The following is a 57,040-nucleotide window of genomic DNA, read 5'->3' as shown; positions in this document are numbered from 1 at the left end:
CGGGAGCGCGACCTGTCCAGCATCGTCTTCATTCTGCAGGGCGCCGCGGTGATGCCGCCCTCGTTGCTGCATACGTGGTTCGAACTGCTCAGCCCGGAGCAGATCGTGACGGCGTACGGGATGACGGAAAATCTGGGGCTCACCGCGCTGCGCGGCGACGAGTGGCTCGCCCACCCGGGCAGCGTGGGCCGCGGATTCCGGGACACCGAGATCCGGATTCTGGACGCAGAGAAGCGGCCGCTGGGTCCCGGCGAGGACGGGGACGTGTATCTGCGGGCACCGATGAGCGCGGGGTATCGCTACCTGGGTGGGGCGCCCCCACTGCCGTCGACCGAGGACGGCTTCCGCTCCGCCGGGGACATGGGCCACCTCGACGAGGACGGCTTTCTCTACATCGTGGACCGCCGCGTCGACATGATCGTCAGTGGCGGCGCCAATGTCTTTCCCGCCGAGGTCGAGTCGGCGCTGGCCGGCCACCCAGGTATCGCCGACGTGGTCGTGATCGGGCTTGCCGATCCGCAGTGGGGGCGCCGCGTGCACGCGGTGATCCAGCGCGCCGAGGCCGACGGCGCCGAGCCCCTCACCGAGCAGGGCGTGATCGACTACGCGAAGAGCCGCCTGGCCCCCTACAAGGCGCCCAAGACGGTGGAATTCGTCGACGCGATACCGCGCACCGCGGCCACCAAGGTCAACCGCTCGGCGATGATCGCGGCGCGGGGCGGCTGAGCGTCCGACCGTCGGTCGGCGCGACGACCCAGAAGGTATGGCTTCGCGGATGGGCCCCAGGACGCGGTAACCTCATTCTCAGAGCGTAAGGACTGCGCCAGGGAAGGGAACAGCGCCGATGACCGCCCCCAATGACGAAGCCGAAGTGACGCGCGGCGACCGCTTCATCAAGACCGCCGTCGCGATCCTGGGCGAGACGGGACGCACCGACTTCACCGTGCAGGAGGTCGTCGCCCGCTCCAAGACGTCGCTGCGGGCCTTCTACCAACACTTCGCCAGCAAGGACGAACTACTTCTGGCGCTGTTCGACAGAACCATCGCTCAATCGGTTCAGGCCTGGCGCGCCGAAACCGCGGGACTGGACAGCACGTCGGCCCTGAAATTGCTGATCGATCGGCTCAGCGAGCAACCGGAATCGAGCACCCAGGACAGTCTGAATCGCGCGCTGACCCTCTACAACCAGCACTTGGCCGAGACTCGTCCCCGTGACTACGCCCGGGTGCTCACACCGTTGCACCGGCTGACTCGCGACATCGTCGGGCAGGGCATCACCGAGGGCGTCTTCAACCCCGGATTGGACGTCGGTGCGGCCGCCGCCATCGTCATGCAGACGGTGATGGGCGCGCAGCGATTGCGTTGGCTGGGTTCGGAATTGAACGGCGCACCCGTGGATACGGGCCACCTCTACGACTTCTGCAGCCGCGCGCTCGGCATCCGCGAGACGGACGAAGAGTCGACGGTCCCGTCGCTGGCCGAGCTGTTCGCTCAGATCGGCATGCGCCCGGGCAGCCGCAACGGCGAGTTCGCGATGACCATGCCGGTCAGCCCGCAAGTCGTCAACACGTCCGGCGCCCTGCAGGGCGGCTTGATCGCGACGCTGGTGGACGTGGCGGGCGGCCAATTCGGGCTGGATTACCTGGAGCCGGGCACCACGATGACGACCTCGGATCTGTTTGTGCGCTACCTGCGGCCCGTCCGCCAGGGCTCGGCGTTCGCGGTGCCCAAGGTGTTGCGATCCGGACGACGGGCGATGGTGATGCAGGTGGACATCTTCGGCGACGGAGACGGCGACGACGACGAATTGCTCGCCACGGCCACCGTGAACTTCGCCATCATCAACGGCGCGACGCCGACGATCGGGCCGCGGGCCGACGAATAACGCGGGTGTCCCTCGCTGCCCAGCGGTGGTAACGTCGTTACCACGCAATGAGAATTTAGACCATTTGCAAGGAGATCGCCATGCCGTCTCGCGAGCTTCCCTTCCCGGTTTTCGACGCGGACAACCACATGTACGAGCCGCAGGAGGCGCTCACCAAGTTCCTGCCGGACAAACGCAAGAACGTCATCGACTACGTCCAGGTGCGCGGCCGCACCAAGATCGTGGTGCGCGGCCACATCAGTGAATACATCCCCAACCCGACGTTCGAGGTGGTGGCACGCCCGGGCGCCCAGGAGGACTACTTCCGCAACGGCTCACAGGGCAAGAGCTATCGCGAAATCCTCGGCGAGCCAATGAAAGCCATCCCGGCCTTCCGCGAACCGGGCGCGCGCCTGGAGGTCATGGACGAGCTCGGCATCGACTTCGCGCTGATGTTCCCGACACTGGCCAGCCTGGTCGAGGAGCGCATGAAGGACGACCCGGAGATGACCCATGACGTCATCCACGCCCTCAACGAATGGATGTACGAGCAATGGTCGTTCAACTATAAGGACCGCATCTTTGCCACCCCGGTGATCACCCTGCCGATCGTGGACCGTGCGCTCGAGGAACTGCAGTGGTGCCTGGAGCGCGGCGCCCGCACGGTGCTGGTGCGTCCCGCGCCGGTGCCCGGCTACCGCGGCAGCCGGTCGTTCGGGCTCGAAGAATTCGACCCGTTCTGGCAGGCCTGCGTGCGGGCCGAGATCCCCGTTTCGATGCACGCCTCGGACAGCGGCTACTCCGAATTGCTCAACATCTGGGAGCCGGGCGACGAGTTCCTGCCGTTCAAGCCGACCGCCTTCCGCAGCCTGGCCATGGGCCATCGCCCCATCGAGGATGCGTTCGGTGCCCTGATCTGCCATGGCGCGCTGTCCCGCAACCCTGACCTGCGGATACTGTCCATCGAGAACGGCGCGGACTGGGTGCCGACCCTGTTCCGGGGCCTCAAGGGCGTCTACAAGAAGATGCCGCAGGCGTTCACCGAGGACCCGATCGAGACGTTCAAGCGGTGCGTCTACGTCAGCCCGTTCTGGGAAGACCGGTTCACCGAGATCGTCAACATGGTGGGCACCGACCGGGTGGTCTTCGGATCCGACTGGCCGCACCCCGAGGGCCTGAAAGACCCGATCACGTTCGTCGACGAGCTGGCCGATTTCAGCGACGAGGACAAGGCAAAGATCATGGGCGGCAACCTGATGAAGCTGATGAAGGTTTCCGCGCCGGCGTCGAAGAAGCCCGTCTCGGCCTGATCGCGCGCCGGGCGCAGTCCGCTGGACGGCCGAAACATGATGTGCGCCCGTTGCTTTGGGCGGCCATCGCGCACTCGCACGTCGGCAGCGCGTAGTCGATCCACCTGATTGCGGGTGTGGGCATGACGTGACGGGTCCGCGTGGCGCCGCCGATGGCGCACTCGTGCAACGCGTTTCCGCACCCACGCGCCACCGCCGATGGCTATCTCGATTTTCGGCAACGTCAATTTTGCGCGTCGCCGAATTCGCCGGATGTAACACTCCGGTATCAAACCGTTGCGATATGCAACTAATACCATTGCTAATCTGAACATCTACGTGTGCAAAATTGGTCGCTTGATTTGACCCGGTTACGACTCTGATTAGCCCGCAGGCCCGTCGAAAACTGCGAGGAGGAACGGCCAGATGGTGGCCGAAAAGGACTGGGACCGAACGGTCGGCGCGGCCGAGGACGTGCGGCGCGTCTTCGAGAATGTCCCCATGCTGTTGGTCGGCCTCGAAGGGCCCGAGCACCGATTCGTCGCGGTCAACGCGGCGTACCGCGTCCTCAGTCCGCCCATCGACTCGATCGGGCTGCTGACGCGCGAGGTCTATCCCGAACTGGTGAGCCAGGAAATCATCCAGATGTTCGACCGGGTGTACCAAACGGGCGAGCCGCAATCGGGAACAGAGTGGCGGGTCCAAGCCGACTTCGACGGCGCGGGGCAGGCGCAGGAACACTTCTTCGACTTCATCGTCACGGCACGCCGCGCCGAGGACGGCACGATCGAGGGCGTGCAGCTGGCGTTCACCGACGTCACAGACCGGGTGCAAACGCGGATGGCCGCCGAGGCGCGCCTCGAGGAGCTGTCCGAGCGGTACCGCAACGTCCGCGATTCCGCCACGGTCATGCAGCAGGCGTTGCTCGCGCCGTCGGTGCCCGTCATTCCCGGCGCGGATGTGACGGCGCAGTATCTCGTCGCCGCGGAGGACACCGCGGCCGGTGGCGACTGGTTCGATGCGATTCCCCTGGGGGACAGGCTGGTTCTCGTCGTCGGTGACGTCGTCGGCCATGGTGTCGAAGCGGCGGCGGTGATGTCGCAGCTGCGGACCGCGCTGCGGATGCAGGTCGTGGCGGGATATCCGATCGCCGAGGCGCTCGAGGCCGTCGACCGGTTCCGCAAGCACGTGCCCGGGTCGAACACGGCCACAATTTGCGTCGGCGCGCTCGATTTCGGCACCGGCGAATTCCGTTACTGCACCGCCGGACACCCGCCGCCGCTGCTGGTGACGTCCGACGCGACCTCGCGCTATCTCGAGCCTTCCGGCGCGGGTCCGCTCGGCAGCGGCACCGGGTTTCCGGTCCGCACCGAGTTCCTCGATGTGGGCGACTCGATCCTGCTGTACACCGATGGCCTGATCGAGCGGCCCGGTCGGCCACTGGGCGCCAGCACCGCGGAATTCGCCGAACTGGCCGCGAATATCGCCGGAGGCCAACGCGGCTTCGTCATCGAATCATCGATGCGAACGATCGACCGAATCTGTTCGGAGACACTGGAACTGCTGCTGCGCTCGACTGGCTACAGCGACGACGTGACACTGCTCGCGGCGCAACGCCGCACGCCACCCGCGCCGCTGAACATGACGCTGGACGCAACCCTGCACGCCGCCCGCGCCGTACGCACCCGGCTCCGGCAGTGGCTGGCGGAGATCGGCGCCACCGCCGACGACATCTCCGATGTCGTGCACGCGATCTCGGAGTTCGTCGAGAACTCGGTCGAGCACGGGTACGCGACCGACGTCTCCGACGGCGTTGTCGTCGAAGCGATGCTGTCCGGCGACGGCGATCTGCACATTTCGGTGATCGACCGCGGACGGTGGAAGGATCACCGCGAAGGCGAGACGGGCCGCGGCCGGGGCCTTGCCATGGCCGAAGCCTTGGTATCGGAGGCGCACGTCAGTCACGGCCCCGATGGGACGACCGCCAGGGTGACGCACCACCTGTCGCGGCCGGCGGACTTCGTCACCGACTCGCTGGTCAGCCGCGCGACCGGTCGGCGGACGGTCAACTCCGAATTCGTCTCCGCGGTCACCGAACCGGGCCGCATCGTGGTCAGCGGCGACGTCGATTCCAACACCGCATCCACGCTGGACCGTCAGATCGCGGTCGAAAGCCGTTCCGGCGTCGCACCGTTGACCATCGATCTCAGCGCGGTCACCCACCTCGGATCGTCGGGCGTCAGCGCCCTTGCCGCCGCGCGGGAGCGGGCACAACGACAGGGCAGTGAGTACGTGCTGGTTGCCCCGCCGGGAAGCCCGGCGCACCACGTCTTGTCATTGGTGCAGATCCCGGTGGTCAGCGGTCTGGCCGAGAACGTCGTCGCCGAGGGCTAGGACCGGTCGGACCGCTCGCCGTGCCGCACCTGGCTGAACGGCACCCCGCGGTCGGCGGCGTATTCGCGGGGAAAGCCCAGCACCCGCTCGCCGATCACGTTGCGGGCCATTTCCGTTGTGCCGCCGCCGATCGCGACCGTCTGCCGCGACAGGTAGCGCAGCCCCGCCTCCAGGCCGGCGCCCTGCTCCCCCACCACGCCGGCGCTTCCCGCGATCTCCAACGCCGTGTCGACGTCGGTGGTCACGGTCTCGGAGTGGAACAGTCTGATGAGCGTTCCGGCCGCCGGCGGCAGGACGCCGTCCCTGACACTGCGGTACACATGGCCGATCAACTGCTCGGCCACCGCCCGGTGCACCAGGACCCTGCCGGCCTTTTCCTGCACGCGTGGGTCGTCGGCCTGTCCGGTCTTCTCCACGAGGCCGACGTAGTCGACCGGGATCGCGTTGCCCCCCTCGCTGCCGCCGCCGCTGGCGAACTCCGAACCCTGCCCCACCGCGCGGCGTTCGTGGTACAGCTGTCGCGAGGCCACCGCCCAGCCGCCATTGACCTCCCCGACAACGGCGTCGTCTGGAACGTCGACTCCGTCGAGGAACTCCTCGCAGAACTCGGTGGAACCGCTCAGCATGGTGATGTGCCGCAACGTGATTCCCGGATGAGAGATGGGCACCAGGAACATGGTCAGGCCCTCGTGTTTGGGCACATCCCAGTTCGTGCGGGCCAGGCACAGGCCGTAATCGGCGGCGAACGCGCTCGTGCTCCACGTCTTGGCGCCGTTGATGATCCAACGATCGCCATCGCGCTCGGCCCGGGTGAGCACGCCGGCCAGGTCCGATCCGCCGCTGGGTTCGCTCAACAATTGCACCAGCACCTCATCGCCGCGCAGCGCCGCGGCGATGTGCTGCTTCTTCTGGTCTTCGCTGCCGGTGTCGAGCAGCGTGGCGCAGCAGATGGTGAACGTCGGGGTGTTGAGGATCAGGGGCATTTCGTAGTCGAGGGTTTCGGCGTCGAATGCCTTTTGGTATTCGTAGTCCAGCCCCAGACCGCCATACTCGCGGGGAAAGCAGATGCCGGCGAATCCGCCGTCGTACAAGCGCTTTTGGAGTTCTCGGGCCCGCAGCCAGGCCCGCTCGTCGTCGCGCGGGGCCGGTGGTGGGGCGTCGCGGTCGATGGCGGGCATGTTGTCGGCCAACCATGCCCTGGCCCGGGCGGCGAACTCTGCGACAGATTCGGTGTGCGTCATCTGCCCGAACGACCCGCCTTTTCGAACTCGTACACCCGCAGGTTGTGTTCCTCGGGCGTCCCAAACATGCTGCGGTACAACGTAACCCGGCGAAGGTACAGGTGCAGGTCATGCTCCCACGTGACACCGATGCCGCCGTGCATCTGTACGCAGGCCTGGACGATCTGGCCGGCCATCTCCCCCACGTAGGACTTCGCGATGCTGGCCGACAATCCCGCCTGCGGCGCGCGGCCCGCCACGTCGTCCACCGCCGCCCACGTGGTCGCCCGGCAGGCCTCCAGCCACAGCTTCATGTCGGCGAACTTGTGTTTGAGGGCCTGATACGACGCCAGCGGGCGACCGAATGTGTGCCGGTCCAGCGCCCACCGGGCGGTGAAGTCAAACACCGTTTGCAGGACGCCGACGACCTCGGCGCACTGCAACACCTGGGCGATCTGGCTTTGTCGATCGACCAGTGCGGGTGTCTCAGCGGCGGTGCCGACGGTCGCAGACCGGGGCACGACGACACCGTCGAAGCGCACGCGGGCGTATTGCTTGACCAAGTCGACCGACTGCTGGGGCTCGATGCTGACGCCCGGAGCGTCCGTCGGGACCAGAAACTGGCGAATCTCAGCGCCATTCGGGCCGCCGCGCGCCACCACCAGCAGCGCCGAGCTCTGGGCGGCCGCCTCGACGCGGTCCTTGACGCCGTCGATGCGGTAGCCGCCGTCGGTTTCGGTCGCCGTCACCGAGGGAGCCAGGGGCGCCCAGCCCTGGCCGGGCTCACAAACCGCCCACGACGCCACCGATTCACCCGCGATCAGCGCCTCGATGGCATCGGCGTGCGCTTCGGAGTTGGAGCACTCGCCGAGCGTCGACAGGACGGTGCTGACCGGATACAGCGGCCCGGGCGCGACCGTCTTTCCGAGCTGCTCGGCGACCATCGCCAGGTCGGCGAAGCCGCTCTCCGACACGCTCCCGCCGCCCAGCTCCTCCGGAACGAGCAGCCCCGTCCACCCGAGCTCCGCGGCGCGCCGCCACCACGCTGGGTCAAACGACGCCCCCTCGGCGTGTAGCTCCCGCACCCGGCGCAGCGGCGCTTCCTTTTCGAGAAAGGCCTGGGTCGTCGAGGTGAAGAGGACCTTTTCGGGGGAGTCGATGGTGGTCATGGTGCCGAGGGAATCCTTCTTGACATTCGATCGCTGCGGGTGCAACGGAAACGGTTTGGGTGTTTGATCATCCGCCCGATCGGTCCTCGGTTGGCTGGCATTTCTGATGTTAGCAACGGGCAATACGGTAAGAGATACCGGAGTTCAGTCGGTAAAAGCGGTGACGAGATTTCCGCCTCGGCGAACAGCGCGGGCTGTCGTGTTTACCCGGACGAGCCGTTCCTACATGGCGAACACGCGGCGCACCGCCTGGGCGTGCAGCGCCCGGTTCTCCCGGGAAACAATCCAGTCCGGCACCATCGAGTCGAAGCCATTGAAGGTCGCTGCAATCACATGCAATTCGGTGTGGACGTAAGCGTGCAGCAGCCGATTGGCGTAGTCGATGGCCTCGTCTCGGCAGGGATCGATCTCGGAGCAGCTGACGAACGTGGGTGGCAGCCCCTCGAGGTTTGCCCGGTGCGCCGGGACGTGTTGCCCACTGGCGCTGGCGTGGCCGAGGTAGTGATTCCATGCCCGGCTCACGGCCGGGCCGTTGAGGCCCGGGGTGCGCTGGAACTCGCGACGCGACGGCGTGGCGTCGGAGTCGAGCATCGGCTGGTGCAGGATCTGCATCAGGATGGCCGGACCTTCCTGGTCGAACATGCGCTGGGTCAGGCCGGCGACGAGCGCCGCGCCGGCGTCGCGCCCCATGACCGCGATGCGGCCGGCGTCGGCGTCCAGTTCTTCGCTGTTGTCGACCACGTAGCGGAAGGCCGCTTCGACGTCGTCCAGCGCCGCCGGGCACGGATTCTCCGGCGCCAGCCGGTAGTCGACGGAAACCACCAGACAGCCGCCGTCGCGGGCCAACTCCACGCAGTGCGCATGGTCCGTCTCCAGGTTGCCGGTGACGAACCCGCCGCCATGGGCGTACACCACCAGGGGCGCCGGGGATTCGGTGTCGCCGCGGTACAAACGGAGCCCCAGCTGACCGCCGGGCCCGGCGATGGATCGGGAGTCGATCGAGACGCCGCTGGTGTCGGCCGCCGCGGCGCGCTGGGCGGCCAGCAGGTTGGCGTGCTCCCGTTCGGCGGCCAGTGTCTCGGCGCGGAACTCGAAGGCGCCCAACTCGACGGCGGCGTCGCGCAGTACCGGGTCGATGCGGGTCAGGCCGTGTGGGCGGGCCAGGTTCGTCTGTGTCATACCTATTCGTTTTCTCCGGCTCGTCATGCACGCTAAACCACCTTCAAGGTAGACCTGCGCATTTGGCCGGAGGCAGACGAGGTGGGTATTGGCGCGAAAAGCCCCGGGGCGGCGCGGCGAACGGGACCGGCCGTGCCGAACGCGTTGCGGCAATGCCTAACCGGGGTGTGGCGATCGCGCGAGCCGTTGGGATTCGTTGCTATTTATACTATGATAGCTAAATTCCGCTCGGTACAAACCCGCCGTGGACTCGCGGTCGACGATCGGTCCGCGCGAACGGCCTGACTCGGTTGTTTCCAGGAGGAAGCGCTGATGACGCTCAGCACTGACCCGAACGGTCAGCCCGTGGTGCCCCCGCTCGACTTCACCGGTGAAACCAGCCCCTATCCGTTCTTCGAGTACATGCGGCGCACGGACCCGGTCTGGCATGGTTCCCTGGCCGATTCCGGACAGCTGCCCGAGGAATTGCGGCCCGACGACGAATGGGTCCTGTTCGATTACGACGCTGTGTCCCAGGCTTTCCGCGACGACCGGGTGTTCACGTCGGCCGCCTACGACAAGACCATCGGGCTGGTGATGGGACACACCATTTTGGCGATGGGCGGCAGGGAACACCACGACCACCGCAACCTGGTGGCCAAAGCCTTTCGTGCGACCGCGCTGGCGCGGTGGGAGCCCTCGGTCATCGGGCCGGTGTGCGATCAGCTCGTCGACGAAATCAAGAACGACGGCCAGGCGGACCTGGTGAAGGCGGTGACCTTCGAGTTCCCGACGCGGATCATCTCCACGCTGCTCGGTCTGCCCGCCGAAGATCTCGACCTGTTCCGACGCCTGTCGCTCGACCTCATCTCGATCCCGACCGACATCGAGGCGGGGTTGAACGCCGCCACCGAGCTCTACGACTACTTCCTCAAACAGGTCGAGCAGCGCAGGCGCAAGCTCACCGACGACATCATCGGAGACCTGGTCGCCGCGGAGATCGACGGCGAGAAGCTCACCGACGAGGCCATCATCGCCTTCCTGCGGCTGCTTCTTCCGGCCGGGCTGGAAACCACGTACCGTTCGTCGGGCAATTTGCTGTATCTGCTGTTGACCCACCCTGAGCAGCTGGCGATGGTCCGTCGGGACCGATCCTTGTTGCCGATGGCGATCGAGGAGGGCCTACGCTTCGAAACGCCACTGACCACGGTCATGCGTACCACGACCGAGGAGGTCGAAATCGGCGGTAAGACAATCCCGGCCAACGCCCAGATCGACATGTGTATGGGTTCGGCCAATCGCGACGAGACCCGCTGGACCGATGCCGATACGTTCGACATCTGCCGCCCGCGCCAGGCCCACATCGCCTTCGCGGGCGGCATTCACATGTGCCTGGGCATGCATCTGGCGCGACTGGAAACGCGGGTCATGTTGAACAGCCTGTTCGATCGCGTCGAGGATTTGGCGTTCGTCCCCGACGACGGCACCGGCGTGGAATCCAAGATCGTCGGGCTGACCTTCCGGTCGCCCAACAAGCTTCCGGTCACTTTCGCGCCCGCCGCATGAAAAGCCGCGCAGCGATCCTGCACGACGTGGGAGGGCCGTGGTCGGTCGAGGAATTCGAACTGGATCCGCCCAAGGCCGGAGAGGTCCTGGTGCAGATGGCCGCCGCCGGCTTGTGCCACTCCGACGACCACATCCTCAAAGGAGACATGTCGGCGCCCAATGAGGTGATGCGATCCCTCGGCCTGCCCACCATGTTCCCGACGATCGGCGGCCACGAGGGCGCCGGGATCGTGCGTGAGGTCGGCCCGGGCGTCACCGACTTTGCGCCGGGCGACCACGTAGTGATGTCGTTCGTCGCCGTGTGCGGCCAATGCCGTTGGTGCGCCAGCGGAATCGAGTACCTTTGCGACCAGGGCATCGGCACCATGGTCCCGGGAATGCCCACCGACGGCACGTTCCGTCACCACACCGCCGACGGCCGGAAGCTGGGCCACATCTCCAAGATCGGCGCCTTCGCCGAACACACGGTGGTATCGACGAATTCATTGGTGAAGATCGAGCAACACCTGCCGCTGGCCCCGAGCGCGCTGCTGTCGTGCGCCATCCCGACCGGATACGGTTCCGTCGCCAACCGGTCCAACATGCGTGCCGGCGATACCCTCGTGGTGATCGGCGTCGGCGGGATCGGCACGGGCGCCATCCAGGGAGCCCGCATCAACGGCGCCGCGCAGATCGTGGCCGTCGATCCCGTTGACTTCAAACAGAAATCGGCTTTGCAATTCGGTGCCACGCACAGCGTGGCGACGACGACCGAGGCGCTGGACCTGGTGCGGGGTCTGACGTACGGGGTGATGGCCGACGCCGTGGTGGTCTCACCGTCGTTGATCACCGCCGAGGACGTCCGCGATGCGGTGCGTCTCACCCGTAAGGGCGGGACCTGTGTGCTCACCGGCATGACGTCGCAGTTGACCCGGTCGGTCAAGATCGACCTGCAGGACTTCATCTTGACCAATAAGACGTTGGCGGGCACCATCTTCGGCTCGTGTAACCCGAAGGCGGACGTCGCCAGGTTGGCGAGGCTGTATGAGACGGGTCAGTTACAGCTCGACGAGATGATCACCAAGCGCTATCGCCTCGACGAGGTCAACGACGCCTACGACGATCTGCTCAACGGCAAAATCGTCCGGGGCATCATCGATTTCGGGATAGCCTGAAACCCTGCTTACATCTTGATCGCGGGGATCAGCCTACTGAGATTCCAGAGCCGGTCTCGTCGCGCCGACAGGCAGGAGATCGCCAGTGCGACAGCGGTTATCGCGGCCAGCACGATGATCGCCTGCCATAGTCGGGCGTCGATGCCGCCGAGGATGAGCTGCCGGAGCCCGTTGACGCCATAGGTCATCGGGTCGAAGCGGTGCAGGATCTGGAACGGCCGTGACGTGGTTTCCACGGGGTACATGCCGCCCGCGCTGACGAGCTGCAACATGAGCAGAGCCATGATCAGCACCCGGCCCACCGCTGGACCGACAAGCGCGTTGATCGCCTGCGTCGCGGCTACGAACGCACCGGAGATCAGCACCATGAACCCCAGCATGGCCGCGGGATGGACGGCGTGCATACCGAGGGCGAACCGGACCACGCAGTAGAGAATGACGGCTTGGAATAGCGCGATCGCGGCGGCGGGCAGGTAGCTGGCGAGCACCACGCGGAATGCGAGCACCTCCGCCGCGATCGGGCGAGACTGCAAGGGCCGCAGCACCATCCACAGCACCAACGCACCGAAGAACAAGGCGAGCGTGAGGAAGAACGGAGCCATCCCGGTGCCGAAGTTGGGCGCGGCGTTCTCATGTGAAGCCTCGAGTTGCACCGGACCACCAATGGTTTCGGCGACCGCATCCTTTTGCTGGCTTGTCCAGTTGGGTACCTGCTTGGCCCCGTCGGCGAGTTTGGTCGCCAGCTCGGCCGATCCCGCCTTGAGTTGTCGTGCGCCGTCGTCGAGCTTGGCGATGCCACCGGCCAATTCGGCGTTGCCGGTGGCGACTTGCTGGGCTCCGTCGCGCAGCTGGGTGAGCTTGTTCGTCAGCTCCTGTCCCTTGCTGCCGACCTGGTCGAGCGCCGACCCCAGGGGGCTGCCCGGGTTCCGCAACCCCGATGTCATGGCGATCGCCGCGTTCTGCGCGTCGGTGAGCTGCTGGCGGATCTGAGGCGTGAATTGGTGACCCCGGAGCTGATCTTGGATGCCGCGCAGGTTGTTCGCCAGCGGATCCTGTCGTGCGGAGAGCTGGTCGATCACCGATGACAGCGAGTTTGCGGCGGCATCCTGCGCCCCGGCGATGGCACCGAGTTGGTCGTTGGCCTGCGCAAGAGCTGCCGCGCCCTGTTGCAATTGCTGCGTGCTGCCGCCGATTTGCGATACCGCCTTGGTCACCGCGAGCAGCGGGTCGGTGGCCTGGTTGATTCCGTCTGACAGTTGCTTGGCACCGGTGGCAAGCGTTGCCGAGCCGGATCGCGCGGTGTCCAGGCCGGACACCAGCTGACCGGCGCCGTCATCGAGTTGCGCGGCCCCGTCGGCGGCCTGCTTGATACCCGATCCCGACGAAACCACCACCGACAGCATCTGATTGACGGCCTGTCCCGAGATCCGGCTGGACACGGCGTTGAGCACCTGGCCGATGGCGGTACGACCGATACTCGTCGAGATGTAGTTGTTGGCGTCGTTGTAGACGGCGATCAGGTTGGCCTTCTTGGGTTGCCCGGTCACCGGCGACGCGATGGCCGCGCTGAAATCGGGCGGTAATTCGACCATGAAGTAGTACTTGCCGTGGTCGACTCCGTTGCGTGCCTCCGGTAGGTCCACGACGTGCCAGTCAAGGCCGCCGTCCGCGGTCAGGCTCTTGGCGATCTCCGCGCCGGCGTTGAACTGTTGCCCGGATACGACGGCACCACGATCGGAGTTGACCAGCGCCACGGGCATCTTGTTGGTGTGGCCGAACGGATCCCAGAACGCCCACAGGTACAGCGCCCCGTACACCAGGGGCAGCAGCATCAGTACGACGATGGCCACGCGTGTCAATCGGCTACGGCCGAAACGTTTGATCTCCGAGCCAAAGGCGAGTCCAGCCAACATCGTTCAGCCCTCTCCGGTCAGGATGCGGTGATCGTGTAGTTCGTGGTCGGGCGCCTCCGTGCCGAGCGGGTTGGTCACCCCGACGACGACGGTGCGCTGCTCGGCGATCACGCCGAGCCTGTCGGCCGCGATCGTTCGCCGGGAATTGTCGCGAACCTGTTCGAGGTCGCCGACCACCAGGATCGGCCGATTCGACAACAACGCCAGCGTGATGCGCAGCAGAAACAGTTCGAGGTCTGACAGTTCGACGATGTAGGTGTCGCCGGACGGCGGGGCCATCTCGCCGAAGACCTCGGCCAGCTCGGCCGGACCCGATTGAAGCGGCACCGACGAATACCACGGCGCCAGCCACCGCCGTTGCTCGGCGAGCACGGTCTCCACGGTCACCGAATCCTCCAGCTCGTCGATGCCTTCGAAGGCCGCGATCGAGCACTGCCGGCGGATCGCGCGCGGAGTTGTTTCGCCGAGGACGGTGAGCGTGCCGTGGCTCGGCCTGAAACGTCCCGCGAGCGTCAGCAGCAGTGTGGTCTGCCCTGGGCCCCCGGGCATCTGAATCGCGTGAAATCCCGACGTCAGGGTTAGGTCGACCCCCGAAAAGAGCGGCCCGTGCTCACCGTCGACCCCCAATCCGCGGGCGATGATCACCGGCGCCGCGGCGTCCGGCCCGTCATTCGTACCCATGGTGAGGCCCTCCCTGACCGGCGGAAGCCCGAATCGATCCCAGCACCGCGGTGACCAGCTGCGCTAGCAGGTCGGGGTTGATGGTCCCGGGACGCAGGACCTCTTCCATCGCCACGCCGAGGTTGATGGTGACGACGAGCTGGGCGAGGTCGGCGAGCTCTCGATCGGATGCCACGGACGGGCTCGATTTGGCGATGTGCACCGCTTGGTGGGCGGCGGCGGCGCGGCGGCGTTCGATGAGGCGCTCGCGCAGCTGGTTGTCGCGCTGGGCGCGCAGCCAGTATTCGACGAACAGCACGTAGAAATCGGAATGGTCGCGAACTGCGTCCAGCCATGACCGGCTCAATTCCCGTGCGGCCGCCCCGGTGTCGCCGCCGCTGCTGTCCAGCGCTGTGGCGATCTGCTCGCCGCGGAGCTCGAACTCGCGGTCGAGCAGGGCCAAAAACAGCTCATCTTTGGATTCGAAATTCGAGTAGACCGCGCCCTTGGTGAAACCGGCGGCCTGGCCGATGGCATCGATGGTGGCCCCGGCGAAGCCTTCGGCGGCGAAAACCTTCGCCGCCGCGTCCAGGATGCGGTCGCGAACCTCGCCGCGGGTGGGGCGGGTTCGGTGCGGCTTGACAGGAGACATGGTCAGCAGCATACTCCACGGTATCGAATGGATACTAATGAGTATCGAAAGGATGGCGCTAAGAAAGCTTGGCCAGGGTGTGATCCCAGAGTTCGCGTGCGAGGATCGGATCGTAGGCCGCCCGATTGGCTTTGGCGACTTTGCCTTTCGCGTAGTATTCGCCGACCGCCCAGTCGACGCCGGGCACGCTGGTCGCCAACCAGACCAGCTGATCGGCGCCATCATCCGCGGACTTGATCATTCGGCTGACGGGCGTGCGTTGCATGGTAGTCAAAACCGCGAGCCGGACGAATGACCGATATTGGTGTTGACGAAACCGGGGTGAACCACTGCCACCGAAAGGCCATCGGCCCGATACCGGCGATCTAATTCCTTGGTGAACAAGATGTTTGCCAACTTCGCCACCGCGTAGGCGGTGCTGGGCCGGCGCCGTGCCGTCGTGTCGAAATCGGCGAGCTTGACGTTGCGCAGCAGCCGCTGTGACGAGCTGGACGTGTTGACGATCGTGGCGCGTGACTCCAGCAGCACGTCCAGCAATTGGGTGGTCAACAGGAACGGCGCCAGGTAGTTGACCTGATAGGTGCGTTCGTAGCCGTCGGGGGTCAGCTCGATCTTGCTGGCCATCCTGCCCGCATTGTTGAGCAACACGTCGATACGCGGGTGTTGCGAACGAATCTTGCCCGCCAGGGCCCGCACCTGCGACAGGTCGGCGTAATCGACGACGAAGTGGTCCGCGTCCAATTCGGCGGCCACCGTGGCGGTCTTGGTTGGGGAGCGGCCCACCACGACGATCCGCTCGCCGGCGCGGCAGAGGCGACGCGCCGCAGCCGCGCCGATGCCGTCGCTGGCACCCGTGATGACAATCGTCCTTGACGTCACCGCGGAAGTGTATCGATCACCGCCGCAGTGAGTAACGAACCGGCAGATGCTTGAGCCCGCCGACGAAGGTGGTGGCGACCAGCTCCGGATCACCGGTCAGTTCAATGGTTTCCAGGCGTGGCAGCAGCTCGGAGAAGAAGCTGCTGACCTCCATGCGGGCCAGCGCCGCACCCATGCAGAAGTGCACGCCGTAGCCGAAGGCCAGGTGCTTGTTGGGGTCGCGACCGACGTCGAAGCGGAACGGGTCGTCGAAGACTTCCTCGTCGCGGTTGGCCGATACGTAGGACAACAGCACGGATTCGCCTGCGGCGATGGGCACCCCGCGCACCACGGTGTCGCTGGCGGCGGTGCGCATGAACTCCTTGACCGGGGTGACCCAGCGGATCATCTCGTCGGTGGCCAGCGGCATCAGGTCGAGGTTGTCGCGCAGGCGTTGCAGCTGGTCGGGGTTCTCGATGAGCGCCTGCAGGCCGCCGGAGATGGTGGCGCTGGTGGTGTCGTGGCCCGCGGTGGCGACGATCAGGTAGTAGGAGACAGTATCGATGTCCGACAGCGGTTCGCCGTCCACGCGGGCGTTGGCGATCGCCGAGGCGAGATCCTCGGTCGGGTGCTCGCGGCGCGACGCCGTCACGCCGTTGAAGTACTGGAACATGTCGAACAACGCCGGCAGCTGATCCTCGTTGGAGCTGCCGCGCTTGAATTCGGAATCGTCGCTGCCGAACAGTTCCTGGGTCAGCTTGAGCATGCGGGGAAAGTCTGCCTCGGGCAGGCCCAGCAGCGACATGATCACATAGAGCGGGTAGTTGACCGCGACCTCCTGAACGAAGTCGCATTCCGGACCGGCCGCCATCATCTTGTCGACGTAGATCTTGGCCAGTTCGTCGACGCGAACCTTCAAGGCCCGCATCGCCTTCGGGCGAAACCAGTCCGAGCCGATCGCGCGCACCACCCGGTGCTGCGGGTCGTCCATGTGGATCAGCGTGCGCACACCCGCGGCGGCCTGCATCTCGTCGCCTTCGGCGGTCGTGAGCACCGGACGCGGCCAGTTGGTGAAGAGCATGTTCTCACGCTCGATGTCCATGATGTCGGCGTGTTTGGTGATCGCCCAGAACGGCCGGTAATTCGGGACCTCCACCCACGACACCGGGGCGTTGGCGCGCAGGTGCGTCAACGCCGCGTGCAGCCCCTGCTCGTCGGTGTACGCCAACGGGTCCGCCAGCAGGTTGGCGGCCTCGTCCATCGTGGTTGCGCTCACTGGTGAAACTCCTCGATTCGGGGCGCCCCCGCCGGCCGAAGACGGACCTTGAGGCGGGGCGCGTCAGGCATGCGGGTAACTTTACAGTAAGCAATCCAGTATGTGACCCCGCAATCCGTGGGGCGTCGCCACCTGAGATTCGTCGCGCGACGGATCCTCGATGAGGTAGGACATAGGCATGCCGAAAGCCCAGGACTGGGGAGAAACGCTCGACGATCTCGAGCGCCGCCGTCAGCACGCGTTCGAAATGGGCGGGCCGGAGCGGCTCGACAAGCACCGCAACAAGGGCAAGCTCGACGCCCGCGCGCGGATCGAGTACCTCCTCGACCCGGGCACGTTCCGCGAGCTCGGCACCCTGGTCGGTGGTGAGACCGCGGCCGACGGGCTGGTCGTGGGCTCCGGTGAGATCAACGGCTCACCGGTGATGCTGGGCGCCGAGGACTTCACGACCCTGGCCGGCAGCATCGGTCCCGGCGGCAATTCCAAGCGGTACCGCATCGCCGAACTGGCCCTGCGCGACAAGATCCCGCTGGTCATGCTGCTCGAAGGCGCCGGCTTTCGCCCCACCGGCGGGCACTATGGGCGCACGCCGACCGACCTGCTCGCGCAGGCGCAGTGCTCGGGGCGCGTCCCGACCGTCGCCGCCGTCCTCGGCCCCTCGGCCGGGCACGGCGCCCTGGTGGCCCCGGTTTGCGATTTCCGAATCATGAGCCGGCAGGGCGCGATCTTCACCGCCGGTCCCCCCGTCGTCAAAGAGTCGACCGGAGAAGACATTTCGAAGGAGGACCTGGGCGGGCCGGACGTCGCTCTGCCCAGCGGCGTGATCCACAATGTCGCCGAGGACGACGAAGCGGTGCTCGACGACGTCCGCCGCTACCTGTCGTACTTCCCGCCCAGCGCCTGGTCGTACCCGTCGCCGCAACCGTCCGGTGCGGCCGCTGACCCGCGGGCGACGCCGGAGCTGCTCGACATCGTCTCCCGGGACAACCGCCGGGTGTACGACATGCGCGCCGTGCTCGACGTGGTCTTCGACAGCGCCGACTGGTTCGAGGTGCAGCCCCAGTTCGGCAGGGCGATGGTCTGCGCACTCGCCCACCTCGGCGGCCACCCGGTCGCGGTGGTGGCCAATCAGCCCCAGGTGCTCGCGGGCTCCATCGACGCCGACGCCGCGGACAAGGCGGCCCACTTCATCATGGTGGCGGATTCCTTCCACCTGCCGATCGTGTTCCTCGCCGACAATCCGGGCATGCTGCCCGGCAGCCGATCCGAGCGCGCCGGCGTGCTGCGTGCCGGTGCGCGGATGTTCGCGGCGCAGACGGCCGCCACCACGTTGAAGCTGCACCTCACGCTGCGTAAGGCGTACGGGTTCGGCTCGATGGTCATGTCGCTGTTGGGTTTCGATCATCAGGTCGCGACCTTCGCCTACCCCGGCGCGACGATGGGCGCCATGAGCGCCGCGGCGCTGAGCCGCGCCTCACACGCCGGCGAAGACCTCTCGGCCAAGCTGCGCAACGCCGAGCTGGAGGCGTCCTATCGATCGGCCGAACACATGGGGTTCGACGAACTCATCGATCCCCGCGAGACGCGCGATGCGTTGCTCGCGTCCTTGAAGCGTGGCCTGTCGAGCAGGCAGGCCGCCGCGGAGCCGGTATCCCGGACCGTGATCCTGCCCTGAATTTTCTGCCGAGCAGACGCAGAATCGCATGAATCAGGTGTCAACAGTGCGATTCCGCGTCTGCTCGCGCTACTTCGCCGCGCGATACGCCGCGACGATCGGCTCGAGCTCGTCGGGCGTGGCGCCGTGCATGATGACCGCGTCGGCGCCGTAGTCGAACTCCTTGCGGATGCGGTCCACGCACTGTTGGGCGGACCCGGTGGCCGAGGGCTCCAGCCATTCGTCGGGAATCAGCGTCGCAATGTGCTCGATCTGCTCGGGCGTCCCCTTGTGGTCGATCCCGCCCGCGATCGACGTGACCACCGGGTCTTCCCGGAACCGCTGCAGCACAGCGGGATCCCAGTCATTGGTTCGGACAAGCAGATCGCCGTAGCCCTGCAGGTAGGTGGCCAGCCGCGCGACGGTCTTCTTCAGCCGCAGCTCTTCGGGCAGGTGGTCCCCGACGGTCGCGAAGCACGACCACACCCGCACGCTGTCGGGGTCGCGGCCCGCCTTCTCCGCGGCGGACTTCACGGTTTTGACGCTGCGCTGCAAGGTCTCCGGGGTGAAGTAGGTGTGCAAAATGACGTCGTCGAATACGCGGCCGCCGAGCGCGAGCGTGTTGGGTCCGAAGGCCACCAGGGCCAACCGGATGTCTTCGTTGAAGTCCGGATCGAGAAAAAGGATGGGGTACTTGCCCATCGGGCCGTCGTGGTTGAAGATCAGCTCGCCGTGCCAGAGCCGGCGCATGACTTGGGCCCAATCCTCCATTTGCGCCGTCGTCACCGCCGGGATACCGAAGGCCCCGTAGATCGCTGCGATGCCCCGGCCGACGCCCAGGGTGAACCGGCCGCCGGAGAGACGATGCATGGTGGTCGCCCACGATCCCGTGATGAGCGGGTGGCGGGTGTTGTGATTGGTTGCGGCGGTGGCGATCTGCATGCGAGTGGTCACCGCGCACGCCGCCCCGACTAGAGACGAGGCCTCCTTGACGTTCCAGCGCTCGGAGATGAATCCGGTGCCGAAGCCCAGTTCCTCGCCACGGCGGGCCTCGTCCATCAAGGTCGCCGGGCCCTCCCCACCCGCGCCGGCCAGCAGATAGAAGCCCAGTTCATCAAGCGTACGGTCACTCAATTCCAAACCCCTTGCTGGTAGCCGCAGTTCCAAACCTCGGTAATTTTGCCATCGACCACGCGGAACACCTCGATGCTGGCGATGTTGGTTTCGGTGCCGTCCTTGGTTTTGATCGTCGAGTCGTAGACGATCGCCACGTGTTCGCCGTCGTCGCCCTCGATGACGACGTTGAGGTCGAAGTGCAACGATTCGGCCGCCTGCCACATGTCCACCACCCGCTGGACCGCTTCGGCGTGGGTCAGCGTGCGGGAGGAACCGACCTCGTGCCGAATGACGGTGTCGCCCAACAACTCCTCGGCCAGCTCGATGTTGCGTTCGTTCCACACGACCAGGTTGTAGAGTTCGACGACGGTGCGCGCCGTCCAGGTGGGCGCCATCAGCCGGGCACCGCGTCGCGCAGGAACCGGTCGGTGATGCGCTGCACGCGCCGGGAGAAGATGTGCCCGACGTGGCTGCCGTCGTACCAGTACAACTGGCCGCCCCACCGTTCCTGCAACGCGTTGGCGGGCTCGCGCATCGCCATCCGGTCGTGCCACGCCCCGACGATCAGCCGGCGTTCCGGCGGCGGCGACGGCGTGACGGCCAGGGGGTCGATCACCGAGGTCAGCTGGGTGACGACGGGAGATTCCAGCAGCTCGCGGAATCCGTCGCGCGAGGGCCCCCAGCGCTGCAGGTGCCGCGCGATCATCGCGTTGAGTCCCAGGATGGGCGTGTACAGGGCCACCGCATCGATCTGTTTTTCCAGATGCGAGACCAGCGCGGCCACGGGGCTGCCCATCGAAATCCCTGCCACCACAACGGCGGTGCCTTGCCCCTGTGCCCAGCGCACCACGGCGCGCACCTCCGAGACGACCCGCATCATTCCCGCGACGTTGCCGAGCGGATCCATGTCGGGGTACGCCGGCCAGTGCCGGCGCCGACACCCGTGACCGGGCTGCACCGGCAGCGCGATGTTGAAACCCAGCTTGCGATGTATCCGGCCGATGCCGGACATCAGCAGGTCTTCGGTGCCGCCCTGGCCGGCGCCGTGCACCCATACCAGCCAGGGGCGGGGGCCGTCGCCGTGCCGGCACACGTGCACCACCGCCCGTGCCGGGCCGCCCAAGCCGTCGGCCTCCAAGCTCGGCGGCAGCGCGGGATCGTGTTCGAAAGTCACCCGTTCGTAGGCCAGGCCGGCGATGCGGTGCCGGCGTATCGAGGCTTCCCGCAACGGTTTCGGGTCGCCATGCGCGCGGTCGATGCCGAGCGCCGAGAGCTCCTCGGCCGCCGCAATGCAGGCATCGAGCGGCCGCATCGCCGCGGGGCTCCCGCCGAGCAGCGAAAAGCCGCTCAGCACAAGCTCATCGAGCATGACCTCACCGAACTGGCGCGCACCGCGCGGCGACAACGGGGACCAATTAGTGGACTCCTGCAGACCGGCCACGGTGCGCGGCACCAGCATTCCGAGTTCCCGGGCCGCGTCTTTGGCCAGGCTCAGCCCGTTCCATGCCTTCGCCATGTCGCTCACCTTCAACAGCTACGCCAGTTTGAACCCGGTGTATCCGCTTGCCGCGATCTCGTCGCAGCGCCGCCGGTATTCGGGGATTCCGCCGGTGTAGCCCATGTACATCCGTTTCTTGCCGGGCACGTTGCCACCGTTGTACCAGGAGTTGCACGACGGATGCACCAGCACCGTCGGCGCAACAAGCGCCGTGGCGTGGTCGATCCACTCCTGCTGAGCGGTGCTCAATGCCTCGATGGTGCGGATGTCGTGGGCGCGCAGATACGCGAGGCAGTCGCCGATCCACTCCACGTGCTGCTCGAGGGCGGCGACGAAGTTCGTCGCGGCGCTCGGGCTGCCGGGGCCCTGAACCGTAAAGAGGTTCGGGAACCCGGCGACCGCCAGACCCAGATACGACAGCGGGCCGTCGGTGGCCCAGAATTCGCCGAGCGAGACGCCGCCGCGGCCGCGGACGTCGATCCGGCTGAGCGCGCCGGTCATGGCGTCGAACCCGGTGGCGTAGACGATGACGTCGAGCTCGTGCAGCCGGTCCTCGGTGCGGACACCGGCGGGCGTGACCTCGCGGATCGGCGACTTGCGCAGGTCGACCAGTGTGACGTTGTCGCGGTTGAAGGTCTCGTAGTAGCCCTGGTCGATGATCGGTCGCTTACACGCGAACGGATGCACCGGCACCAGGGAGGCCGCGGTCTCCGGGTCCTTGACGATCCGCGCCACCGCCTCGCCGTACAGCTTGGCGGCCATCCGGTTGGCTTCGATGTCGAAGAAGATGTCGCCCCAGTTCAATGCGCCCATGACGCCGTGCTCCTCGATGGCGCGCAGTTGTTCTTCGCGCGTCGCCGACTTCAGCGGCGGCCTGCCCAGCATGTCGAGCAGGACGGAGAAGGCGCTCAGCCGGGCCGCGCCGATCGGGTGAGCGCGCTGGGCGGCACGGATCTCGCCATACCGGGCCTTCATGTCGTCAAGCTCGCCCGGCTCGAACCGATGCACCCGCCAGGGCAGGGTGTACGCGGGTGAGCGCTGAAACACCGACAGGTGCAGTGCTTCTCGGGCGACGACGGGGATGAGCTGGACGCCGGTCGAGCCGGTACCGATGACGCCGACGCGCTTGCCGGTCAGGTCAAAGCCTTCGGGCCAGCGGCTGGTGAACAGCGACGTCCCGGCGAACGTGCCCATGCCGGGGATGTCGGGTTCCAGCGGCACCGACAGGATGCCGGAGGCGGCGACGACGAAGGGAACGCGGAAGATTTCGCCGGCTTCGGTGCGCACCGACCACGTCGCGGCTTCGTCGTCGAACGTCATCGCGACGACCTTGGTGCCGAATTGGATGTCACGACGCAGGTCGAGCCGGTCGGCCACGAAGTTCAGGTAGGCCTCGATCTCGGGTTGCGCCGGCATCGACTCGGTCCACACCCACTCCTGCTGAATCTCTTCGGAGAAGCTGTAGGAGTATTCGATGCTCTCGATGTCGCACCGCGCTCCGGGGTATCGGTTGAAAAGCCAGGTGCCGCCCACGTTTTCGGCCATCTCCACCACACGGGTGCGCAGCCCGAGTTCCCGCAGCCGGTGCAGCATGTACAGCCCGGAGAATCCGGCGCCGATGACGAGAACGTCGAACGGGGAATCGGCGTCAGCCATCGTCACCGCCGGTGATCTTCAAGATGGTTCGGGTGAGATGCAGGGTCTTGATCTGCCAACGACCGTCCCGCTTCTCATAGGTCTCGTGGTAGTGCCCGGCCCCGTACAACTCGCGGCCGTCACCGAAGATCAGCAGGTCCTCCATCGCCCAGATGCCGGTCGCGGTGGTGGCCGAGGTGAGCGTGATCTCGGGGGTGTGGCAGTGATGTTTGGTGGCCACGCCCTCGAGGCCGCCCATCACCATCGGTGCGAAGTTCACTGGCCCCCCTCGGCCCCTCTGTCGGACGGCGCGGTCTGGGGGTCCGCACCAGCGGTGGACACCGCCATGTCGAGCGTCACCACGACGTCGGCGGCGAACACTCCACGCCAGGACTCGAGGTCTTTGGTGTCCAGGAATCGGCAGTAGCGCGCCTTCAGTTGCCGGATGGCTTCCAGCTCGTCAGCCGCCTCGGTCATGTCACTCCCCTTGCCGCGCGTGGGCCGGACTGCTGAAATCTATACTGTAATGGATTTAGTATCAACGATCGCGGGAGGCGCCGACGTGAAAGTTCCCTTCACCTGGAAGGTCACGGGCTGGTTCATGGTCGGCTGGTCCCCGGAGTTTCCTGCCGGCGAGGTCCGGCCGCTGCATTATTTCGGCGAGGACCTGGTCGCCTACCGCGACGAGTCGGGCGAGCTGCACGTCCTGGAAGCGCACTGCAAGCACCTCGGCGCCCACATCGGCCACGGCGGCAAGGTGGTCGGCGACTGCGTCGAGTGCCCCTTCCACGGCTGGCGCTGGGGCCCCGACGGCGCCAACAAATACATCCCCTACCAGCCGGACCGACCCAACCGCGCGCTACACCTGAAGGTGTATCCCGTCCGCGAGCAATACGACTGCGTGTTCATCTGGCACCACCCGGACGGCAAGGAACCGCAGTGGGAAATGCCGGACATCTTCAGAAAGTTCCCCCAATTCGAGACCGATCCGGCGGCCTACTACCGGGCATATCCGGAGTTTTCCCGTCGCGCGGAGCGCGAGCCGGTGCATCCGCAGATCGTGGCCGAGAACGCCCCCGACAGCGCCCATTTCGAGTACGTGCACCACGCCACGGTGACACCCCGAGTCCTCGACTGGAAGATCGTCGACCACGAGTGGCAGTTCATCGCCGGCTGGCCTGATGCGAACAGCGACGACCCCGAGGACCTCGCGTTGCGGTTCCACAGCCACCTGTTCGGCCTCGGCGGGGCCATCAGCGTTTTCGAGGGCGCGCAGAATCACCGGCTGATCTTCACGTGCACACCGGTCGACGATGAGTGTTCGGACCTGTTCTACTCGATCTGGTGGCCGCGGATCCCCGGCGATGACTCCCCCGTGCCGGAGGGCAAACTCCGGGAGGTCATCGAGAAGCAGTTCTTGTCCACCGTGTTCGACGACCTGCAGATCTGGCGCTACCAAAAGTACGTAGAGCGTCCGCCGCTGTCCAAAGTCGACGCGAAAGGCTATATGGCACTGCGGAAGTGGGCGACGCAGTTCTATGACGTCGCGCCGGTGGACGCCCCCGCATGACGGACCCGCTGGCCGGACTGGCCGCACCCGAGCACACGGCAATCGTCACCCAGGAGTGCCAGGGCGCGGTGATGGGTCCTGATGCCGGACTGGCCATGCTCGCCGCGGAGGCTCGCCGCGAGGCGCTGCCCAACATCGCGCGCCTGCTGCCCGCGGCCCGGGCGGCCGGGGTGCGCGTTGTGCATTGCCTGGTGCAACGGCGGCCCGACGGGCTCGGCTCCAATCACAACGCGAAGATCTTCGCGATGGGCGGCGGCAACCGGGTGGACATCACGCCGGGCACGCCGGGTGCGGAGTTGCTGCCCGAATTAGGGCCGGAGCCTTCCGATTTGGTGTTGCGCCGCTGGCACGGCGTGGGCCCGATGGGCGGCACCGATCTGGACGCGGTGTTACGCAATCTCGGCGTGTCGACCATCGTCGTGGTGGGCGTTTCGCTCAACATCGCGATTCCCAACCTCGTCATGGACGCGGTCAACGCCGCCTACCGGGTGGTCCTGCCCCGCGACGCCGTGGCCGGCGTCCCCGCCGACTATGGTGCAGCGATCATCGCCAACACGCTGTCGCTGCTGGCCACCGTAACCAGCACCGACGATCTGCTGCAGGCCTGGGACAAGGGAGCCCGATGACCGATACCGCTCCGGAAGTTCGCGGCGGGTTCCCCGACGTCAAGCCCGTCGAGGACGCTCCCGCCGAGCTGGGCCCGTTCGTCGCCGCGCTGCGTCGCCTGCAGGACCTGACCGTGTCCACCAAGCCGGACCCCGCGCTGTGGGCCGCCGCGACCGCGCACCTGGAGAACGCCTGCGCGCTGCTGGACGGCCACCAGGTCCCGGAGATCGAAGCGGTGGCCGGCCGGGTGCTGACCCTGCCCGGGTTGGCCCATCCCCTCCTGCCGCCCTGGATGGTGACCGAGTCCGGCCCCGACGGTGTGAGGATGGCCGGGCATTTCACCGCCTCGCACATCGGCGGGAACCGGGCCGTGCACGGCGGCATGATCCCGCTGTTCTACGACTGGTTGTTCGGCATGGTGGTGTCCAGCGCGGATATCCGGCCGACACGCACGGCCTACCTGCACGTCGACTACCGGAATATCACCCCGATCGACCAGCCGCTGAGCGCTCAGGGGCGCATCACCAAAGCCGAGGGCAGGAAAGTTTTCATTGACGCTACTATGACAGACGCCGACGGCACGTTGCTCAGCGAAGCCAACGGCCTGATGGTTCGCCTGCTACCCCACCAGCCGTGAGAGGCATGATGTCCGACACCACAACAACATTCACGGTGCCTGCCGTCGCGAAGGCCGTCGCGGCGGCCATCCCCGACCGCGAACTCATCATCCATGGGGATCGCCGGTACACCTACGCGCAGGTGATCGACCGCTCCAACCGGCTGGCCGCCTACCTGCACTCGCAGGGGCTGGGGTGTCACACCGAGCGCGACGCGCTGGCGGGCCACGAGGTGGGCCAAGACCTGCTCGGCCTCTACGCCTACAACGGGAACGAATTCGTCGAGGCGCTGCTGGGCAGCTTCCAGGCGCGGGTCGCCCCGTTCAACGTCAACTTCCGCTATGTGAAAAGCGAGCTGCAGTATCTGCTGGCGGACTCGGGGGCCACCGCGCTGCTCTACCACGCCGCGTTCGCACCGCGCGTCGCCGAGATCCTCCCCGACCTGCCACAGCTACGCGTGCTGATCCAGATCGCCGACGCCTCGGGCAACGACTTGCTCGACGGCGCAATCGATTACGAGGCCGCCCCTGGCATCCGTGTCCCCGGAACCGCCGCCGGTGCAGCACTCCGCCGACGACCTGTACGTCCTGTACACCGGGGGCACGACCGGCATGCCGAAGGGCGTGCTGTGGCGCCAGCACGACATCTTCATGACGTCCTTCGGCGGGCGCAACCTCATGACCGGCGAGCCGTCGCAGTCCATCGACGAGATCGTGGAGCGCGCGGCCGCGGGGCCGGGCGCCAAGCTGATGATCCTGCCGCCACTGATCCATGGTGCGGCCCAGTGGAGCGTGATGACCGCGATCACCACGGGCCAATCCGTCGTCTTTCCCACGGTCGTCGATCATTTGGACGCCGACGACGTGGTTCGCACCATCGAGCGGGAAAAGGTCGCGGTGGTGACGGTGGTCGGTGACGCGATGGCCCGCCCTTTGGTCGCCGCCATCGAGAAGGGGATCGCCGACGTGTCGTCGTTGGCGGTCGTCGCCAACGGCGGCGCCCTGCTGACCCCGTACGTCAAGCAGCGCTTGATCGAAGTGCTGCCGAACGCCGTCGTCGTCGACGGCGTCGGGTCGTCGGAGACCGGGGCGCAGATGCACCACATGTCGACCTCGGGGGCGGTCGCGACCGGCACGTTCAACGCCGGGCCGGACACGTTCGTGGCCGCCGAGGATCTGACGGCGATCCTGGAACCCGGGCACGAGGGGATGGGCTGGCTGGCCCAACGCGGGTATGTTCCGCTCGGCTACAAGGGCGATGCGGCCAAGACCGCCAAGACTTTTCCGGTGATCGACGGCGTTCGCTACGCCGTCCCCGGTGATCGCGCGCGCCACGGCGCCGACGGCTCCGTCGAACTGCTCGGCCGCGACTCGGTGACCATCAACTCCGGCGGCGAGAAGATCTTCGTCGAGGAGGTCGAAACGGCCATCGCGTCGCATCCCGCCGTGGCCGACGTGGTGGTCGCCGGGCGGCCGAGCGAACGGTGGGGCCAGGAGGTCGTCGCCGTCGTGGCGCTGGCCCAGGGCGCCCGCGCCGAGGCCGACGAGCTGGTGGCCCACGCCTCAAACACTTTGGCGCGCTACAAACTGCCCAAGGCGATCGTGTTCCGTCCGGTCATCGAGCGCAGCCCGTCGGGCAAGGCCGACTATCGGTGGGCGCGTGAGCAGGCGGTGAATGGCTGAGCGATGTCACTGCTGCAGAAGGACGAGACGCTGACGGCATCGACCGAGGTGCGAGCCTCCGCGGAACAGGTGTACGCCGTCGTCTCCGACGTCACGCGGATCCCGGAGTGGAGCCCGGAGACCGTGCGTGCCCAGTGGCTGGCTCCGGACCGTTTTCGGGCCTGGAACCGAAGGCGGCTGGGGCGGTGGCGGACCGAAGCGGTCGTCGCCGAAGCCGCACCGGGACAACGGTTCTCGTTCGTCGTTCAGGCCATGGGCGGGGACTGGACGCAGTGGACATATCTCATCGAACCCGGCTCCACCGCCGGCACATCGCGCCTCACCGAAGTCGTCCGGATGTGTGTCCCATTGCCATGGGCTGCAGTGGCGTTCGAGCGCCTCTTCTTGTTCATCCGGGATCGACGTAAAGATCTTCAAGCGAACCTCGAACTTTCGGTGGACCGGATCCGCACGATTGTCGAGGCAGGGAATCCATGAACTATCACGGGCGTATCGCTGTCGTCACGGGCGCCGGCTCCGGCATCGGCCGCGCACTGACGCAGGCTCTCACCCGCGGCGGGGCGCATGTCGCGGCCGCCGACATCGACGAAAAGGGCCTCAGCGAGACGCAAGCAACGAGCCCGCCGGGCCAGGTCACGCCGTACCGGGTCGACGTGGCGGACCGGGACGCGGTGCTGGGCTTCGCCGAAGACGTGCACCGGCAACTCGGGCCCGCCTCGATGTTGTTCAACAACGCCGGAGTCGACCTGTTCGCGAGCGTGGCGGACATGTCGTGGAAAGATTTCGACTGGCTCATCGGCATCAACATCGGTGGGGTCGTCAACGGCACCAAGGCCTTCCTGCCGCAACTCGTCGAGGCCGGTTCCGCCCAGCACCCGTCGCGGTTGGTGAACCTGTCCAGTGCCTTCGGATTGATCGCGGTGCCCTACCAAGGCGCCTACAGCACCGCGAAGTTCGCGGTGCGCGGTTTCACCGAGGCGCTGCGCCAAGAGATGATCATCGAACGTCACCCGGTGACCGTCCACTGCGTGCACCCCGGGGTGGTCAAAACCAACTTCGGGGCCAACATGCGCGCCGCCGAGACGGAGGACCCGGACCAGGCGGCCAAACTCTTTGCGCGCGCGGCAATCACCTCCCCCGAGAAGGCCGCCCGCCTCATTCTGCGTGGGGCCGAGAAGAACCGGGCGAGGATCCTCATCGGCCCCGACGGGCGCGTGATGGCGGCGATGCCCCGGCTGCTAGGCGCGCACTACGCCGCGGTGCAGGCCTATGCCGCGAGGGTGACGAATTCGCGTTCGGGGCGCGCCGGCGCCTGACTACGGCAATACCCGCACCGGGACGTTGTTCCAGCCCGCGACGTTTTGCATGTTGACACGACGGCAGCCCGCCCAGTCCACCTCATAGTGGGGCATGTGATCGAGCAGCTTCTGCAGTGCGACAGAGCTTTCCATGCGTGCCAGCGCCGCCCCGAGGCAGCTGTGGATCCCGTACCCGAATCCGAGGTTCTGCGCCTCGGTGCGGTCACGCTCGATGTCGAAGACCTCTGGCTTCGTCCACGCGTCGGGATCACGGTTGGCCGAACCCAGCAGCAAAAACACCGGCTTGCCGGCGGGGATGGTGACGCCGTGCAGGGTGACGTCTTCGCGCGAGCAGCGCACGTTGTACTGGTTCGGGGATTCGTAGCGCAGCACCTCTTCGACGGCCGCGGGGACCTTGCTGCGGTCGTCGAGCAGTTTCTGCCATTGCTCGGGATGGCGCGCAAACAGCACCACCGCGTTGGCCACCAGCTTGGTCACCGTCTCGGCGCCGGCCCCACCCAATAGCACGGCGAACTGGGCGATTTCGATATTGTCCAAGGCCGTGAGCTCACCGTTCTCGCGCTCGACGCGGGCCGCCACCAGGGCGCTGATCATGTCGTCGCGCGGGGCGGCCCTGCGCTCCTTCACCAACTGGTAGTAGGCGATCGCCATCTGCGTCGCGGCCTGCACGCCGGCCTCCGACATCTCGACCTCGCCCGGCTCGCGGTGCAGGAACGTGTCGAGCCACAGCCGGATCTGCTGACGGTCCTCTTCCGGCACCCCGAGCATCGTCGTGATGACCTCGACGGGGAACAACGCCGAGAAATCCTGGACGACATCGAATCCCGCGGGGTCGGTGGCGTCGAGATAGCGGTCGACCAGTCCGGTCACCAGCGGGCGCATCGCTTCGATCGCGCGCGGCGTGAACACCTTGTTGACCAGGCCGCGCATGTGCCGGTGCTCGGGCGGGTCCACCATGATGATCGACTTGTGCCCCATCGGTTCCTCGGAGCGCACCGCCGCGAGGTCCACGCCGCGCGCCGACGAGTACGTCTCGAAGTTCTTGTACGCCGCGGCGACGTCCACGTGGCGGCTCAGCGCGTAGAAGTCGTACCGTTCGCTGTAGTAGACCGGGGCTTCCTCACGCATCCGTCGGTAGGTTTCGTACGCCCCGTTGAAGAAGTCCTCCGAGAACGGGTCGAATTCCAAGGCGACGGTCATTTCGCAACTTTCTTGAGGCGGCGGTGCGTGCGGGCCCGCGCGATTCGCAGGGCGGTGTTGGCGTAGAACCGCAACGAACTGCCGAACGGCGGCGCCGCGGTTCCGGTGATGCTGAACGGCAGGTCATTGCCGACCACGGTGCGGTAATGGCTGAAGGTGTCGAACCCGGCCTTGCCGTGATAGGCGCCCATCCCGCTGCGCCCCACTCCCCCGAACGGCGCCGCGGATGGGATCATCTGCGCCGCAAAGTCGTTGCGGGCGACGCCGCCGCTGCGGGTGTTGCGGACAAAGCTGCGGAAATTCTCGTCGTCGGGACCGTACCAGTACGCCACCAGCGGCGCCGGCCGCCCGTTGATGTAGTCGATCGCCTCGTTCAGACGGGAGTAGCCCATGACGGTCAACACCGGGCCGAAGACCTCTTCGTCGGCGATCCGCATCCGGTCGTCGATGTCGCGGACAATGGTGGGCGCAATTTTGCGGCTGGCGCGGTCGGGCAGCGACTCGCCCTCCGGGCCAATCGTTTCCACGCGGGCGCCGTGTGCCCGCGCGTCGTCGATCAGTCGTACCACTCGGTCGAAATTGGCCTGGTTGACGCTGGAGCAGTAGTCGGCGTTGGCGATCACCGTCGGGAACATCCCGCGCAACGTTTCGCGGGCGGTGTCGACGAAGCTGTCGAGGTGGTCGTCGGGCACCATGACGTAATCGGGGCAGACGCATACCTGTCCGCCGTTGACCATCCGGGCCCGCGCGATGCGCGCCGCCGATCGCGCAATGTCGGCGCCCGGCGCAACCACCACGGGGTTCTTGCCGCCCAGTTCCAGGGTCACCGGAACGAGGTTCTGGGCGGCCGCGCGTTGGACCAACGCACCCACCGACGGCGAGCCGGTGAAGAACAGATGATCGAACGGCAACGCCGCGAAGGCGGCCGCGACGTCGGCGCCACCGGTGACCACGTCGAGCTCGGCCGGGTCGAAGTACTTGGGCGCGGTCGCCGCCATCAGATCCGCGGTATGCGCGGTGATCTCCGACATCTTGATCATCACCCGGTTGCCGGCGGCGAACGCCGCCGACGCGGGCAGCACCACGAGGTTGACCGGGAAATTCCACGGACCGATCACGCCGACGACGCCGAGCGGGGTGGGCTCGACTTCGGCCCGCAGGCCACACAGCCGCGCGGCGGGCATCAGTTTGGCCGGACGCATCCATTGCGCCACATGGGATCTGGTGTGCTCGACCACAGAAGTGATCCCGATGATCTCGGTGAACAACGAGGCCGCCTTGGACCGGGTGCCGTAGTCGGCGGCCATGGCATCGATGAACGCGTCGCTGTTGTCCAGCAGCAGCGCCATCAGCCGATCGATACGGTTGCGCCGGACCGCGGCGGTGGGCGGCCCCTCGGCCACAAAGGAGCGCCGTTGCCGGTCCAGCATCGCCCGTAAATCGGCTTGCCGCCGCCCCGCCGGACCGTCAACCTGTTGGCCAACTGAACCCATGGCTGCACAGCTTACGGCAGCCGTAGCCGCGTCGATATAGTCTACTGTAATCTTTACAGTACGACCGTGTACCCGAGCCGGAGAGCAGCCGTGGAAAGTCAGCTTCAGGATGCCGTCACCGGCGACAAGCCGGGCGACTACCTGCGCGACCCGTACCCCTACTTCGCGCGGAAGCGCAGCGAGGGCGGGGTTTTCCACGGCACCGTCATGGACTACTCCAAGACCCCCGAGTCGCTGCGACCCAAGCGGTCCTTCGCGGCGGTGTCCTTCGACGCGGTGAACAAGGCGTTTCGTGACGGCCGGGTGTTCAGTTCGGCGATGTACGACACCACCATCGGCCTGTTCATGGGGCCGACCATCCTGGCGATGGAGGGCAAAAAACACCGCGACCACCGCAACCTGGTGTCCGCGGCGTTCAAGTCCAAGGCCCTGGCCCGCTGGGAACCCACCGTCGTCCGGCCGATCTGCAACGCCCTCATCGACGAGTTCATCGACTCCGGCCGGGCCGATCTGGTCCGCCAATTCACCTTCGAGTTTCCCACCCGGGTCATCGCCACCCTGTTGGGTCTGCCGGCAGACGACCTGCCCATGTTTCACCGACGCGCGGTCGAACTGATCAGCTACGCCGTCAAATACGAACGCGCCTTCGAAGCGTCGGCGGCGTTGAAGGACTACTTCCTCGAGCAGATCGAAGCGCGCAGGGCCGAGCCGACCGAGGACATCATCGGCGACCTGGTCACCGCCGAGATCGACGGCGAAAAACTCAGCGACGAAGCCATCTACTCGTTCCTGCGCCTGCTGCTGCCCGCCGGGCTGGAAACCACCTATCGGTCCTCGGGCAACCTGCTGTTCCTGTTGCTCACCCACCCCGAGCAGCTCGCCGCGGTGCAGGCCGATCGCACCCTGATCGCACCGGCGATCGAGGAGGGCCTGCGCTTCGAGACGCCGTTGACCACGGTGCAGCGGTTCACCTCCGAAGACACCGAACTGGAAGGGGTCACGATCCCGGCCCGCTCGGTGGTCGACCTCTGCATCGGCTCGGCGAATCGCGACGGACACCGCTGGGAGCGCCCGGAAGAGTTCGACATCTTCCGTGCGCACGTGCCGCACATCTCGTTCGCCGCCGGGGAGCACACCTGCTTGGGTCTGCACCTCGCGCGCATGGAGACCCGGGTCGCGCTCGAATGCCTGCTGGATCGGGTGACCAACATCAAGCTGCTCACCGATGACGATCCGCATGTCCACGGTCAGCCGTTCCGTTCGCCGACCGCGCTTCCGGTTACGTTCGACGCGAAGTAGGGTCCCGGGAATGGTCAAGGTAATGCAGGGCTTTCGGGTCCTCGAGGTTGCGCAGTTCACGTTCGTCCCCGCCGCCGGCGCGATCCTCGCCGACTGGGGTGCCGACGTCATCAAGGTCGAGCATCCGGCGCGCGGCGATACTCAGCGTGGCTTCGTCAACATGGGTGGCTTCCAGCTCAATCCCGACCGGCATCCGCTGATAGAGCATCCCAATCGGGGCAAGCGCAGCGTCGGGATCGACGTCTCCACGCCGGGCGGTCAGGATGTGATCTACGAACTGGCCAAGTCCGCCGATGTGTTCCTGACCAACTACATGCCCGCGCAGCGGCAGAAGCACAAGTTCGACGTGGAGCACATCCGCGCGGTGAACCCGAACATCGTGTATGCGCGCGGCTCGGCCTACGGCGACAAGGGCGCCGAGCGTGACGTCGGGGGCTATGACGGGACGGCGTTCTGGACGCGCAGCGGGGTGGGGTACGCGCTGACCCCCGAGGAGTTGGGCGGTGCACTGGGACAGGGCATTCCCGCGTTCGGGGACTCCATTGGCGGCATGTTCATCGCCGGCGGCATCTCGGCCGCGCTGCTACACCGCGAGCGGACCGGCGAAGCGCTCGAGCTGGACGTGTCGTTGCTGAGCACGGCGTGGTGGGCGGCGGGCGCGAGCGTGACGCAGGGCATGGAAACCGGCGAGGTCATGCGCACCCCGATGCCCGGATCCGCGGCCGCATCGGTGAATCCCTTCCTGGGCAACTACTTAACCTCCGATGGTGGCACGATCAACCTGTGCATCGTCAGCCCGACGGGCTACATTCGCGACACCTTCGAGCACCTCGGCATCCCCGAGGCGGCCGACGATCCCCGTTTCTGCGACGTGCTGCCGTTGATCCAAAACGCCGACGCTGCCGCCGAGCTGATCGCAAAGGCCTTCGCCGGCAAGCCCTTCGACTACTGGCGACAGCACCTGAAAACGATGAAAGGCCAGTGGGCGCCGTTCCAGAGCCTCCTCGATCTGGCCGACGACGAGCAAGCCGTCGCCAACGACATGATCGTCGAAGTCGAGTCCAACGACGGCGGTGCACCATTCAAGGTCGTCCGCGGGCCGGTGCAGTTCAACCACGAACCGCTCGTCACCACCCGGGCCCCGCAAGCATCCGAGCACACCGAAATCGTCCTGATGGAACTCGGGATGGACTGGGACCGCATCGCCGAACTCAAAGACTCAGGAGCCATCGCATGAATGAGGAGCAGTGGCGCGCATGAATCGCGCCGACGACGATGCAGAACGAAGTGATGAGGAGGAGTGGCGCCATGAATGACGTCGCGATCATCGGCGTGGCCCTGCACCCCTTCGGTCGCTTCGAGGGCAAGTCCGCGATGGAGATGGGCGTCGACGCGATTCGGCTCGCGGTCGACGACGCGGGCGTGCAGTGGAAGGACATCCAGGCCGCCACCGGGGGCAGCTGGACCGTCGCCAACCCCGATGCCATCGTCGGCATGGTCGGGCTCTCGGGCATCCCCTTCACCAACGTGTTCAACGCCTGCGCAACTGCTGCCAGCGCCGCCAAGGCCTGCGCCGACGGAATCCGGTTGGGCGACTACGACATCGGAATTGCCGTCGGCCTGGACAAGCATCCACGCGGGGCGTTCACCGAGGACCCGGCCCTGGTCGGGATGCCACGCTGGTACGCCGAGAACGGTCAGTACCTCACCACCCAGTTCTTCGGCATGAAAGCCAACCGCTACCTGCACGAGCATGGCATCTCCCAGCAGACGCTGGCCAAGGTGGCGGCCAAGAACTTCCGCAACGGCGCGCGGAACCCCAACGCGTTTCGGCGCAAACCGATTCCCGAAGACGAGATCCTCAACTCGACGATGCTGAATTACCCGCTCACCCAGTACATGTTCTGTGCGCCCGACGAGGGCGCCGCCGCCGTGGTCATGTGCCGCGCCGACATCGCACACCGCTACACCGCCAAGCCGATCTTCCTGCGGGCGGTCGAGGTACGCACCCGTCGCTACGGCGCCTACGAGGTGAACACTACCTTCGCCCCGGTCGACGAGGACGTGGCGCCGACCGTGTATGCCGCGAAGGCCGCGTTCGAAAAGGCCGGTGTGGCACCGGAAGACGTCGACGTTATTCAGCTGCAGGACACCGACGCCGGGGCCGAGATCATCCACATGGCCGAATGCGGTTTCTGCGCCGACGGCGAGCAGGAGAAGCTGCTGGCCGACGGCGCCACCGAGATCACCGGCTCGATGCCGGTCAACACCGACGGCGGGCTGATCGCCAACGGCGAACCGATCGGGGCGTCGGGCCTGCGGCAAATTCACGAGCTGGTGCGCCAACTCCGCGGCGAAGCCGGCGATCGTCAGGTGGCCGGTGAACCACGCGTCGGATTCGCTCAGCTCTACGGTGCGCCCGGCACCGCCGCGGCCACCATCCTGACCACCTAGCGCGAGCAGACGCAGAATCGCACGATTCGCGTCTCGAACGTGCGATTCTGCGTCTGCTCGCGCAACGAAAGGGCACCTTTTCCGATGGCTCAATTCACCGGAGCGCCGATCTTCGACGCCGACCAGCACATGTACGAAACGCCCGAAGCGCTGACGAAATACCTTCCGGAAAGGTATTCGCGGGCCGTCCAATTCGCCCAGATCGGGCGGCAAACCCGCATCGTGATCAACAACAAGGTCAGTGACTTCATCCCCAACCCGACGTTCGAACGCGTCGCGGCCCCCGGCGCGCACGAGAAGTTCTTCGCCGGGGAAAACACCGAGGGCCTCACGTTGCGCGAGATGCAGGGACCGGCCATCGCGGCGCCGGCCGCGACCCGTAACCCGGTCGATCGGGTGGCCGAACTCGACCGCCAGGGTGTCGTCGAGGCGCTGAACTACCCCACGCTGGCCAGCCTGGTCGAGCACTCCTCGGCCGACGACCCCGAGCTCACACTGGCGATCATCCACGCGTTGAACCAGTGGATGGCCGAACACTGGACCTACAACTACGGCGACCGCGTCTTCTCCACACCCATCATCAACCAACTTGTCTGAGGTCGACGCCGCGCAGCGCGAACTGGACTACCTTCTGGCCAACGGCGTCCGCGCCGCGCTGATCAAACCGGGTCCCGTGAACGGCGTCCACGGCTGGCGGTCGCCGGCGCTGCCCGAATTCGACCCGTTCTGGCGCGACGTCGAGGCCGCGGGCCTGCCGATCGTGCTGCATGCCAGCTACCCTCCGCTGGACGATTACGTCGGCACGTGGGAACCGCCCCACACCCAGAATTTCATGGCCATGAGCGCATTTCGCTGGATGGTGCTGGGGCACCGCGAAATTGCCGACATGATCACCAGCCTGATCTGCCACGGGACCCTGACCCGGTTCCCGAAGCTGCGCATCGCCAGCGTCGAGAACGGCAGTTCGTGGATCTTCCCGTTGTTCAACGACTTTGAAGACCTATACAAGAAGATGCCACAGAACTTCCCGGAGCATCCCCACGACGTGTTCCGCCGCAACATCTGGGTGAGCCCGTTCTGGGAGGGTTGCGTGGCCGACGTCGTCGACACGGTGGGATGGGACCGAGTGCTGTTCGGCTCCGACTACCCGCACCCCGAAGGCCTCGCCGAACCCAAGGGCTTCTGGAAATACGCCGACAACATGGACGAGCGGCGCACCTATGACTTCATGGGCGACAACGCGCGCCGGTTCATGGGCCTGCCGATCGCCAACCCCGACCCGGACGCCGTCAACCCGCCCGCCCTCGCCGGCACAGGTTAAGCCCGCCGAGCGCTAGGAAGCCTTCTGCGCGACCGGCGCGTAGGCCGGCTTGCCCAGGCCCAGCACGTACTGCGCGATCATGTTGCGGAACACCTCGAGGGTGCCGCCGTAGATCCCGACCAGCGGCGCGAACCTGAACACGTACTCCGCGGCGCCGTCGTCGGCCGCGCCGTCGGTGCCGATCGGCAGCGCGGACGCCGTGCCGAGGATGTCCATCAGGTCCGGGGAGATGTCACGCATCGTCTGCGCGAGGGCGACACGGCCGAAAATGCTGGGCGCACTGAGCGCCGCTTCCATGCGCGCGGCGCTGCGCCCCAACCGGTACGCCACCGCCGCATCGTCAATGAGCCTGCGCCCGTTCGGATCCCGCTCTGACACCTTACCCGCGGCCTTGTCCAGCGCGTCGGCCATGAACCCGGCCTGGTGCATCATGATCGACACGTCCTGCAGCCCGTCGGGGGCGGCCGCCACCGCGCCGTGCTCGACGTTGAGCGGCTCGCGCAGCACCGTCCAGCCCGCGTTCACGTCGCCTAGCCGGTACTTGTCGTCGACGCGCACGTCGCTGTAGTAGACGATGTTGGTGCGATCGCCATCGACGGTGCGGATGCCCTGGATCTCGATGCCCGGGGAGTCCAGCGGGACCAGGAACATGGTAAGGCTCTTGTGCTTGGGGGCAGCCGGGTCCGTGTTGGTGATGAGGAAAACGTACCGGCAGTTGTGGGCACCGGTGGTAAACATCTTGGAGCCATTGATAATCCAGCCGTTCCCGTCCCGCACCGCGCGGGTCTTACAGGTGGCGATGTCGGATCCGCCTTCGGGTTCGGTGTAGCCCAGGCACAGCCGAACGTGCCCGCTGAAGACGCCCGGCAGCACCTCGTCCCGCAATTCGCTCGACCCGAACCGCGCGACCGAACGCGCCACCATGGCGGTGGTGCCCCAGGTCACCCAGGGCACGTGGGCACGCCGCTTCTCGAGTTCCCAGATGCGGCGATGCACGCGGCTGAAGCCGCCTTCGGCTTCCGGCTTCCATTCGCGTTCCAGGTATCCGGCGGCGCCCAGCGCCAGGTGCACCCCTTCGTCGAAGTTGTCGCCGGTCTCGCGGTCCCGGCGCTTGACGTCCTCGGTCACATGGGTGCGCAGGAATTCGCGCGCTTCGTCGAGGAAACGCCGATCGTCGTCGGACAGCGTGACACGTGAGAAATCCACTATGCGCCCTTCCTCGAGTTGCCTTCGCGCGCCGCGACGAGTTCGCCGATGTACTTCGCGCTGGCCCCGGGATCCCCGCCGGCCAGTGCCCAGCCGCGGGCACGCACAAGATAGGCCGTCGCGGCCGCCTCCGCCGAAACACCAAGACCGCCTTGCACATGCACCGCCATGGTCGCGGCCTTGGGCGCCTCTTCCGCCATGAACACGAACGCCGAGGGCGCCAACTCGGGGCGTTCGTCGGGCTCGTTGTCGAGGAACCAGGCCGCGCGCCGCGCCAGATTGCGGCCGGCCTGCACGGTGATGGCGATGTTGGCCAGTGGATGGGAGATGCCCTGCAGCGTCGAGATCGGCACGCCCAGCGTGTAGCGGGTCTTGGCGAACTCGGCGGCGATGGTCATGGTCTCTTCCACCAAGCCCACCAACGCGGCCGCCGACAGCACCCGCCACTCATCCAGCGCGCGTTGATATTCCGCCGCCGCGCCGGGGCCGCTGGCCAGGACGGTTCGGGTGTCGGCGGTGGCCGGATCCACCCAGGCCATCGGCAGCCGACCGATGTTGTCCACCTTCGCCGGACGGGTGCCGAAGCTCAGCGCGACGACGTCCTCGCCGTCGCGCACGACGATCTGGTCGGCGATCGACCCGGTGGGCAGCAGCCGCGCCCCGGAGGCGCTGTCGTGCTGGGGATCGAACGCGGCCAGTCGCGTGCCCTGGACCACATCGGGTTCGGCCGCGCCGAGTCGGGCCAGCAGGCGCGCGGCGCAGACCTGGTCGATCCACGGCACCGGCGCCAGCGACCGGCCGATCTCCTCGGCCACCAAACTCAGGTCGACGAGCGTCGCACCGTCTCCGCCCGCGGATTCCGGCACGGCCATCGTGGTTGCGCCCATGGCGCACAACCGCTCCCAGAGGTTCTTGTCGAAGCCGGTCTCCTCCGCGGCGCGCACGGTCTCGATCGGGCAATGCGTCTTGAAGAAATCGCGGTACGCGGCCTGCAACGCCTCGTGATCCGACGTCAGGCTGTAGTCGAGCCTACGTAGTTCGTAACGGTCCATACTCAGCGTTCCTCCTGGCCACTGAAGAAGAATTCCTGGGCGTTGTTGTAGAGATAGTTTTCGAGGACGTCGGCGGGCAAGTCCAGCGCGGCGGCCTCGGGCACGACGCGGTGCATTTTCAGGACGGGCCAGTCGGAACCGAAGATCACCTTGCCCTTACCGCGCGTCCGCATGTAGTGCAGCAGGCTCTCCGGTAACCGTTTCGGCGACCACGCCGACGTCATCAGGCGCAGGTTGGCGTATTTGATCAGCAGCCTGATCGCGATGTCCCACCAGGGATCCGCGCCGTGGATCATGCACAGTTTCAGTTCCGGGAACCGCACGCACACCCGGTCGAGGTGGATCGGATTTTGCACCTCCCCGGGGATGGGCGGCCCGGGGATGCCGGTGTTGATGCACAGCGGAAGCTCGAGCTCGGCGCATTTGGTGTAGAGCGGGTAGTAGACGGCGTCGCTGGGCGGGTATTGGCCGTCCCCCCAAAAGCTCGGCCCCACAGCCGCATACGCCACGGGCAGGTCGTTGACGACGGCAGTAAGTTCCCGCAGGGAGGGCATCGGCCGCAGCAGGTTCACCCCGCCCATGGCCAGGGCGAACCGCTCGGGCTTGTCCTCGACGAATTTGCGCGCCGTCACCGACGGCTTGGCGAGGTTGTCCATCAGGATGGCCTTGCGCACGCCGTGCGCGTCCATTTCGTCGAGCAACTCGGTCAGCTCGACGGGCGCGAACATGGACTCCGGCCCCTTGAAGTAGTCGTCACGCACCTTGAGCATCCAGGTCGGTTGCTTCTCGGTCTCGCCGAAGTGCACGTTGACCAGGCAATCGATTGCTTTCACGTGGACATCGGCGCCTTTGCTGTTGCGTGACGTTTCGCCCAACGGTAATCGGCCTTGCCGTTGCCCAAGCGTTGGACGTGCTCGACGAAGAGGAATTCCTTGGGCGCCTTGAACCGTGCCAGTTGCGTGGTGCACAGCGTGTGCAGCTCGTCTGCCGTCGCGGCGGCTTCCGACCGGAGTTCGACGAGGGCGACGAGTTCTTCTCCCCAGCGCTCGCTGGGGCGCCCGACTACCAGCGCGTCGGCGATCGCCGGGTGCGCGCGCAGCACCTCTTCGACTTCCTCGACGAAGACCTTCTCACCGCCGGTGTTGACCACCAGCGAGTCCCGGCCGAACAGCCGCAGGGTGCCGTCGGGCTCCAGCGCGGCGCGGTCGCCCGATATCACCACCCGCTTGCCGTCGATCTCGGGAAAGGTCTTGCGGGTTGCGTCGGGATCGTTGAAGTACCCCAACGGGATTCGTCCCTCCCTGGCGACCCAGCCCACCTCGGCCTCGCCTGGACGGAGAAAGCGGGTGTAGTCCTCGGAGAGGACCAGTCCACCCTCCCGCAGGGTGAACGTGTCGGTTTGCGTGTCGCGCCTGCTGTGACCGAATCCCATGTTCCCGGTCTCCGACGAGCCGTACCCGTTGATCACCGTGACCTGGGGGATCAACTCCACAAGGGCGCGTTGGTATTTCGGGTTCGTTGCGGCGCCGCCGGTGCCGATCGCGTACAGCGACGACAGGTCATAGGAGCCGCGGCGCAGTTCGGTCACCAGCGGCGCCGCGTAGGCGTCGCCGACCATGGTCATCAAGCCGACCTTCTCGCGCTGCGCCGTTTCGAGAACCGTTCGGGGGTCGAGCTTTTTGCCGGTGTCGTACATCACCACGGGCGTGCCGGCCATGATCGCCGAGAACGCCGTCCACATGCCGGCGGCGTGCATCAGCGGCGACACCGCGAACCACGGCGCCCCGGCCGCCCCGCGCACCTTGTCGTGAATCTCCTCAGCGCAGGCGTGGTCTGCCCCCACCATCGACGACACATAGATGTCGGACTGCCGCCACAGCACACCCTTGGGCCGGCCGGTCGTGCCGCCTGTGCAGATCATCAGCAGGTCGTCCGGCGACCCGACGACGCGCTGGTCGGTATCCCCTTGCGCCAGGGCGTCTTCCAGCGACACCGCACCCGGTAGGTGCGGGGCCTCGCTGCCGTCGTCGACCGCGATCAGCAAGTCCGCGCCCTCGCGGGCGAGGACGTCGGCGAACTGGGCGCCCAGCGCGCGGTGGTAGATGACCGCCCGGGGCTGTACGTAATCGAGAAGTTCACCGACCTCGCGCGGGGTGTAGTAGTAGTTGATGTTCACCGGGACGGTCCGGGCCTTGAGGCACCCGATGACCATGTCGGGGTACAGATCGTTGTGCATCACCAGCGCGACCCGGTCCTGCCCGCATTCCCAGTTCTGCAGTTCCGCCCGCTCCCGGTGCGCGCCGAATCCCTTGCTCGCCAGGAAGTTCGCCAGCCGGCGGGTGCGGTCCGCCGACTCGGCGAAGGTGCTTCGACGGTCGCCGCACACCGTCATCGTCCGGTCGCCAATGACGTCGGCGATCTCGTCGAGCACCGCCCCGATGGTCCATTCGCTCACGGAAGTAACCGCGCCCCGGTAATCAAGCAGCCGAACCGACTTGGACGCCTAGGAGGTCTAGGGCGTTGTCTCGCATGATCTTTCGAACATCGGACTCGCTGAAGCCCTTCAGCTCCTCGGCGAACGACACCGGCGATGCGAGTCCTTCCCCGTGCGGCCAGTCGGAACCGAACAGGATCTTGTCGACGCCGATGACCTCGGCCAGCTCCGGCAGATCGTCCTCGTAGTAGGGGGCGATCCACACGTTGTTGCGCAGCTGCTCCACCGGGTCCTCGGGGAAATACTGCGGCTGGGTGTTGGCCGCCTTCTTGAGGCGCTTGATCAGCCGATGCACGAAGTAGGACCCGTTTTCGATGCTGACCGCCTTGAGTTTCGGGTGGCGGGTGAACACGCCGTGCACGATCATCGAGGCCATGGTGTCGTGAATGGCCCGGTCGTCCAGCAGCACCTGATCCAGCGGATCCTTCGCGCCAAAGCCCTCGAAGGTCGATTTCCCGCCCCACAGCGCGGCGATCGCCAGGTAACCGCTGTCGGAGAGGTGGAATCCCACCGGCACTCCCGCTTCGGCCAGCCTGGCCCACACCGGATCGTGGCTGGGATCGCCCAGCGACCGCGGCTTGACCAGCCCGGGCACCGGCGCGGGCCGCACCAGGACCAGCTTGGCGCCGCGCGCCAACACGAACTCGACCTCTTCGACGGCTTTGACCGGATCGGCCAGCGAGATGATCGGGGCGGAGATGATGCGATGGTCCGGACGGTCGAAGCCCCAGTCCTCGTCGAGCCACAGGTTGAATGCGTGCACCGAGGCCATCGTCGCCTCGATGTCGTGTTTGAGCGCCTCCTCGACCCCGCACGCAAACGTCGGCAGCATGAACACCGTCTCGATGTCCTGGGTGTCCATCACCGCGATCCGGGCGTCGCGGTTCTGGTACTCCGGGTGCTCGGCGAGCCGCTCGACCTTCATCAACGAGGCCGGGTCGACGCCTTCCGGGATCTCGCCGCGGAACAACAGGTCGAGGCAGCCCGGCACGATGATCGGGTCGAAGGTGACGTTCGGGATGAAGTGGTTGATGCGGTCGCCCATCAAGGCCCAGCTGCGTTTGCCGTCGCTGACGATCTGGACACCGCGCCGTTTGAACCGCTTGTCCAAATGGCGGGTAAACGAATCCAACGGTTCGTAGTAGTGATTGTCGACGTCGATCGCTCGATAGTTCAGGGTGGTCATGATGTTCCTTTCCGGCTGGTTAGGTGGCCAATGGCGGGAACCGCGGTGGCCGCTTCTCCAGGAAGCTGGTGATGCCTTCGACAACGTCGGGCCGCAGCAGCGACTCGTGCATGAGTGTTTCGGCGCGGGCGCTGACATCGGCGACGTCGCGCAGCGCGTCGCCGTAGGCCTGCCGCTTGATGACCGCCAGCGACGCCGGTGAACAATTGCGCGCGATGTCGTCGGCGTATGCCAGGGCGCGCGACATCAGTTGTTCGGGCGCGACGACGTCCTTGACCAGTCCGAGTTCCGCGGCCTCCTCGGCGAAGAACGTGCGCCCGCTCAACAGCAAGTCCATCGCCGCGCCCCAGCCGGCGAGCCGCGGCAGGATCCAGGAGATGCCGTACTCGGCGATCAAGCCCCGCCGGGTGAACGCGGTGGCGAATTTGGCTCCGGCGGCCGCGAACCGGACGTCACACATCAGCGCGTGCGTCAGGCCGATCCCGACGCAGGCGCCGTTGACCGCGGCGATGATCGGCTTGCGCAGCTCGGTGAGGAAATGCGGGTGGCGGTCGCCGACCAGCTTGGTGACGTCGGTGTCGCCGTCGCCGAGTTTTTCGTCGATGGATCCCGCGCCACCCAGGTCCGCGCCGGCGCAGAATCCCGTGCCGGCACCGGTCAACACGATCACCCGCACCGCGGGGTCGGCTTCGGCGCGGTCGATGCTTGCGTAGAAGCCCCTCGAGATGTCGGGGCCCCAGGCGTTGAGGCGCTCGGGACGGTTGAAGGTCACGACCGCAACACCGGTTTCGGTGGTTTCATACAGCACCGCCTCATCGGTGACCACACGGTCGGCGGCGCCCATATGACCGTCCCCTCATAGCTGACCAACTGGCGAGTTTGTACCCATACTGTATACCTATCGGTACCGCATTCCACAACTGCGCCCACACCCCCGTGAACGGCGACTAAACAGCGATTTTGGGCGCTCGCTTGGCGCCGTGATCAACCCTAGGCCGAGGGGCGGCGACGGGATGTGGCGATCGACACGCTGACCCATGTTTGCGTCGACCCCGGGATCGGGAACGCGTAGAGGAGCCGATCATCACATGGGGGAAGGAGAGGCAATGGTTGACACCCAGAGCGGACCGGTCGAACTCGTCCGGGGCATCGTGGAAGACGTCCTCGGGAGGACCAAGCAGGTCATCGGCATCATCATCGGCCACAACGACCTGATCGAAGAGGGCAAGGCCCAACAGGACAAGGCGGATGCGCAGCGCAGCGCCGGGAAAAAGGAAGCCGCCGCCGAGAAGGCCCGCGGCAAGGCCAAGGCGTACGAGCAGCGTGAGCGGGCCGAACAGCAGTAAACGGTCGGTCTGAGCGAGCGGGCCCGGTTCTTCACCGGGCCCGCTTCGCGTGGTAATCCCTTCTACTGCAACATCGTTTGGATCAAACCCAGGCGCTGGTAGGCGTGCTCGATCTGGGCCTTCGCCTCCGCGGGTAATTTGGCCTGCGGCGGGCGGGAATGTGGATACGCGCCGATGGGCAACCCCAGCAGCGACGCGGCGTACTTGAACGCGCCGCCCCAGTGGGTGAAGTAGTCCGCCCGACCCGGATAGCACGTCCACCACGATCCGACGTCGAGGTCGAACTGATCCAACCCGGATTCGCGGGCGTAGTCCATGGCCTCGACGAGCTTGTCGCCCTGCACCAAATCCCAATACTCGGAGAACAATCGCCGCTCGGGCGTCTCGAACAGGTAGCCCGAGGTACCCAGCTGCGCCGGGCACACGATCCCGTCGCGCAGCCACCCCGCCCGGTACACCGTTTTGTCGCATTCCCACACGGCCAGACCGGGCGCCAGCTGATGAAGCATGCGGCTGGCCGCCGGCCGGAAGGCGCCCTCCTTGGTGGCGCACACCGCGGGCACCTCGTGGTAGATGCGTGCGCTCTCGGCGGGCGTCAACACGTAGCCCGAGGACGGCGAATTGAACATGCCCAGAGCGATATTCGTGCGCTCAGCCACGTATTGGAAAAAGCGGAGCACGCCTTCGCCGCCGTGAGCCTCCATCATCGGCGTCTGGATGTAGACGATGTCGGCGCCCGCTTCCTGGGCGTGCAGAGTCAGATCCAAACAGTCCTTCGCCGATATCGCCGCCGTGCAGGCCTGCACCACCACACCGGGATTGATGCTGCGCGCCTCCTCTACCGCAACCTCCAGCAGGCGTTTCCGCTCGTCGAGGGTCAGCGACCAGAATTCGGCAATGCCGCTGGTGCACCACAACATCGGGTGCCCGAGATCACCGACGCAGTAGCGCACCAGTGTCCGGTAGGCGTCCCAGTCGATGTCGTCGCCGTCGGTCCCGCAGAACGGGGTGTAGAGGGAGTCACCGATCCCCCGCAATGCGCCGGGCGCCCACGCGCGTGCCTCTGCTGCCGTAGCCACAGTCGACTCCTTCTGTCTGCCAATCGATTTCTTCGACCCACGGTCAGGGAAGTCAGGTGAAGTCCGAACCGCCGTCGACGTTGATGTTGGCTCCGGTCATGTAGGAGTTGCGGCGCGAGGCTAGAAACGCTGCGACCGGGCCGATTTCTTCGGGGAGGCCCGCCCGTGGCATGTGCGCGGGATGACCGAAATGCTTGCCGATGGCCTCCATCAGGGCATAGGGATCATGGCCGTCGACGCCGACCGAATTCGCCCAGCCGACCAGTGATTCCGATGCGATGCTGCCCGGCGATACCACGTTGACCAAGATCTCGTCCTTGGCCAGCAGCAGGGACAGGTTCTTCGACACGCTCGTCAGCATCGATTTCGCCGCCGTGTACGCGGGCAGCATGACACTTTGTCGCTGAGTCGAGTGCGCCGAGAAGTTCACGATCCGCGCCCACTGCGCCTTACGCAGCAGCGGTAGCGCCGCCCGCACACAGCGCACCATGCCCAGCACCCCGTCTTCTACCGACTGACGCCATTGGTCGTCGGTCAAATCCTCGAAGGTACCCGCGGCGCCCGGCCCCACCGTGATGACCAGAGCGTTGAGTTCGCCGCCCCAGCGCTGGGAAAGCTCACCGAAAGCCGTGCCGACGGCGGCGTCGTCGCCGATGTCGGCGACGAGCCCGAGGGCGTCCGGGCTACCCCGTTGCGTGAGATCGGTCACCGCGGAATCCAGCGCGTCACGGCTGCGCCCGACGACCGCTACCCGGGCCCCCTCGTCGGCAAGGCAGCGCGCGGTGGCCAAACCCATGCCGCGGCTACCGCCGACCACCACCGCGGCGGCGTTTGCCAGCCCTAGATCCATTGCTTGACCCGCAGCTCTAACCTGGCCATTTTCGCCTGTCCAGCCGATTTACCAAAAAGCCTACGATAGGTATTACAGTAGCAGAGGGAAATTACGACACGAAAGCGTATACGCAGGTCAGTACCGAAGAGCCGGTAAATTCGATTTTACCGGCAACACGGCCGGCAGACCTCATGCACGAAACAGATTTTGATGGAGGTGCCCGTAGTGGCAAAACAGGCAACCGCCGATAAGCGTCAGCGACGCGAGCGCGGGTCCATCAATCCCGACGACATCATCAGCGGCGCATTCGAACTCGCCGAGGAGGTGTCGATCGACAACCTGAGCATGCCGCTGCTCGGCAAACATCTCGGCGTGGGTGTGACGAGCATCTACTGGTACTTCCGCAAGAAGGACGACCTGCTCAACGCGATGACTGACCGCGCCCTGAGCAAGTATGTGTTCGCCACTCCCTATGTCGAAGCCAGCGACTGGCGTGAAACCCTGCGCAACCACGCGCGCTTGATGCGTAAGACGTTCATGGGCAACCCAATTCTGTGCGACCTGATTCTGATTCGCGCGGCACTGTCTCCGAAAGCGGCACGGATGGGCGCACAGGAGATGGAGAAGGCAGTTTCCAATCTGGTGGAGGCCGGCTTGTCGCCGGAGGACGCGTTCGACACCTATTCGGCGGTTTCGGTTCACGTCCGCGGATCAGTGGTGCTGCAACGGCTGTACGAAAAAAACCAGTCGTCGGATATCGGACCCCGCGCCATCGAGGACGCCGTTGCCATCGACCCCGAAAAGACCCCGCTCCTTTCCCAAGTCACCCGAATCGGGCACCGCATCGGCGCCCCGGACGAGACCAATTTCGAGTACGGCCTCACCTGCATCCTCGATCACGCCAGCAGGCTGATCGACGAGAGCAACGCAGCCAAAGGCAAGGCGGGGGCGAGCCGCCAGCGCAAGTCGTCGACCGCGCGAGGTCGGTCCAAGGCGCCGGCGAATCGCTGACCTAACCGAAACCGCTTGTCACGCCTCGGGTTCGGGCACGTGGAAGTGCTCGTCGCGTAGCCGGAAGGCCTCCCTGGCGCCGTGCTGGGCGCGGGTCTTGACGAAGTTGAATTCGCCCGGCCCGAACTGCAGGTTGGTGCCGAAGGCGTGGAACAGGTAGCTGGCGACCTCCTCGCCCTGATACGCCTGGCTCTGCTCGACAAGCCGGAACGCCTCCTTGGCGATGACGACCCCGTCGGCCGGCATCTTCGCCGCCTTCTCGGCCCAGTAGCGCGCCCGGGCGGTCACCGCGCCGGGATCGCAGGTGTCCGTGAAGATTCCGAGATGTTCGATCGCGCCCGCCTCGATGATGTCACCGGTCAACAGCAGGCGCCGCGCCAGCACCGGCCCGAGCCGGTGGAAGAACATGTGCAAACTGCCCAGCGCTGGGCCCAGGAAGCGGGTTGCCGGCATGCCGATCTTGGTGTCCCGCGCGATGACGGAGATATCGGTCATCAGGGCCATCTCGAAGCCGCCACCCAGCGCGTAGCCGGCGATCTCCCCCACCGTGACCTTGGGGAAACCCATGAAATTGTGATAGAAGCCAAAAGACTTGCGGTCCACGGCAAGTCGGCGACGCTGACTCGGGCGACGCTTGGCTGCCGCATCGTCGGACGCCTTGGCCTTGTCGCCGTACCAGCCGTACGCATTGTTCATGTCGGCCCCGGTGGAGAAGACGCCCTCGGCTCCGCGCAACAACACCACCGTGAGGTCGTCGTCATCGGCCACCCGGTCCAGGCAACGGGCGACGGCCTCGCGCATGCTGGCGTCATACGAGTTCCGCTGTTGGGGATTGTTCAGCGTGACCGTCGCGATGCGCCGGCCTTGATCGATGTCGAAGAGCACGCGATCGTCAGAGGTGCTCGAAGCGGTCATTTGTCGGACTCCTTTCGGCGCCTGCCGAACCGCGATCCGGCAAGCTTCTCGGGCCGTGACGCCAACGTGTTGACCTCGCCCGTACACAGCACTTCGTCGTCGAGCCACAGTCGCGCGGTCGACGTGATACCCCGTTCGCTTTCCGAGCGCGCGATGTCGAATCGCAGCTCGGTCAACACCGGTGTCGGTCTGCGGAACGTCACGGCCAAGGACCGGGTCTTGCCGGAAAGGCCGGTGACGCAATTGTGGTGCTGGATCACGCAGTCGAAGAAGACGCCCAGGAATCCGCCGTGCACCAGTCCCGGTGGCCCTTCGTAGATCACCGGGAATTCGACTCCTCCCGTTGCCTTCTCGGCATCGAATTCGGTGAACCGGTACTCGGGGAAACACGGGTTGTAGGCGCCGATGTCGGTGGCGTGATTGAGGTAGACGCGCCGGGGATCGTCGGGCAGTTCGCCGATGCGCGGTGAGTTGTCCGCCGGCGCGGCGGCCGACAACTCGCGCTCCCACTCGGTGAACTTCTCCAACATGGCATCCACCGCCGGGTGCGGATGTTCCAGCGACACCAGGAGTGAGCTCAGGCGGCGCATGGCGGAGGCGGCGGCCACGGTCTGGTCAAGCGGCGCCTCGCCGAATCTGGCATCGTCGTCGGCGCGACCATCGGCGCCACTCCTCCTCATCGCTTACGCTCTGCATCGTCGTCGGCGCGGGCCATGATTCTCTCTTTCACCTGGGTAGTTTCGCAGGCAGCGTATCCTTGCTAACTTATACAGCGTATCAATCGTATTGCCTACTGTATGGGTAACCGTATCGGCGGAGAAAGGCCGGATCGACGGTGAGTCAAGGGGCCGGCGCGGCCGGAGCCGAGGGGCCGGTAACAGTGCACCGAGACGGTGCGGTGTTACGGGTGACGCTTGATCGCCCATCCCGGCGTAATTCGTTGACGCAGTTGATGATCGGGACTCTGGTCGAGTCGCTGACGGCTGCCGCGTCCGACGACTCGCTGCGCGCCGTGCACATCCGCGGAGCCGGAGACGATTTCTGCGCCGGCTCCGACTGGGTGGCCGCCAACGATCCCGGCGGCCAACGTCCCCGCACCGGTGATCTGGTGCGCCGGGTTCCCCATGCCGCTCACCGCGTGATCGAACTCGTCGCCGGCATTCAGCTGCCGGTGGTGTGTAGCGTGCGCGGGTGGGCCGTGGGATTCGGTTGCAATCTCGCCTTGGCCGCTGACTTCACCGTGGCCGCCGACGACGCGGTGTTCTGGGAGCCGTTCCTCGACCGCGGGTTCAGCCCGGACTCGGGGTCCACCTGGCTGGTGCCGCGGCTCGTCGGCCTTGCACGGGCCCGGCGGATGCTGCTGCTCGGTGAGAAGGTGAGCGGGAACGACGCGGCCGACTGGGGGCTCATTCACCAGTCGGTGAGCGGTTCCGACCTCGACCGCGCCGCCGAGGAACTGGTTGCCCGGCTGGCCTCCGGTCCGACGGCGGCGATCGGGCTGGCCAAGCAGGCCATGAACTTCGGACAGCATGCGACGCTGGGCCAGTCGCTGAACCAGGAGTTGTTCAATCTGGAGTTATCTTGCCGGACAGGTGATTTCAAAGAGGGCTTGGAGGCCTTCCGGCAGCGGCGGGATCCGGACTTTCGTGGACGCTAGCTCTCGGGCGTCGAGCGTGGGACCTACGCACGGGAACCGCCTCGAATTCGTCCATACGCCCCACACTCGACGTTCTCTGCAAAGCGAAGGGATGACCGATGCCCACTGATTCGTTCGACACCATCAAGTACGAGGTCGACGGGCACACCGCGACGATCACCCTCAATCGCCCGGACGCCCTCAATGCGCTCAGCCCGCACATGATCACCGAACTGCGGGCCGCCTACGACGAGGCCGAAAACGACGACAACGTCTGGCTGACCATCGTCACGGGCACCGGCCGGGCGTTCTGCACCGGCGCCGACGTCAAGGAGATCCCCGAAGACGGCAAGGTGATCTACGAGCGGCCGTACCTGTCTACGTATGACCAGTGGGAGGCTCCGCAGGAGGGCACGCCGCCCTTTCGCACCACGGCCAAGCCGGTGCTGACCGCGGTGAACGGAATCTGTTGTGGCGCCGGTATGGATTGGGTCACCACGACAGACATCGTCATCGCCTCCGAGCAGGCAACCTTTTTCGATCCGCACGTCAGCATCGGACTGGTGGCCGGCCGCGAACTGGTTCGGGTATCCCGCGTGCTACCCCGCTCGATCGCCCTGCGAATGGCCCTGATGGGCAAGCACGAGCGGATGAGCGCGGAGCGCGCCTATGAGCTGGGACTGATCAGCGAGGTCGTCGAGCACGACCGCCTGCTGGACCGGGCCCACGAGATCGCCGACATCGTCAATTCCAATGCGCCCCTGGCCGTCCGGGGTACCCGCCTGGCGATCATCAAGGGCCTGAATGTGCCGCTGCACGAGGCGGAGATACTCGCCGAAACATTCCGTGAGCGGGTGCTGCGGACCGAGGACGCGGCCGAAGGGCCCAAGGCTTTCGTCGAGAAGCGCAAGCCGAATTGGCAATGCCGGTGAACAAGCCGATGAGTTTCGAAACCATCCTGCTCGAGGTCGACGCCACCGATCACGTCGCCACCATCACACTGAACCGGCCCGAGCAGCTGAACGCGTTCAACCGCACCATGTGTGAGGAGATGGCCCGCGCCTGGCACGCGGTCAAACTCGACGAGTCCGTGCACGCGGTGGTGCTGCGCGCCGCCGGCGACCGGGCGTTCAGCGCGGGACTGGACATCAAGACGCCCTACGGGCAGCCCGAAAACATCTGGAATCACGAAGATCCCGGCGAATCCCTGAGTCCTAAATGGCAGAAAATGTGGAAGCCGGTGGTCTGCGCGGTCCAGGGGATGTGCACCGCCGGCGCGTTCTACTTCATCAACGAATCCGACGTGGTCATCTGCTCGGAAGACGCCACGTTCTTCGACTCCCACGTGTCGGCCGGCCTGGTTTGCGCGCTGGAGCCGATCGGCCTGATGCGCCGCGTTGGCCTCGGCGAGACGCTGCGCATCGCCCTGATGGGCAACGACGAGCGGGTCAGCGCCGACACCGCGCTGCGCATCGGATTGGTCTCCGAGGTCGTCGCTTCCGGCCAGCTCTGGGACCGCGCCCACGAGATCGCGGCGACCATCGCCGCCAAGCCGCCAACGGCGACTCAGGGCACGGTCAAAGCGATTTGGGAGTCGCTGGACAAGCCGTATCGCGCCGCGCTGGAACAGGGCCTCATCTACACCCGGCTGGGAAACCCGCTGGGCACCGCGGAGCTGGCCGCGCAGAAGACTCCCGGCGACGGGGCCACCAAACGCACACCGAAGATCCGCTGATGCCGCGTCACCCGCTCATCCAACGCATCGCCGATGTGCTCGACCTCGAACCAGACTCACGCGCCATCGAGTATGGCGGCCAATGGATCTCGTGGGAGCAGGTCGGCACCCTGGCGAAGCGCATCGCTGGCCTGACCGCCGGCGCCGAGGTCGGGATGCTGCTGCGCAACCGGCCGGGGCACGTGGCTGCGTTTCTCGGTGTGCTGCTGGGCGGCGGAACCGTGGTGGTCGTCAACCCGTCGCGCGGCGACGAGCGCACCAAGGCCGATGTCGCGAGGCTGCAGCTTCGGTTGATCGTCGGCGAGCGCGACGATCTGACGGCGCTGGTGACGCCGGGCACCCCGACGGTCGCGATCTCGGGACCGGCCGACGACGTCGACGTGTCCGGGCAACCTGGCGCCGAGCCGGGCCCGTCGACCGGTGTCGCGGTGCGAATGTTGACCAGCGGCACGACGGGCCCGCCCAAGCGAATCGACCTGACCTACGACATGTTGGCGCGCAGCGTGATGGGCTCCGAACCCGACCGCGCGCCGGCACCCACCGAGCTGCGGCGCGGCGTCGCCATCGTGAACTCGCCGCTGGTGCACATCGGCGGGGTATTCCGCGTGCTGCAATGCATCGCCGAGGCCAGGCCGTTCGTGCTGTTGGAGCGATTTGAGCTGAACGCATGGGTCGAGGCGGTGCGCACCCACCGGCCCCGCGCCGTATCGCTGGTACCGGCGGCCCTGCGCACGGTCTTGCACTCGGACGTGTCGCCGGCCGACCTGGACAGCGTCCGGGCCGTCACCTGCGGCACGGCGCCGCTGTCGGCCGACGATGCCGATGCCTTCACCGATAAGTACGGCATCCCGGTGCTGACCTCCTATGCCGCAACCGAGTTCGGGGGCGGCGTGGCGGGCTGGACCCTTCCCGACCATCAGCGGTACTGGCGAGCCAAACGAGGCAGCGTCGGACGGGCCAATCCGGGCGCTCAGCTCAGGGTGGTAGCCGACGACGGAACACCGCTCGGCCCAGACGAAGTCGGCCTGCTGGAGGTCAAGCCGGGCCAGCTGGGACCGGCCGCGCAATGGATGCGAACCACGGACATGGCACGCATCGACGCCGACGGGTTCCTCTGGATTGTCGGCCGCGCCGACCAGGCGATCATCCGCGGCGGCTTCAAAGTGATGCCCGACGACGTTCGCGCCGCGCTGGAGAGCCACCCCGCGGTGGCCGGCGCGGCGGTCATCGCCCGGCCCGACGAGCGGCTCGGAGAGACGCCGGTCGCCATGGTCGAACTGCGCGAGCCGGGTGCGGCCGACGCCGACGCGCTGGTGGTGCATCTGCGAGAGCGCTTGGCGCGCTACGAGATTCCTACTGAGATCGCGATCGTCGACGCCATTCCGCGAACGCCGTCGGGCAAACCCGATCTCGGCGCGATCCAGGAACACTTCCGCGAGCTCGCGGCGCCGCGCAACCATGCGCGCTGATCCTGTGACGGTCGCCGCGACGTTGCGACACCAGGCCCGGGCGCGCGGGGATCACCCGCTGCTGGTCTGCGACGGCGACCGCATCGGATACGCCGAAGCCGATCACCGGTCGGCGGAGCTCGCCCGCGGGCTGATGGCCCTCGGCGCCGGTAAGGGAACCCATGTGGGTCTCCTGCACCCGAACGGAACCGACTTCGTCGTCGGCATGCTGGCGGCGGCGCGAATCGGTGCCGTGGTGGTCCCGTTCTCCACGTTCGTCACCGCCCGGGAACTGCGCGAGCAGCTGGTCGACAGCGACGTCCAAATTCTGCTGAGCGCCGGGTCTTTTCGATCTCACGACTATGTGCAGCGACTGTCCGAGGTGATTCCGCGGGCCGACCTCGATTTCGGCGACCGCTTGTTTTGCGCCGCGGTGCCGCAGCTGCGCCACGTGGCGTTTGCGCACGACGCGGTGCGCGCGCTGGCCGGCAGCGTCGACGCGGCGCTGCTGCGGGCGAGCGAAGACGTTGTCTACGACTGCGATCCGCTGGCGATCGTCTACACGTCCGGGTCAACCAGTGCCCCCAAAGGGGTGGTGCATACGCATGGCGCACTGCTCGGACATCAGCGGAACCTCAACGCGATCCGCGGCCTGACCGCTTCGGACAAGCTGTTCTGCAATTCGCCGTTCTTCTGGATCGGCGGGTTCGCGTTCGGCCTGTTGGCCACCCTGGTGGCCGGATCAACCCTGGTCTGCTCCAACGCCATCGACGCCGGGGCCACGCTCGACCTGTTGGAGGCCGAAAGACCCACCATGACCAACGGGTTCGCGGCCGGCATCGCTCACCTCGCCGAGCACCCCAGCCACAACGCGCGTGATCTGTCGTCGATGCGGCGCGGCAACCTCTACCCGATCATGGCCCCCGACACCCGACCCGCCGACCCGGAGCTGCGGCACAACATGCTCGGGATGACCGAGGCCGGTAGTGTCGTCCTGATCAGCGAGGACGAATCCGACCAACCCGAGACGCGGCGGGGATCATTCGGCAAGCCCGCGCCCGGCTTCGAGACGATGATCGTCGATCAGGACGCCACCGGAGTCGGTGAACTCTGCATCCGCGGACCGTACGTGATGCAGGGCTACTACAAGCGCTCTCGCGAGGAGTGCTTCGACGCCGACGGCTGGTTTCACACCGGCGATCTGGTGCGCACCGACGACGACGGATTCGTCTACTTCGTCGGCAGGCTCAGCGCGATGGTCAAGACGGCGGGCGCCAACGTCTCGGCGGCCGAGGTCGAGCAGGCGATCACCCGGGTCACCGGCGCCGAGGCTTACGTGGTGGGCGTCCCCGATACCCAACGGGGAGAGCTGGTCGCGGCGGTGGTCGTGCAGCCGGATTTCGACGAGTCGGCCGTGCGGGAACGGCTCAAGGCGGAGCTGTCGTCGTACAAGATTCCCAAACGGTTTCTCTCCCTGTCCCGCGCCGATGTCCCGCTGTTGTCCAGCGGCAAGGTCGACACGCGGCGCCTGAGAAAGCTTTTCGATGCCTAGCACCATCGACCAACTGGTGCGGTTTCGGGCCCGGCACGACGCGGATACACCGATGGTGATCGATCCCACGTCGCGGCTCAGCTACCGCGAACTCGACTCCACCACAAGGGAACTGGCGGCCGTGTTTGTGGAAGCGGGCGTGCGCAAGGGCTCCCGGGTCGGGTTGATCATGCCCAACGGCACCCGCTGGGTACAGATCGCCGTCGCCCTGACACGCATCGGCGCCGTCCTGGTGCCGCTGAGCACGCTGCTGCAGGCCGGCGAACTCGTCGCGCAATTGCGGGTCGCCGCCGTCCAGTTCCTGGTGAGCGTCGAGGAGTTCCGCGGCCACCGCTACCTCGACGACCTCAAGGCGGTGCCCGAGTCCGAAATTCCGGCGTTGCAACAGGTTTGGTCGACCGATCAGCTCGACAGCGCCCCCGCGAGTGACCGGGCCCGCCGGATCATCGATGCCATGACCGAAACGGTCACCCCCGCCGACGCGCTGGTCATCATGTTCACCTCGGGCAGCAGCGGATCTCCCAAGGGCGTCCTGCACTCCCACGGCAACGCGCTGGGCGCCGTGCAATCGGGGCTGGCCGCGCGCTGCATCACCGGCGAAACGCGCCTGTATCTGCCGATGCCGTTCTTCTGGGTGGGCGGGTTCGGCAGCGGAATCTTGTCCGTCCTGCTGGCCGGCGCCACCCTGGTGACCGAAGAGATGCCCCGGCCCGAAACCACGCTGAGACTGCTGGAGCGCGAACGGGTCACCCTGTTTCGTGGCTGGCCCGATCAGGCCGAGGCGCTTGCGCGGCACGCCGGCTCGGTCGGCGTGGATCTCTCGGCGCTGCGACCCGGCAGCCTGGAAGCCCTGTTGCCGCCCGAGCAGCGCGCTCGGCCCGGGGCGCGCGCGACGCTGTTCGGCATGACCGAGGCATTCGGGCCGTATTGCGGCTACCCCGCCGACACGGACATGCCCGCCACGGCGTGGGGCAGCTGCGGAAAGCCGTTTCCCGGCATGGAAGTCCGCATCGTGGACCCCGAAAGCGGTATGCCCGTCGCGACGGGAACCGCCGGCATGATCCAGATCCGTGGACCGCACACGCTGCGGGGCATCTGCGGGCGCCGGCGCGAAGAGCTCTTCACCCCCGACGGCTTCTATTCGACCGGTGACCTCGGCCACCTCGACGAGCAGGGATTCCTGTTCTACCACGGGCGATCCGACGACATGTTCAAGGTCAGCGGAGCGACCGTCTATCCCAGCGAGGTCGAGCGCGCGCTGCGCACCATTGACGGGGTCGACCACGCCTTTGTCACCAGCGTGCCCGGCGCCGCGGGCGAACGGGTCGGCGCGGCGGTGGTATGCGACGACGCGCTCACCCGCGACCAACTTCATGCGTCGGCGCGAAAGTTGCTGAGCGCCTTCAAGGTACCCACGGTGTGGCTGTTGCTGGACTCCGACGACGACGTTCCGCGCGGCGGCACCGGGAAGGTCGACGTCCGCCGGCTGCGGCAGATGTTGATCGACGCGAATCAGCCTTAGGGGACCCGCGTCCAGGGTTGACAATTCTGCGACTCGAAGGCCTTGACCGCGGAATTGATGTTCGCGTACATCGGCCCGATGGAGGTATTCGTCTGCAGCACATGGTCCTTGTTCGCATCCGGCGTGCTGTAGGTGAACCACGAACACATCGAGTCCTGGGTCGGCACATTGTTTATCCACACGCCGAAGGCCGAACCCGAGCCGCCGGTGTGGTAGAGGCCCGGCGCGATATCGGGCCCGACGACAAACACGCCGTTGCCGGGGATCGGGTCGATTTGGTCGGCGCGGGCCGGCGCGGCGAGGGTGAGGCCTGTCAGCGTTGCAACGAATAGGGCCGATGCGCGAAGCGTTGCGGGCATCTTGTTCTCTCCGTCCGTCGCCCACCCTGATCGCAGCGTAGGCCCGGCCCGGCTGGGCGACAAGAGCTGGCGGCGGCTATTCCTCCACCACCACGCCGTGCGCGATGAGGTGATCGATCAGGGGAACCGCGCCGGCGGCGAGATGTTCCGACATCGCCGCGCGCGCGAGCTCGCCGTCGCGTTTTTTCAGGGCGGACAAGATCCGCCGATGGTCCCTCATCGACTGCTCGGGCCAGCCCTCGATGGCCGGAAACACCGATTCCGGCGCGTAGCGGGTGATCTGGGACATCAGCTGCGCGAGCTTCGGCGAATCGGCGGCAATGTTGATGGCCCGGTGGAATTCGTGGTTCAGGCCCACGGTGTGCTCGTGCTCATCACCGGCATAGGCATCCTCCAACTGCGCCTGGATCTGTTTGAGTTCGCGTAGCTGGTCGTCGGTGATGTTGAGCGCGGCCCGCGCGGCCAGCTCGCCGCCCACATGCGCCTGCACATTCGCCACGTCGGTGACGTCGCGGCCGGTGACCGGCAACACCACGAAGCCCCGGCGGGGCTGCTGGGCGATCAAGCCCTCGGCGCGCAACGCGAACAGCGCCTCGCGCACCGGTGTGACACTGATGCCCAGCTCCGCGGCCAGCTGGTCGAGCCGAATATACGACCCAGCGGCATAGCTGCCATCGAAGATCCTGCTGCGGATCAAGCGTGCAACGTCCTCGGAAAGTTGAGGCCGCGCAGCGAAATCCGGAACGCTCATCGTTTCACACCTGGTATTCGGCGAGCAGTCGCTTGCTGATGATGTTCTTCTGGATTTCGCTGGTTCCCTCGCCGATGAGCAGGAACGGCGCGTCACGCATCAGCCGCTCGATCTCGTATTCCTTGGAATAGCCGTAGCCGCCGTGGATCCGGAAGCTCTGCTGGGTGACCTCGGCGCAGTACTCACTGCACAGGTACTTGGCCATCCCGGCGGCGACGTCGTTGCGCTCCCCCGAGTCCTTCAGCCGCGCCGCATTTACCATCATCAGGTGTGCGGCTT

Annotated in this window: 49 protein-coding genes and 4 pseudogenes (2 of these 53 running past the window's edge); 25 read left to right on the top strand and 28 right to left on the bottom strand. The window is 66.5% G+C overall.

The annotated features are described in order from the left end of the window. The 4 genes from W7U_RS03725 to W7U_RS03710 all read left to right on the top strand — a co-directional run. Nucleotides 1-726: the 3' portion of an AMP-binding protein gene (locus W7U_RS03725; protein WP_008255024.1), read on the top strand. 783 nt of this gene lie to the left of the window's left edge; the window shows 726 of its 1,509 coding nt (coding positions 784-1,509); its start codon lies off the left edge, out of view; its stop codon occupies nt 724-726. A 118-nt stretch (nt 727-844) separates the two neighbouring features. Beyond that, nucleotides 845-1,885, top strand: a complete 1,041-nt coding sequence (locus tag W7U_RS03720) for a hotdog fold thioesterase (RefSeq protein WP_008255023.1) — start codon at nt 845-847, stop codon at nt 1,883-1,885. An 80-nt stretch (nt 1,886-1,965) separates the two neighbouring features. Then, nucleotides 1,966-3,174, top strand: a complete 1,209-nt coding sequence (locus W7U_RS03715; protein ID WP_008255021.1) for an amidohydrolase family protein — start codon at nt 1,966-1,968, stop codon at nt 3,172-3,174. Nucleotides 3,175-3,579: 405 nt separating this feature from the next. Beyond that, nucleotides 3,580-5,547, top strand: coding sequence for a SpoIIE family protein phosphatase (locus W7U_RS03710; RefSeq protein ID WP_008255017.1), 1,968 nt, complete (start codon nt 3,580-3,582; stop codon nt 5,545-5,547). Here W7U_RS03710 and W7U_RS03705 read toward each other — a convergent pair. The 3 genes from W7U_RS03705 to W7U_RS03695 all read right to left on the bottom strand — a co-directional run bounded on the left by W7U_RS03705 (nt 5,544) and on the right by W7U_RS03695 (nt 9,115). Then, nucleotides 5,544-6,788 carry an acyl-CoA dehydrogenase family protein gene (locus W7U_RS03705; protein ID WP_008255015.1) on the bottom strand — a complete coding sequence of 415 codons (1,245 nt, stop codon included), beginning with the start codon at nt 6,786-6,788 and terminating at the stop codon, nt 5,544-5,546. The two genes, W7U_RS03710 and W7U_RS03705, sit on opposite strands and share 4 nt — an antisense overlap. Further along, nucleotides 6,785-7,936, bottom strand: a complete 1,152-nt coding sequence (locus W7U_RS03700; protein ID WP_008255013.1) for an acyl-CoA dehydrogenase family protein — start codon at nt 7,934-7,936, stop codon at nt 6,785-6,787. Before W7U_RS03700 ends, W7U_RS03705 begins: the two co-directional genes overlap by 4 nt. 222 nt (nt 7,937-8,158) lie before the next feature. After that, entirely contained in the window at nt 8,159-9,115 is a 957-nt protein-coding gene (locus tag W7U_RS03695) for an alpha/beta hydrolase (protein ID WP_008255011.1), read from the bottom strand. Between the two features lie 312 nt (nt 9,116-9,427). Between W7U_RS03695 and W7U_RS03690 the strand changes: the two genes are divergently transcribed. Next, on the top strand, nt 9,428-10,660 hold the full coding sequence (locus tag W7U_RS03690) for a cytochrome P450 (protein ID WP_008255006.1): 1,233 nt from the start codon (nt 9,428-9,430) through the stop codon (nt 10,658-10,660). Then, the gene (locus W7U_RS03685) at nt 10,657-11,814 is read left to right on the top strand and encodes a Zn-dependent alcohol dehydrogenase (protein WP_008255004.1); all 1,158 of its coding nucleotides are present in this window, start codon (nt 10,657-10,659) and stop codon (nt 11,812-11,814) included. Before W7U_RS03690 ends, W7U_RS03685 begins: the two co-directional genes overlap by 4 nt. Before the next feature lie 8 nt (nt 11,815-11,822). On the opposite strand, the gene W7U_RS03680 is transcribed toward W7U_RS03685, so the two are convergent. The 5 genes and pseudogenes from W7U_RS03680 to W7U_RS03660 all read right to left on the bottom strand — a co-directional run bounded on the left by W7U_RS03680 (nt 11,823) and on the right by W7U_RS03660 (nt 17,158). After that, a complete protein-coding gene (locus tag W7U_RS03680; RefSeq protein ID WP_036428662.1) occupies nt 11,823-13,727 on the bottom strand; it encodes a YhgE/Pip domain-containing protein in 1,905 nt (634 codons plus the stop codon). Nucleotides 13,728-13,730: 3 nt separating this feature from the next. After that, on the bottom strand, nt 13,731-14,408 hold the full coding sequence (locus W7U_RS03675) for a hypothetical protein (protein WP_008255000.1): 678 nt from the start codon (nt 14,406-14,408) through the stop codon (nt 13,731-13,733). Next, nucleotides 14,395-15,051 (bottom strand): TetR/AcrR family transcriptional regulator, encoded by a 657-nt coding sequence (locus tag W7U_RS03670; protein WP_008254998.1) that lies wholly within the window; start codon nt 15,049-15,051, stop codon nt 14,395-14,397. Before W7U_RS03670 ends, W7U_RS03675 begins: the two co-directional genes overlap by 14 nt. 46 nt (nt 15,052-15,097) lie before the next feature. Continuing rightward, nucleotides 15,098-15,918: pseudogene (locus tag W7U_RS03665) on the bottom strand (SDR family NAD(P)-dependent oxidoreductase). A gap of 16 nt (nt 15,919-15,934) precedes the next feature. Further along, nucleotides 15,935-17,158 (bottom strand): cytochrome P450, encoded by a 1,224-nt coding sequence (locus W7U_RS03660; protein ID WP_020822050.1) that lies wholly within the window; start codon nt 17,156-17,158, stop codon nt 15,935-15,937. Between the two features lie 193 nt (nt 17,159-17,351). Here W7U_RS03660 and W7U_RS03655 point away from each other — a divergent pair, with 193 nt between their 5' ends. Then, nucleotides 17,352-18,848, top strand: a complete 1,497-nt coding sequence (locus W7U_RS03655) for a carboxyl transferase domain-containing protein (RefSeq protein ID WP_008254993.1) — start codon at nt 17,352-17,354, stop codon at nt 18,846-18,848. A gap of 69 nt (nt 18,849-18,917) precedes the next feature. Here W7U_RS03655 and W7U_RS03650 read toward each other — a convergent pair whose 3' ends face one another. From W7U_RS03650 to W7U_RS03630, 5 genes and pseudogenes are all read right to left on the bottom strand, one after another. Next, nucleotides 18,918-19,961: a TIGR03857 family LLM class F420-dependent oxidoreductase gene (locus W7U_RS03650; RefSeq protein ID WP_008254991.1), complete on the bottom strand. Its 1,044-nt coding sequence runs from the start codon at nt 19,959-19,961 to the stop codon at nt 18,918-18,920. Next, nucleotides 19,958-20,338 carry a nuclear transport factor 2 family protein gene (locus W7U_RS03645; RefSeq protein ID WP_008254988.1) on the bottom strand — a complete coding sequence of 127 codons (381 nt, stop codon included), beginning with the start codon at nt 20,336-20,338 and terminating at the stop codon, nt 19,958-19,960. Before W7U_RS03645 ends, W7U_RS03650 begins: the two co-directional genes overlap by 4 nt. Continuing rightward, a complete protein-coding gene (locus W7U_RS03640; RefSeq protein WP_008254986.1) occupies nt 20,338-21,459 on the bottom strand; it encodes a PHB depolymerase family esterase in 1,122 nt (373 codons plus the stop codon). The genes W7U_RS03645 and W7U_RS03640 overlap by 1 nt, the downstream gene beginning before the upstream one ends. 18 nt (nt 21,460-21,477) lie before the next feature. Next, nucleotides 21,478-23,097: an NAD(P)/FAD-dependent oxidoreductase gene (locus W7U_RS03635; protein ID WP_008254984.1), complete on the bottom strand. Its 1,620-nt coding sequence runs from the start codon at nt 23,095-23,097 to the stop codon at nt 21,478-21,480. Continuing rightward, nucleotides 23,090-23,553 (bottom strand): annotated as a pseudogene (locus W7U_RS03630) (nuclear transport factor 2 family protein). Before W7U_RS03630 ends, W7U_RS03635 begins: the two are co-directional and overlap by 8 nt. An 85-nt stretch (nt 23,554-23,638) precedes the next feature. Here W7U_RS03630 and W7U_RS03625 point away from each other — a divergent pair. From W7U_RS03625 to W7U_RS03600, 6 genes and pseudogenes are all read left to right on the top strand, one after another. Further along, on the top strand, nt 23,639-24,646 hold the full coding sequence (locus W7U_RS03625; protein WP_008254982.1) for a Rieske 2Fe-2S domain-containing protein: 1,008 nt from the start codon (nt 23,639-23,641) through the stop codon (nt 24,644-24,646). Then, entirely contained in the window at nt 24,643-25,272 is a 630-nt protein-coding gene (locus W7U_RS03620; protein WP_008254980.1) for a cysteine hydrolase, read from the top strand. The genes W7U_RS03625 and W7U_RS03620 overlap by 4 nt, the downstream gene beginning before the upstream one ends. Further along, nucleotides 25,269-25,889, top strand: a complete 621-nt coding sequence (locus tag W7U_RS03615) for a PaaI family thioesterase (RefSeq protein ID WP_008254979.1) — start codon at nt 25,269-25,271, stop codon at nt 25,887-25,889. The genes W7U_RS03620 and W7U_RS03615 overlap by 4 nt, the downstream gene beginning before the upstream one ends. An 8-nt stretch (nt 25,890-25,897) precedes the next feature. Next, nucleotides 25,898-27,551, top strand: a pseudogene (locus tag W7U_RS03610) (acyl-CoA synthetase). A gap of 3 nt (nt 27,552-27,554) precedes the next feature. Further along, nucleotides 27,555-28,028, top strand: coding sequence for an SRPBCC family protein (locus W7U_RS03605; RefSeq protein ID WP_008254977.1), 474 nt, complete (start codon nt 27,555-27,557; stop codon nt 28,026-28,028). Next, on the top strand, nt 28,025-28,867 hold the full coding sequence (locus tag W7U_RS03600; RefSeq protein WP_008254976.1) for an SDR family NAD(P)-dependent oxidoreductase: 843 nt from the start codon (nt 28,025-28,027) through the stop codon (nt 28,865-28,867). Before W7U_RS03605 ends, W7U_RS03600 begins: the two co-directional genes overlap by 4 nt. Here W7U_RS03600 and W7U_RS03595 read toward each other — a convergent pair whose 3' ends face one another. Beyond that, a complete protein-coding gene (locus W7U_RS03595; RefSeq protein WP_008254974.1) occupies nt 28,868-30,070 on the bottom strand; it encodes a cytochrome P450 in 1,203 nt (400 codons plus the stop codon). Next, nucleotides 30,067-31,563 (bottom strand): aldehyde dehydrogenase family protein, encoded by a 1,497-nt coding sequence (locus W7U_RS03590; RefSeq protein WP_080749705.1) that lies wholly within the window; start codon nt 31,561-31,563, stop codon nt 30,067-30,069. Before W7U_RS03590 ends, W7U_RS03595 begins: the two co-directional genes overlap by 4 nt. 90 nt (nt 31,564-31,653) lie before the next feature. On the opposite strand from W7U_RS03590, the gene W7U_RS03585 reads away from it, so the two are divergent. The 4 genes and pseudogenes from W7U_RS03585 (at nt 31,654) to W7U_RS03570 (ending at nt 36,637) form a co-directional block, all read left to right on the top strand. After that, nucleotides 31,654-32,862 (top strand): cytochrome P450, encoded by a 1,209-nt coding sequence (locus W7U_RS03585; RefSeq protein WP_008254970.1) that lies wholly within the window; start codon nt 31,654-31,656, stop codon nt 32,860-32,862. Between the two features lie 22 nt (nt 32,863-32,884). Continuing rightward, entirely contained in the window at nt 32,885-34,099 is a 1,215-nt protein-coding gene (locus W7U_RS03580) for a CoA transferase (protein WP_008254969.1), read from the top strand. Nucleotides 34,100-34,170: 71 nt separating this feature from the next. Continuing rightward, nucleotides 34,171-35,316, top strand: a complete 1,146-nt coding sequence (locus W7U_RS03575; RefSeq protein ID WP_008254967.1) for a thiolase family protein — start codon at nt 34,171-34,173, stop codon at nt 35,314-35,316. A gap of 84 nt (nt 35,317-35,400) precedes the next feature. Continuing rightward, a pseudogene (locus W7U_RS03570) lies at nt 35,401-36,637 on the top strand (amidohydrolase family protein). Nucleotides 36,638-36,649: 12 nt separating this feature from the next. On the opposite strand, the gene W7U_RS03565 reads toward W7U_RS03570, so the two are convergent. Genes W7U_RS03565 through W7U_RS03540 form a run of 6 tightly spaced genes read right to left on the bottom strand, consistent with a single transcriptional unit; the run spans nt 36,650 to nt 43,419 of the window. Further along, complete coding sequence (locus tag W7U_RS03565) at nt 36,650-37,843, bottom strand: acyl-CoA dehydrogenase family protein (RefSeq protein ID WP_008254965.1); 1,194 nt, start codon at nt 37,841-37,843, stop codon at nt 36,650-36,652. After that, nucleotides 37,843-38,895: an acyl-CoA dehydrogenase family protein gene (locus W7U_RS03560; protein WP_008254963.1), complete on the bottom strand. Its 1,053-nt coding sequence runs from the start codon at nt 38,893-38,895 to the stop codon at nt 37,843-37,845. Before W7U_RS03560 ends, W7U_RS03565 begins: the two co-directional genes overlap by 1 nt. Before the next feature lie 2 nt (nt 38,896-38,897). Next, on the bottom strand, nt 38,898-39,728 hold the full coding sequence (locus W7U_RS03555; protein ID WP_008254960.1) for an amidohydrolase family protein: 831 nt from the start codon (nt 39,726-39,728) through the stop codon (nt 38,898-38,900). Further along, a complete protein-coding gene (locus tag W7U_RS03550) occupies nt 39,725-41,350 on the bottom strand; it encodes an acyl-CoA synthetase (protein ID WP_008254958.1) in 1,626 nt (541 codons plus the stop codon). The genes W7U_RS03555 and W7U_RS03550 overlap by 4 nt, the downstream gene beginning before the upstream one ends. 22 nt (nt 41,351-41,372) lie before the next feature. Further along, nucleotides 41,373-42,575: an amidohydrolase family protein gene (locus W7U_RS03545; protein ID WP_008254956.1), complete on the bottom strand. Its 1,203-nt coding sequence runs from the start codon at nt 42,573-42,575 to the stop codon at nt 41,373-41,375. Between the two features lie 19 nt (nt 42,576-42,594). Further along, nucleotides 42,595-43,419, bottom strand: coding sequence for an enoyl-CoA hydratase (locus W7U_RS03540; RefSeq protein WP_008254955.1), 825 nt, complete (start codon nt 43,417-43,419; stop codon nt 42,595-42,597). A 262-nt stretch (nt 43,420-43,681) separates the two neighbouring features. Here W7U_RS03540 and W7U_RS03535 point away from each other — a divergent pair, with 262 nt between their 5' ends. Beyond that, nucleotides 43,682-43,921: a CsbD family protein gene (locus tag W7U_RS03535; protein ID WP_008254953.1), complete on the top strand. Its 240-nt coding sequence runs from the start codon at nt 43,682-43,684 to the stop codon at nt 43,919-43,921. A gap of 62 nt (nt 43,922-43,983) precedes the next feature. On the opposite strand, the gene W7U_RS03530 is transcribed toward W7U_RS03535, so the two are convergent. Together W7U_RS03530 and W7U_RS03525 are read right to left on the bottom strand one after the other, a co-directional pair. Next, entirely contained in the window at nt 43,984-45,000 is a 1,017-nt protein-coding gene (locus tag W7U_RS03530; RefSeq protein ID WP_036428656.1) for a dihydrodipicolinate synthase family protein, read from the bottom strand. A 52-nt stretch (nt 45,001-45,052) separates the two neighbouring features. Continuing rightward, on the bottom strand, nt 45,053-45,850 hold the full coding sequence (locus tag W7U_RS03525; RefSeq protein WP_008254948.1) for an SDR family oxidoreductase: 798 nt from the start codon (nt 45,848-45,850) through the stop codon (nt 45,053-45,055). A gap of 192 nt (nt 45,851-46,042) precedes the next feature. Here W7U_RS03525 and W7U_RS03520 point away from each other — a divergent pair, with 192 nt between their 5' ends. After that, nucleotides 46,043-46,843 (top strand): TetR family transcriptional regulator, encoded by an 801-nt coding sequence (locus W7U_RS03520; protein WP_014379615.1) that lies wholly within the window; start codon nt 46,043-46,045, stop codon nt 46,841-46,843. 18 nt (nt 46,844-46,861) lie between these two features. On the opposite strand, the gene W7U_RS03515 is transcribed toward W7U_RS03520, so the two are convergent. Both W7U_RS03515 and W7U_RS03510 read right to left on the bottom strand, forming a co-directional pair. Next, a complete protein-coding gene (locus W7U_RS03515) occupies nt 46,862-47,758 on the bottom strand; it encodes an enoyl-CoA hydratase/isomerase family protein (protein WP_008254944.1) in 897 nt (298 codons plus the stop codon). Then, nucleotides 47,755-48,438, bottom strand: coding sequence for a hypothetical protein (locus W7U_RS03510; protein WP_008254940.1), 684 nt, complete (start codon nt 48,436-48,438; stop codon nt 47,755-47,757). Before W7U_RS03510 ends, W7U_RS03515 begins: the two co-directional genes overlap by 4 nt. 155 nt (nt 48,439-48,593) lie before the next feature. On the opposite strand from W7U_RS03510, the gene W7U_RS03505 reads away from it, so the two are divergent. The 6 genes from W7U_RS03505 (at nt 48,594) to W7U_RS03480 (ending at nt 55,651) form a co-directional block, all read left to right on the top strand. Further along, nucleotides 48,594-49,415, top strand: coding sequence for an enoyl-CoA hydratase-related protein (locus W7U_RS03505; RefSeq protein ID WP_008254938.1), 822 nt, complete (start codon nt 48,594-48,596; stop codon nt 49,413-49,415). A gap of 98 nt (nt 49,416-49,513) precedes the next feature. Further along, nucleotides 49,514-50,326, top strand: coding sequence for an enoyl-CoA hydratase-related protein (locus W7U_RS03500; RefSeq protein ID WP_008254937.1), 813 nt, complete (start codon nt 49,514-49,516; stop codon nt 50,324-50,326). An 8-nt stretch (nt 50,327-50,334) separates the two neighbouring features. Beyond that, a complete protein-coding gene (locus W7U_RS03495) occupies nt 50,335-51,129 on the top strand; it encodes an enoyl-CoA hydratase/isomerase family protein (protein WP_008254935.1) in 795 nt (264 codons plus the stop codon). After that, on the top strand, nt 51,129-52,598 hold the full coding sequence (locus W7U_RS03490; RefSeq protein WP_008254933.1) for an AMP-binding protein: 1,470 nt from the start codon (nt 51,129-51,131) through the stop codon (nt 52,596-52,598). The genes W7U_RS03495 and W7U_RS03490 overlap by 1 nt, the downstream gene beginning before the upstream one ends. Beyond that, a complete protein-coding gene (locus W7U_RS03485; protein ID WP_036428653.1) occupies nt 52,588-54,129 on the top strand; it encodes a class I adenylate-forming enzyme family protein in 1,542 nt (513 codons plus the stop codon). The genes W7U_RS03490 and W7U_RS03485 overlap by 11 nt, the downstream gene beginning before the upstream one ends. Then, nucleotides 54,122-55,651, top strand: coding sequence for a class I adenylate-forming enzyme family protein (locus tag W7U_RS03480; protein WP_008254929.1), 1,530 nt, complete (start codon nt 54,122-54,124; stop codon nt 55,649-55,651). The genes W7U_RS03485 and W7U_RS03480 overlap by 8 nt, the downstream gene beginning before the upstream one ends. On the opposite strand, the gene W7U_RS03475 is transcribed toward W7U_RS03480, so the two are convergent. From W7U_RS03475 to W7U_RS03465, 3 genes are all read right to left on the bottom strand, one after another. Continuing rightward, complete coding sequence (locus W7U_RS03475; RefSeq protein ID WP_008254928.1) at nt 55,648-56,010, bottom strand: hypothetical protein; 363 nt, start codon at nt 56,008-56,010, stop codon at nt 55,648-55,650. The genes W7U_RS03480 and W7U_RS03475 overlap by 4 nt on opposite strands. A 76-nt stretch (nt 56,011-56,086) precedes the next feature. Beyond that, on the bottom strand, nt 56,087-56,761 hold the full coding sequence (locus W7U_RS03470) for a GntR family transcriptional regulator (protein WP_008254926.1): 675 nt from the start codon (nt 56,759-56,761) through the stop codon (nt 56,087-56,089). A gap of 4 nt (nt 56,762-56,765) precedes the next feature. Beyond that, nucleotides 56,766-57,040: the final stretch of an acyl-CoA dehydrogenase family protein gene (locus tag W7U_RS03465; protein ID WP_008254925.1), read on the bottom strand. It continues 919 nt past the right edge of the window; 275 of the gene's 1,194 nt are visible here — the last part of the coding sequence; its start codon lies beyond the right edge, outside the window; it ends in the stop codon at nt 56,766-56,768.

The sequence above is a fragment of the Mycobacterium sp. H4Y genome (assembly GCF_000364405.1).
GTDB classification, from domain to species: Bacteria; Actinomycetota; Actinomycetes; order Mycobacteriales; family Mycobacteriaceae; genus Mycobacterium; species Mycobacterium intracellulare.
This window is presented reverse-complemented; position numbering and strand designations above follow the sequence as displayed.

What these genes read in the sequence shown, in the direction of transcription:
- W7U_RS03685 (WP_008255004.1), top strand. Translation starts at nt 10,657, where the DNA reads ATGAAAAGCCGCGCAGCGATCCTGCACGACGTGGGAGGGCCGTGGTCG.
- W7U_RS03485 (WP_036428653.1), top strand. Translation starts at nt 52,588, where the DNA reads ATGCGCGCTGATCCTGTGACGGTCGCCGCGACGTTGCGACACCAGGCC.
- W7U_RS03645 (WP_008254988.1), bottom strand. Translation starts at nt 20,338, where the DNA reads ATGGCGCCCACCTGGACGGCGCGCACCGTCGTCGAACTCTACAACCTG.
- W7U_RS03690 (WP_008255006.1), top strand. Translation starts at nt 9,428, where the DNA reads ATGACGCTCAGCACTGACCCGAACGGTCAGCCCGTGGTGCCCCCGCTC.
- W7U_RS03700 (WP_008255013.1), bottom strand. Translation starts at nt 7,936, where the DNA reads ATGACCACCATCGACTCCCCCGAAAAGGTCCTCTTCACCTCGACGACC.
- W7U_RS03470 (WP_008254926.1), bottom strand. Translation starts at nt 56,761, where the DNA reads ATGAGCGTTCCGGATTTCGCTGCGCGGCCTCAACTTTCCGAGGACGTT.
- W7U_RS03495 (WP_008254935.1), top strand. Translation starts at nt 50,335, where the DNA reads ATGAGTTTCGAAACCATCCTGCTCGAGGTCGACGCCACCGATCACGTC.
- W7U_RS03670 (WP_008254998.1), bottom strand. Translation starts at nt 15,051, where the DNA reads ATGCTGCTGACCATGTCTCCTGTCAAGCCGCACCGAACCCGCCCCACC.
- W7U_RS03535 (WP_008254953.1), top strand. Translation starts at nt 43,682, where the DNA reads ATGGTTGACACCCAGAGCGGACCGGTCGAACTCGTCCGGGGCATCGTG.
- W7U_RS03525 (WP_008254948.1), bottom strand. Translation starts at nt 45,850, where the DNA reads ATGGATCTAGGGCTGGCAAACGCCGCCGCGGTGGTGGTCGGCGGTAGC.
- W7U_RS03580 (WP_008254969.1), top strand. Translation starts at nt 32,885, where the DNA reads ATGCAGGGCTTTCGGGTCCTCGAGGTTGCGCAGTTCACGTTCGTCCCC.
- W7U_RS03590 (WP_080749705.1), bottom strand. Translation starts at nt 31,563, where the DNA reads ATGGGTTCAGTTGGCCAACAGGTTGACGGTCCGGCGGGGCGGCGGCAA.
- W7U_RS03615 (WP_008254979.1), top strand. Translation starts at nt 25,269, where the DNA reads ATGACCGATACCGCTCCGGAAGTTCGCGGCGGGTTCCCCGACGTCAAG.
- W7U_RS03635 (WP_008254984.1), bottom strand. Translation starts at nt 23,097, where the DNA reads ATGGCTGACGCCGATTCCCCGTTCGACGTTCTCGTCATCGGCGCCGGA.
- W7U_RS03605 (WP_008254977.1), top strand. Translation starts at nt 27,555, where the DNA reads ATGTCACTGCTGCAGAAGGACGAGACGCTGACGGCATCGACCGAGGTG.
- W7U_RS03500 (WP_008254937.1), top strand. Translation starts at nt 49,514, where the DNA reads ATGCCCACTGATTCGTTCGACACCATCAAGTACGAGGTCGACGGGCAC.
- W7U_RS03520 (WP_014379615.1), top strand. Translation starts at nt 46,043, where the DNA reads ATGGAGGTGCCCGTAGTGGCAAAACAGGCAACCGCCGATAAGCGTCAG.
- W7U_RS03640 (WP_008254986.1), bottom strand. Translation starts at nt 21,459, where the DNA reads ATGGCGAAGGCATGGAACGGGCTGAGCCTGGCCAAAGACGCGGCCCGG.
- W7U_RS03510 (WP_008254940.1), bottom strand. Translation starts at nt 48,438, where the DNA reads ATGAGGAGGAGTGGCGCCGATGGTCGCGCCGACGACGATGCCAGATTC.
- W7U_RS03545 (WP_008254956.1), bottom strand. Translation starts at nt 42,575, where the DNA reads ATGACCACCCTGAACTATCGAGCGATCGACGTCGACAATCACTACTAC.
- W7U_RS03705 (WP_008255015.1), bottom strand. Translation starts at nt 6,788, where the DNA reads ATGACGCACACCGAATCTGTCGCAGAGTTCGCCGCCCGGGCCAGGGCA.
- W7U_RS03515 (WP_008254944.1), bottom strand. Translation starts at nt 47,758, where the DNA reads ATGACCGCTTCGAGCACCTCTGACGATCGCGTGCTCTTCGACATCGAT.
- W7U_RS03660 (WP_020822050.1), bottom strand. Translation starts at nt 17,158, where the DNA reads ATGGACGAGGCCGCCAACCTGCTGGCGGACCCGTTGGCGTACACCGAC.
- W7U_RS03695 (WP_008255011.1), bottom strand. Translation starts at nt 9,115, where the DNA reads ATGACACAGACGAACCTGGCCCGCCCACACGGCCTGACCCGCATCGAC.
- W7U_RS03480 (WP_008254929.1), top strand. Translation starts at nt 54,122, where the DNA reads ATGCCTAGCACCATCGACCAACTGGTGCGGTTTCGGGCCCGGCACGAC.
- W7U_RS03720 (WP_008255023.1), top strand. Translation starts at nt 845, where the DNA reads ATGACCGCCCCCAATGACGAAGCCGAAGTGACGCGCGGCGACCGCTTC.
- W7U_RS03490 (WP_008254933.1), top strand. Translation starts at nt 51,129, where the DNA reads ATGCCGCGTCACCCGCTCATCCAACGCATCGCCGATGTGCTCGACCTC.
- W7U_RS03620 (WP_008254980.1), top strand. Translation starts at nt 24,643, where the DNA reads ATGACGGACCCGCTGGCCGGACTGGCCGCACCCGAGCACACGGCAATC.
- W7U_RS03680 (WP_036428662.1), bottom strand. Translation starts at nt 13,727, where the DNA reads ATGTTGGCTGGACTCGCCTTTGGCTCGGAGATCAAACGTTTCGGCCGT.
- W7U_RS03710 (WP_008255017.1), top strand. Translation starts at nt 3,580, where the DNA reads ATGGTGGCCGAAAAGGACTGGGACCGAACGGTCGGCGCGGCCGAGGAC.
- W7U_RS03575 (WP_008254967.1), top strand. Translation starts at nt 34,171, where the DNA reads ATGAATGACGTCGCGATCATCGGCGTGGCCCTGCACCCCTTCGGTCGC.
- W7U_RS03540 (WP_008254955.1), bottom strand. Translation starts at nt 43,419, where the DNA reads ATGGGCGCCGCCGACCGTGTGGTCACCGATGAGGCGGTGCTGTATGAA.
- W7U_RS03715 (WP_008255021.1), top strand. Translation starts at nt 1,966, where the DNA reads ATGCCGTCTCGCGAGCTTCCCTTCCCGGTTTTCGACGCGGACAACCAC.
- W7U_RS03675 (WP_008255000.1), bottom strand. Translation starts at nt 14,408, where the DNA reads ATGGGTACGAATGACGGGCCGGACGCCGCGGCGCCGGTGATCATCGCC.
- W7U_RS03655 (WP_008254993.1), top strand. Translation starts at nt 17,352, where the DNA reads ATGCCGAAAGCCCAGGACTGGGGAGAAACGCTCGACGATCTCGAGCGC.
- W7U_RS03595 (WP_008254974.1), bottom strand. Translation starts at nt 30,070, where the DNA reads ATGACCGTCGCCTTGGAATTCGACCCGTTCTCGGAGGACTTCTTCAAC.
- W7U_RS03560 (WP_008254963.1), bottom strand. Translation starts at nt 38,895, where the DNA reads ATGGACCGTTACGAACTACGTAGGCTCGACTACAGCCTGACGTCGGAT.
- W7U_RS03475 (WP_008254928.1), bottom strand. Translation starts at nt 56,010, where the DNA reads ATGCCCGCAACGCTTCGCGCATCGGCCCTATTCGTTGCAACGCTGACA.
- W7U_RS03600 (WP_008254976.1), top strand. Translation starts at nt 28,025, where the DNA reads ATGAACTATCACGGGCGTATCGCTGTCGTCACGGGCGCCGGCTCCGGC.